Below are 57,671 nucleotides of genomic sequence, written 5' to 3'. Positions count from 1 at the left end.
TCTTCTCCACTGCTGGAAGATATCGATCTGTCTGGCGCGCGCGGCGTGCTGGTTAACATCACCGCGGGCTTCGACCTGCGTCTGGATGAATTTGAAACCGTGGGCAACACCATCCGTGCGTTTGCATCTGATAATGCAACCGTGGTAATTGGTACCTCACTTGACCCAGAAATGAATGATGAACTGCGCGTGACCGTTGTTGCGACCGGTATCGGCATGGACAAACGTCCTGAGATCACTTTGGTCACCAACAAGCCTGCACAGCAGCCTGTCATGGACCGCTACCCGCAGCACGGCATGTCGCCGCTGACGCAGGAGCAAAAACCGGCGGCGAAAGTGGTGAACGACAGTACACCGCAGACCCAAAAAGAGCCTGATTATCTTGATATTCCAGCGTTCCTGCGTAAGCAAGCTGACTAAGAATTGACTGGAATTAGGGCATTTACGCTCTTTGTGCTAAACTGGCCTGCCGATAGTGATATACACTCTCGGTTGGATAAGTAATTTGGCGAGATTATACGATGATCAAACAAAGGACATTAAAACGTATCGTTCAGGCGACTGGCGTCGGTTTACATACCGGCAAAAAGGTCACACTGACGTTGCGCCCTGCGTCGGCCAATACCGGGGTCATCTATCGTCGCACCGACTTGAATCCACCGGTAGATTTCCCGGCTGATGCCAAATCTGTGCGTGATACTATGCTCTGTACTTGCCTGGTCAATGAGCATGACGTACGGATTTCTACCGTAGAACACCTGAATGCCGCTCTGGCGGGTCTGGGGATCGACAACATTGTTATTGAAGTCGATGCGCCAGAAATCCCGATCATGGATGGCAGCGCTGCACCGTTTGTTTATTTGTTGCTGGATGCCGGCATCGAAGAATTGAACTGCGCGAAGAAATTCGTGCGTATCAAAGAGACGGTTCGCGTTCAGGATGGCGACAAGTGGGCTGAGTTCAAGCCGTTTAATGGTTTTTCGTTGGACTTTACCATCGACTTTAACCATCCGGCGATTGATGCCAGCACCCAGCGCTATGCGATGAACTTCTCTGCTGATGCGTTTATGCGTCAGATTAGTCGTGCCCGTACTTTCGGTTTCATGCGTGATATCGAATATCTGCAGTCCCGCGGCCTGTGCCTGGGCGGCAGCTTCGATTGTGCCATCGTTGTTGACGATTATCGCGTACTGAACGAAGATGGCCTGCGTTTTGAAGATGAATTCGTTCGTCACAAAATGCTGGATGCGATCGGCGACCTGTTTATGTGTGGTCACAATATTATTGGTGCATTTACCGCGTACAAATCCGGTCATGCGCTGAATAACAAATTGCTGCAGGCTGTTCTGGCAAAACAGGAAGCTTGGGAATTTGTGACCTTCGAAGACGAAGCAGAACTGCCTCTGGCATTCAAAGCTCCGAAAACGGTCCTGGCGTAACGGTACTTCCGTTATATCAATGCGACTGGTTGACCTGGCACTCTCTCCGGCCAGGAAGACCAGTCGTTTTTGTTTTTATCCCTTCGAAATTGCTGCAGTCAATCGCATGTTTGCTGATTTCTTCGCGATTTTTAACCTCCTCCGCGTCTCAATACTGCTGCTGCGCAGTGGCTTTAGTGGTACTATCTGGGCGCGAAAATAAATAAAATCATTCGGTGAGCCTGAAGGCTGACCTATCGTGGTGGGGCAATTGAGCGGAATTCTGACGCGCTGGCGACAATTTGGCAGACGTTACTTCTGGCCGCATCTCCTTTTGGGGATGGTCGCGGCGAGTTTCGGCTTGCCCGCGCTCAGCAATAACGCCGAAGCCGCTACCCCTGCAAAAGCCAGCACCACCCGGCACGATTTAACCACGCGGGTCAATTTCACCAACCTTGCACTTCTGGAAGCAAAACGCCGCCCGAACTTTACGGTGGATTACTGGCACCAGCATGCGATTCGCACGGTTATTCGTCATCTCTCTTTCGCGATGGCACCGCAGGCGTTGCCTGCCGTCGAAGAATCTCTGCCGGTTCAGGCGCACCATCTTGCCCTGCTCGATACGCTCAACACGCTGTTAACCCTGCAGAGCAAACCGCCGGCGATCGTTCGCCAGGTCACCGTTGCCACGTTTGAACCGCAACCCGCCTTTTCAGTATCCGCCTGGATTAGCCAGGTACAGGGTATCCGTGCCGGACCTCAACGCCTCAGCTAAATTAACCTTTTTCAGTACATTAATTTAACTGCCCATGATGGGGCGTTTGAGAATTTATTATGCTAATCAAATTATTAACCAAAGTTTTCGGTAGTCGTAACGATCGTACCCTGCGCCGTATGCGCAAAGCTGTCACGGTAATCAATGCCATGGAACCGGAGATGGAAAAACTCTCCGATGACGAGCTGAAAGCGAAAACCGTCGAATTCCGTGCCCGTCTTGAGAAAGGCGCAACCGTTGAAAGCCTGATCCCGGAAGCGTTCGCCGTTGTTCGTGAGGCGAGTAAGCGCGTATTCAATATGCGTCACTTTGACGTGCAGCTGCTGGGCGGCATGGTGCTGAACGATCGCTGCATCGCAGAGATGCGTACCGGTGAAGGTAAAACCCTGACCGCAACCCTGCCAGCTTATCTGAATGCTCTGTCCGGGAAAGGCGTTCACGTCGTGACCGTCAACGACTATCTGGCACAGCGTGATGCCGAAAATAACCGCCCGCTGTTCGAATTCCTCGGCATGAGCGTCGGGATCAACATGTCCGGTCTGCCTGCACCGGCAAAACGTGAAGCCTACGGCGCGGATATCACCTACGGCACTAACAACGAATACGGCTTCGACTACCTGCGCGATAACATGGCATTTAGCCCGGAAGAGCGCGTCCAGCGTAAACTGCACTATGCGCTGGTGGATGAGGTGGACTCCATCCTGATCGATGAAGCGCGTACGCCGCTGATCATCTCCGGCCCGGCTGAAGACAGCTCCGAGATGTATCGCAAAGTCGACAAAATCATTCCACACCTGATTCGTCAGGAAAAAGAAGACTCCGATACTTTCCAGGGTGAAGGCCACTTCTCCGTGGACGAAAAAGCGCGTCAGGTTAACCTGACCGAACGCGGTCTGGTTCAGATCGAAGAGCTGCTGGTGAATCAGGGCATTATGGACGAAGGCGAGTCACTCTACTCCCCGACTAACATTATGCTGATGCACCACGTCACTGCCGCCCTGCGCGCGCACGTGCTGTTTACCCGTGATGTTGATTACATCGTCAAAGATGGCGAAGTCATTATCGTTGACGAACACACCGGTCGTACCATGCAGGGTCGTCGCTGGTCCGATGGCCTGCATCAGGCCGTCGAAGCAAAAGAGCAAGTCGACATCCAGAATGAGAACCAGACGCTGGCGTCCATCACCTTCCAGAACTACTTCCGTCTGTACGAGAAGCTGGCGGGGATGACCGGTACGGCGGATACGGAAGCCTTCGAATTCAGCTCTATCTACAAGCTGGATACCGTTGTGGTGCCGACCAACCGTCCGATGATCCGTAAAGATATGCCGGATCTGGTCTACATGACCGAAGCAGAAAAAATTCAGGCGATCATTGAAGATATCCGCGATCGTACCGCTGCGGGCCAGCCGGTGCTGGTGGGGACGATTTCGATTGAAAAATCAGAAGTGGTCTCCGATGAACTGACCAAAGCCGGTATCAAACACAACGTACTGAACGCCAAGTTCCACGCCAAAGAAGCGGACATCGTTGCCCAGGCGGGCTATCCGTCAGCTGTGACTATCGCCACCAACATGGCCGGTCGTGGTACTGATATTATGCTGGGCGGCAGCTGGCAGGCTGAACTGGCCGAGCTGGAAAACCCAACGCCGGAGCAGGTCGCGCAGATTAAAGCTGAGTGGCAGATTCGTCACGATGCAGTGCTGGCTGCAGGTGGTCTGCATATCATCGGTACTGAACGTCACGAATCTCGTCGTATCGATAACCAGCTGCGCGGCCGTGCGGGTCGTCAGGGTGATGCCGGTTCATCTCGCTTCTACCTGTCGATGGAAGATGCGCTGATGCGTATTTTTGCCTCCGACCGTGTGTCTGGCATGATGCGTAAGCTGGGCATGAAACCGGGCGAAGCGATTGAACACCCGTGGGTGACCAAGGCTATCGCTAACGCCCAGCGTAAAGTTGAAAGCCGTAACTTTGATATTCGTAAGCAACTGCTGGAATACGATGATGTGGCGAACGATCAGCGTCGTGCTATCTACACCCAGCGTAACGAATTGCTGGACGTATCCGACGTAAGCGAAACCATTAACAGCATTCGTGAAGACGTCTTTAAAGCGACAATTGATGGACACATTCCACCGCAGTCGCTGGAAGAGATGTGGGATATCGAGGGTCTGCAGGCGCGTCTGAAAAATGACTTTGACCTCGAGCTGCCAATTCAGGAGTGGCTGGATAAAGAGCCAGAGCTGCATGAAGAGACGCTGCGTGAACGTATCTTCGCCAACGCACTGGAAGTCTACAAGCGTAAAGAAGAAGTGGTGGGTGCAGAGATGATGCGCCACTTCGAAAAAGGCGTGATGCTGCAAACGCTGGACTCCCTGTGGAAAGAGCACCTGGCGGCGATGGATTACCTGCGTCAGGGGATCCATCTGCGCGGCTATGCGCAAAAAGATCCGAAGCAGGAGTACAAACGCGAATCCTTTGCGATGTTTGCCTCAATGCTGGAATCACTGAAATACGAAGTGATCAGTACCCTGAGCAAGGTGCAGGTGCGCATGCCGGAAGAAGTTGAAGAGATGGAGCAGCAGCGTCGTGAAGAAGCCGAACGTCTGGCACAGATGCAACAGCTCAGCCATCAGGACGACGAAGCCGCAGCGGCAGCCGCTATTGCCGAGCAGTCCGGCGATCGTAAGGTTGGGCGTAACGATCCGTGCCCGTGTGGTTCCGGTAAAAAATACAAACAGTGCCATGGCCGCCTGAGCTAAGCATTTAACACACTGAAAAGGCGCAGATATCTGCGCCTTTTTTATGGACGTAACATAATGAAAATACTGCAAATCGCTGTCGGGATTATCCGCAATTCACATAATCAATTCTTCATCACCCAGCGCGCGGCCGATGCCCATATGGCCAACAAGTGGGAATTCCCTGGCGGTAAGATCGAGTCAGGCGAAACGCCGGAGCAGGCGCTGACCCGTGAACTCCAGGAAGAGGTGGGGATCACCCCGCTGGGTGCAACGCTATTTGATAAGCTGGAATATACCTTTCCCGATCGCCACATCACCCTGTGGTTCTGGCTGGTCGAAAGCTGGGAAGGCGAGCCGTGGGGGAGAGAAGGGCAGCCAGGCAACTGGGTTACGCTGAGTGCGGAGGATGCGGATAAGTTCCCGCCGGCAAATGAACCCATTATTGCCCGCTTAGTTCAGAATTAACGGGCCTGCCTGTCGACGTACCGGCAGGCCATCGTGACCTTACTGCTGCTCTTCGCTCCAGTCGTCGCTGTCAGACAGATCGCCTGCGCTGGGAATGCGTTTCTCTTCTGCAGCCCATTCGCCAAGATCGATCAGCTGGCAGCGTTTGCAGCAGAAAGGACGAAACGGGCTTTGTTCGCTCCAGATGACGGGCTTCCCGCAGGTGGGGCAGTTTACGCTGGTAATATCAGACATCATGGCTCCTTAACAACACGCCAGTTCAAAGTCGAGGCGTTCAGGCACGAGGCCATTTTCACTGTCGAGCGGCATAAAACGGATCGCAAAGCGGCTCTTGTGCCCGGAAATTTGCGGATAAAGCTGATCGGCGAGGCGCAGCTGTAAGCGCAGCAGGTCGGCATCGTCGCCATTGTCCTGGTAAAAGCCGTTCAGGCTGGTTTGCTTACGAAACGGTGCAGAGTTGCGGATCAGATCGAGGATCAACGACAGCGCCTGATGCACTGGCTCAAGGCTATCAATCCAGCCCTGTACCTGAGTGTCGCGCTGCTCCTGCGGCATATGCAGCCAGATATGCAGAGTCGGCAAATCGAAGCTGCAGCAGCCGCCGGGAATGCTCAGGCGCTGGCGGACCAGCGCCACCAGACGGTCTTCACGCAGAAACTGGCCCACGCGCGGCGCGGCCATCAGAATTCCGCTGCTCTGTTTCAGCTGCTGGCGCAGGGCGTCGATACGGCTGTTGTCTACGCCGGGCACCTCCGCCCAGGCCTGTAATTTACGCTGCTGGCGTTCCAGCTCTTTCAGCAGTTCAGTCCGCACTTCGCCACGCTCTAACACATCCAGAAGGTCGCCTACGTTACGGAAAAAATGCAGGGCAGTGGTGTGGTCGTGAACCGGAAGCTGGCTGGAAAGCTGCTGAATTAAAAACTCAATACGCAGCCAGGTACGCATTTTTTCGTTGAGGGGATGCTCAAAAAGAACGTGGGTGTACATTATGGTTTTCCTGTAAAACGGCCTGCGCAGCATACGCCAGGTATTGCTGATGCAGACGAGCAACATCCGATGCAATGGCATCCGGTGCGCCATTATTATCAATAACATCATCCGCGACGGCCAGGCGCGCTTCACGCGTGGCCTGCGCGGCAAGAATTTGTTCGGCATGTTCGCGTGCGACGTTATCGCGTGCCATGGTGCGCTGAATTTGGGTGTCTACAGAGACATCGACCACCAGAACCCGATCGGCTTTTTTATGTAGCTGATTTTCCACCAGCAGCGGTACAACCCACAGGACATACGGTGAGGTCGCTTCCCGCATCTGCCTCTGGGTCTCCTGCTGGATCAGCGGGTGGAGCAGGGCGTTAAGCCAGGCTTTTTCTTCAGGATGAGCAAAAATACGTTCGCGCAGCTTTCGGCGATTAAGGGTGCCCTCGGGCCCGATGAGTTCACCGCCGAAATGTTCGGCGATAGCATGCAGTGCGGGTGTGCCGGGTTCTACCACCTGTCGGGCAATGATATCGGCATCAATAACGTTGACGCCCAGACGAGAAAATGTGTCGGCGACGGTACTTTTGCCACTTCCGATGCCGCCCGTTAACGCGACGGTATACCCCATTAAATTAAATCCTGGGAAATATTCATTATCAAAATCAGCCGCTTAAATTGAATTCATATAACAGATAATCGTTAACGCTTTTTATCTGGCTTTGCTCAGGTAAATTTATAGGATTGTAGCGTAAAAAAAGTGATTTTCGCAGTCTTGCGGAGCAACGATTAGTGCGTATGATAACGTCACTGGAGTTGTGTGTTTCGTTTTTCGACATTTACCCCAGTACCCCAGGAATCTGCAAATGCGTATCGAAGAAGATCTGAAGTTAGGTTTCAAAGACGTTCTTATCCGCCCTAAACGTTCCACTCTGAAAAGTCGCTCTGACGTTGAGCTCGAACGTCAATTTACCTTTAAGCATTCCGGTCAGACCTGGTCTGGCGTGCCGATTATCGCCGCCAATATGGACTCCGTCGGGACCTTCGCGATGGCGACCGCGCTGGCAAGCTTTGAGATCCTGACGGCAGTGCATAAACACTATAGCGTGGAAGAGTGGAATGCGTTTGTCGCATCTGCCCCTGCTGACGTGTTAAAGCATGTGATGGTCTCTACGGGTACCTCCGACGCTGATTTTGAGAAAACGAAACAGATCCTGGCGGCGAACCCGGCGCTTAATTTCCTCTGCATTGACGTGGCGAACGGTTACTCCGAACACTTCGTCCGTTTTGTCAGCAAAGCGCGTCAAGCCTGGCCGACCAAAACCATTATCGCTGGTAACGTGGTGACAGGTGAGATGTGTGAAGAGCTGATCCTCTCCGGCGCCGATATTGTCAAAGTGGGTATCGGCCCAGGCTCCGTGTGCACCACGCGTGTTAAAACGGGCGTGGGTTACCCGCAACTGTCTGCTGTCATTGAGTGTGCCGATGCCGCCCACGGTCTTGGCGGTCAGATCGTCAGCGACGGCGGTTGCACCATGCCAGGTGACGTAGCGAAAGCCTTCGGCGGCGGCGCTGACTTCGTGATGCTCGGCGGTATGCTGGCAGGTCACGAAGAGAGCGGCGGTACCGTAGTGGAAGAAAACGGCGAGAAATTCATGCTGTTCTACGGCATGAGCTCTGAGTCTGCGATGAACCGTCACGTCGGTGGTGTTGCCCAGTATCGCGCCGCAGAAGGTAAAACCGTGAAACTGCCACTGCGCGGCCCGGTTGATCTAACCGCGCGTGACATCCTCGGTGGCCTGCGTTCTGCGTGCACCTACGTGGGTGCTGAACGCCTGAAAGAGCTGACCAAGCGCACAACCTTTATCCGCGTGCAGGAACAGGAAAACCGCGTTTTCAATAGCCTGTAAGCCTCTCTCGCTGGCGCTCTCACGCGCCAGCGTTATCCCGCCCCCATCGCATCCCCCAGATGGAAAATGGGCAGGTACATCGCCACCACCAGCGTACCGATAATAATCCCCGTCACGATCAACAGCAGCGGTTCCAGCAGCGAAGCCAGATTATCCGCCTGCTGAAAGGTTTGTTCATTATGATGCTGTGCCAGATTACGCAACATCGTGTCCAGCGCGCCCGAAGCTTCGCCGGTACGTACCAACTGAATGCACAGCGGTGTGAATACCTGGGCATCATTCAGGGCTGACCAGATAGGCGACCCCTGCGTCACGCGCTGATGAATCGCCTGTAATTTTTCCTTCCAGAAAGGGCACTCCAGCGTCTCTTCAGTGCTTTCCAGCCCCTGTAAAAAAGCAATACCCGCCTGCTGCGTCAGCGACAGCACGGTAAAGATCTGACTTAATTTTTGCCCGCGCGCGAGTGAGCCGATTATCGGGCAGCGCAGCATCAGGCGCTGGGTGGCAACGCGCCATCGGCGATGACGGTGTACAGTAAGCAGACCCATCACGGTAACCAGCAGGAACAGCACCAGCGCCACGCCTCGCTCCTGAAGAAAGCTGGCTATCCCCATCACGGCCTGGGTCAGGGCCGGTAAGGGCGTATTGAAGGTTTGATAGATCCCGGCAAACTCCGGCAGCACCAGCGTCACCATAGCCAGCACCACGGCAACGGCCAGCGTGAGAATAATGACCGGATAGCGCAGCGCCTTTTTTACCTTCGCACTAAGCTGCTGCTGCGTTTTTTGCTGTTGCGCCAGCTGACGACAGCACTCGTCGAGTTTGCCCGTCAGCTCCCCGGTTTTCATCATTGAAACGTAGAGCGGTGGAAAGACATTCGGCCACTTTTTCAGCGCATCTGAAAACGCGCACCCGGCGCTGAGATCGTCGGCAAGGCTTTGCAGCAGCGCCTGCCAGTGTCTGGCCGGGTGCTGCTGCGCCAGAAGATCCAGACCTGCCGACAGCGTTAACCCTGCCTGCAGCAGCGTCGCCAGCTGATGAATCACCTCATAGCGATGCTGCGGCTGCCAGCGTGGGGTAGGCCGTGCACCCCGCTTAAGCTCAAGCGGTAACAGGTCTTTATCCCGCAGCACAGCCGATGCGGTGTCTCGATCGGGCGCCCACAGTGCGCCCTGCTGGCGTTCACCCTGTAGGCTGAGGGCGCGCCAGCGCCAGAGTTGATTACTGGCCATCCGGTACACCCAGCACCCGGACCAGCTCTTCGAGGGTAGTTTTGCCCTGCTCAACCGCCATGCACCCATGTTCAAACAGCGTGGTCATGCCCGATTGTCGGGCAAGCTTGTCGATCTCTTCCACGGCCGCGCCGTTGGCGATGGCCGTTCGCAGCTCGCGGGTGATAACCAGTACCTCAAAGATCGCCACGCGGCCATAAAAGCCGTGATAGCAACGGTCGCAACCGGCGGGCTGCCAGTGTGGCAGAGGCCGGGGCCATAACGCATCGGGCAGGGGCGCTTCCCGGTGGGCCTGCTTACGGCAGTGCGGGCAAAGGCGACGTACCAGTCGCTGGGCAATAACCAAAGACAGGGCTGAGGCGATCATCCAGTGCGCTACCCCCATCTGCTGCAGGCGCACCAGCGTTTCTGCCGTCGAATTGGTGTGCAGGGTCGACAGCACCAGATGCCCGGTCTGTGCCGCATTCATGGCGATCTCTGCTGTTTCGCCGTCGCGTATTTCACCGACCATGATGATATCCGGATCCTGGCGTAGCAGCGCGCGCAGTACATTTTGAAAGGTTAAGCCCGCCCGGGGATTGACCGGGGTTTGGTTCAGCCCTTCCAGTGGGATTTCCACCGGATCCTCAACGCTGCAGATGTTAACTGCTGGCGTGTTGCGGGCCTGCAGCGCGCTGTAAAGGGTCACGGTTTTGCCGCTGCCTGTGGGGCCGGTCACCAGTATCAGGCCTTGTGGTTTGTGCAGTGCGCTGGTAAACAGCCGCTGCTGCGTTTCACTCATCCCCAATTGATCGAGCAAAAGCGTCTGTTGCTCCTGCTGCAGGAGTCGCAGAACGATCTTTTCCCCGCTGCGACAGGGGAGCGTGGCAATGCGAAACGACACCGGTGAGCCGGTGAGTTCGACCGTAAATTGTCCATCCTGAGGCAGTCGTCGCTCAGCGATATCCAGGTTGCCCAGCACCTTCAGCCGTGCGATAAGCGTGGTGCCCAGGGTGGAAGAGAGCGGCTGCTGGGGATACAGAACGCCATCGATGCGCAGTCGGATCTGCCAGCTTTCCTCGGCGGGCTCAATATGAATATCTGAGGCCCGCTGGTTCAGCGCCTGAATCAGGGTGCGATTAAGGATCTCAACCGCCGAGTTTGCCGCGCCAGCAATGACGGGTAGATGCGACAGCGTGGCGGTTTGTCGGTGTTTTTCCATTTTTTCGCGGGTCCAGCACTCGATGTTGACCCGTTTCTGGGTGGCGAAACGCAGTGCTTCTAACATCGTCGGCTCGGGTGTGCCGATAACCGCAATGTCTATCGTCTCGGTGTCGCTGGTCAGCAGCAGGGCATTGTGGCGCTGACACAGCGCCATCAGTTTGTCTGGATTCATTGCCCGCTCTCCTCAACGGCGCTAAAGCGGAACACGTCTTCGCAGGCCTGCTTAAGCGCGCTGTCTTCGCCAACGGTGCAGACGCGTGTCCAGCCGGTGATACCGTTGCCGCTATCCCAGACCGGGGTCATCACCACCTCCAGACCATTCAGGCTCTCCTGGCCGGTCAGGGTAATCGTGCCTTTGGCGATGCTCATGGCAGAGACATAGCGAGTGGTGGCAGGGGAGGGAATACCGTTGACGCTGGCATCGCAGCTGTCCGTTCCTCCATGATCCAGGGCGCAGAGTTCGACTGCGGTACGGTAGGGCATGAAGGTTTGCAGCATGTCAGTGAGTGCGGCTTTACGCAGGTAGTTTTGGTAGGCCGGAATGCCGGTGGCGCTAAGAATGGCAACGATGCCGATGACCACCATTAGCTCGATGAGGGTAAATCCTTTTTGTCTTTCCATGGGTCGCTCCTTATGTAGACCAGCGCTACTGTGGCAGCGTGTCGGGCAACGGGCGAGCGACAAAAATCGTTTCGTGATGCGGGATTCAGAGCATTATGTGGGCGTTACAGCGCGGAACATTTTATTTGCGAGGCGGGTCGAGATACCCGGCCAGTGCAGGCCGGGCAGGCAGTCAGTTAACGAAAGCGCATCGACAGATCAAGGGCGCGCACGTGTTTGGTCAGCGCGCCAACGGAGATAAAATCGACGCCGGTTTCGGCAAACTCACGCAGCGTTTCGCGCGTTACATTGCCGGACACTTCCAGGCGTGCCTGGCCGTTAGTGCGTTTCACGGCTTCGCGCATCTGCTCGGTTTTGAAGTTATCCAGCATGATAATGTCCGCGCCCGCTTTCAGCGCCGCGTCCAGCTCTTCCAGGCTTTCGACCTCCACCTCAACCGGCACATCCGGATGCAGCCAGAAGGCTTTTTCCACTGCCTGACGAACAGAGCCAGAGGCGATAATGTGGTTCTCTTTAATTAAGAAGGCATCGGATAACCCGAGGCGATGGTTGGCACCACCGCCGCACAGTACCGCATACTTCAGCGCGGTGCGCAGGCCGGGTAGCGTTTTGCGGGTGTCCAGCAGCTGCGTTTGGGTGCCTTCCAGCAGATCAACATAGGTGCGGACTTCGCTGGCGACGCCGGAAAGCGTCTGAACAAAATTAAGCGCGGTGCGCTCGCCGGTCAGCAGCACCCGCGAGGCGCCTTCAAGTTCAAACAGAGGCTGATTGGCGGTGATGCTGTCGCCATCCTCGACGTGCCAGGTTACCTGAATACCGTCCCCTGCGAGTTGAGTAAAGACCTCTTCAACCCAACGTTTGCCGCAGAATACGCCGTCTTCACGGGTGATCACGACCGCATGGGAGCGCGCATCTTCCGCCAGCAGCTGGGCGGTGATGTCGTTACTGGCATCCACCTCTCCACCCAAATCTTCGCGCAGGGCCTGGGCGACGCTTACCGGGATATCCTGATTAATACGTTCCAGAAGCGCGTCACGTCTGTGGTCGGGGTTGTAGCGGCGAGGCGGCATGATAAAACTCCAAATTGGTAACGAATCATAAGATTGAAACATGCTACTCTGAACCGGGAATCAGCACCATATCTAAGGAGATCCTGCATGCAGTTAGAACATGGATGGCTGGTGGATGCACGGCATGTACCCTCGCCGCACCACGATTGCCGCCCTGAGGATGAGGCACCCTCACTGCTGGTGGTTCACAACATTAGCCTGCCGCCCGGCGAGTTTGGTGGTCCGTGGATTGATGCGTTATTCACCGGAACAATCGATCCGGATGCTCACCCCTTTTTTGATGAAATAGCGCATCTGCGCGTTTCAGCCCATTGTCTGATTCGCCGCGACGGTGAAATCGTCCAGTATGTTCCTTTTGATAAACGAGCCTGGCATGCGGGAGTCTCCTGCTATGAAGGACGGGAACGCTGTAATGATTTTTCGATTGGCATTGAGCTGGAAGGGACGGATACGCTGCCCTATACCGATGCGCAGTATCAGCAACTGGCCGCGTTGACGCGGATGCTGATGCAGCGCTATCCGGCCATGGCCGGGCACATCACCGGGCATAGCGATATTGCCCCGCAGCGAAAAACTGACCCCGGCCCGGCGTTTAACTGGGAACGATTCAGAACCTTGCTTACCGCTCTGTCAGATAAGGAGATGACATGACGTTATTTACCATGCTGCTGGTGATCTCCGCTGAGCGTTTATTCAAACTGGGTGAGCACTGGCAACTGGATCACCGGATGGAAGTGCTGTTCCGCCGTATCCGTCATTTTTCCCCGCTGCGTACGCTGTTAATGATGGGTGCAATGATGGGGGGCGTGTTTCTGCTGCTGCGTTCGCTGCACGGCCTCTTTTTTAACGTTCCGTTGCTGGTGGTGTGGATCCTGCTTGGCGTGCTGTGCATTGGTGCGGGCAAGGTGCGTCTTCATTATCATGCCTATCTGAAGGCTGCCTCCCGTGATGATGCTCATGCTCGCGGGGCGATGGCCAGCGAACTGACGCTGATCCACGGCGTGCCGCCGGAGTGCAATGAGCGCGAGTTTCTGCGCGAGCTGCAAAACGCGTTGCTGTGGATTAATTTTCGCTACTATCTGGCGCCGCTGTTCTGGTTCGTGGTGGGCGGAATGTGGGGGCCGGTGCTGCTGATGGGCTACGCGTTTTTACGTGCCTGGCAGAGCTGGCTGGCACGCTACCTGACGCCGCATGAGCGTTTGCAATCGGGCATTGATGCTATCCTGCACGTACTGGACTGGCTGCCGGTGCGGCTGTTCGGGGTGGTGTATGCCCTGATCGGGCATGGCGAAAAAGCGCTGCCGGGATGGTTTGCTTCACTGGGCGATCGCCACACCTCCCAGTACCAGGTGCTGACGCGTCTGGCTCAGTTCTCGCTGGCGCGTGAACCGCATACAGACAAAATTGAAACGCCAAAAGCGGCTGTTTCGATGGCCAAAAAAACCACCTTTGCGGTGGTGGTGATTGTGGCGCTGCTGACCATTTACGGCGCGCTGGTTTAAGCCAGCGCGCCGCCAGGTTTAGACAGTATCCGCTGACGGGATGCCGAAATCGGGCATCCCGTTTTCTTTCCAGCGAACTAACTTCAGACGGGTATGGCGGTTCGGATCGTAGAGCGGATCGCCTTCGATTTCGGTGTAGTTTCGTGCGTGGTAAATCAGCACGTCTTCCCCGTCAGCAGTCTGGGTAAAGCTGTTGTGTCCCGGCCCGTACTGGCGATTTTCATAGCTGGTGGTAAACACCGGCTGCGGTGATTTCTGCCAGTTAGCCGGGTTATGCGGATCGGCTTGTGTGTCAATCCACAGCAGTCCCATGCAGTAATTTTCATCGGTCGCGCTGGCGGAGTAGCTGATAAACAGCCGGTCGCCGTGGAATAACACCGCCGGGCCTTCGTTGACCCAGAATCCCCGACATTCCCAGTCATACTCCGGTTTGCTAAGCATCACCGGCTCGCCTTTCAGCGTCCACGGATTCTCCATTTCACACAGATACAGGTTTGAGTTTCCAGCGATATCCGGCGCTTTTTGCGCCCATAAATACCAGCGTTTGCCCTGATGCATGAAGGTGGTGGCATCCAGGGCGAAGGTATCGAAGGGCGTTTTCACCTGGCCTTTTTCGTGCCAGGTACCGCTAAGGGGGTCGCTGTCGGTGCATTCCAGCGCAAACATTCGGTGCTGGAACATGCCGAGCTTATCCAGCGCATGGGTGTGAGTAGCGGCAAAGTAGATGTACCACATGCCGTCGATGCAGTGCAGTTCCGGGGCCCAGATCAGCTCACTCATCGGGCCGCTGTCTGGCTTGCGCCAGACCACTACCGGTTCGGCGCTCCGTAACCCTTCCAGCGAATCGGCCCGGCGGATCTCGAGCCTGTCATATTCCGGCACGGAAGCGATAAAATAGTATTGCCCTTCATGGCGCAGAATATACGGGTCTGCGCGTTGTTCAATAAACGGGTTTGGCCAGTTTTGCATCAGGCTTTCCTTATTTAGTCTCAGCGGCTTTGAGTTCCTGATAGTCATTCAGCTCGCGATAGTTGTTGCGGCGTTTTTCCAGATCTTCCTGAATCTGCTTCATGGTTTCACGGTCTACTTTCAGCAGACGTACCACGCCCGCAGTAATGAGATATCCGACGCCTGGAATGATGGTAAAGAGCAGCACAATGCCGTTAATGGCATCTGCGCTCTGCGCTTTTGCACCGGCGTCATAACCGTACCAGGAGAGCAGGAAACCGACCATCGCACCGGCAATCGCCAGCCCCAGTTTGAGGAAGAATATGTTGCCCGAGAAGCTGATCCCGGTGATGCGTTTGCCGGTTTTCCACTCGCCGTAATCGTCCACATCGGCCATCAGTGACCAGTGCAGTGGGGACGGGATCTGGTGAAGAATGTTCAACAGGAAGTAGAGCACCACGATGGTCGTCGTTGCTTTCGGATCAAAGAAATAGAATGCGCAGGAGAAGATCGCCAGCGCGATGTTGGTCCAGAAGAACACTTTCAGCTTGCACCAGCGATCGGTCAGCACTTTTGCCAGCACGCTACCGAGCATCATGCCCACAACACCAAGGCTGATAAACAGGGTGGCAAAGTGGGTCGTCTGGCCCATGACCCAGGTGACGTAATACATGGTGGCCGCCATGCGAATAAAGCCCGGGCAGACGTTACACAGGGTCAGTAGCAAAATGCGCACCCACTGATCGTTCTTCCAGACATCTTTAAGGTCGTTTTTCAGCTCGTCATTGGTCTGTACAGCCGGGCGTACGCGCTCGCGCACGGTAGAGAAGCTGAACAGGAACATGCAGGTGCCAATCAGCGCCAGTACGGTCATGGCCATCTGATAGCCTTTGGCTTTGTTATCCCCGCCGAACCAGTCGGCCATGGGCAGCAGCGTCAGTGACAGCAAGAGCGTAGCAATACCGACCATGACAAAGCGATAGGACTGGCAGGCTACACGCTCTTTTGGGTCGTTGGTGATGACGCCACCCAGCGAGCAGTACGGAATATTGATGGCCGTATAGGTCAGTGAAAGCAGGAAATAGGTAACAAATGCATAGATAACTTTGCTGTTATAGCTCCATTCTGGCGTGGTGAACATCAGGATGCTGAACAGCGCATAAGGGAAGGCAATCCACAAAAGCCATGGACGAAATCGCCCATACTTACTGCGGGTACGATCGGCAATCGCACCCATAATCGGATCGGTAATCGCATCGATGACGCGTACTGAAAGCAGTAAGACACCCACCAGCGCAGGCGCCAGGCCGAAAATGTCCGTATAGAAATAGTTCACAAACAACATGATGGCGCCAAAGATAATGTTGCATCCGGCGTCGCCCATCCCATAGCCGATCTTTTCTTTCACTGACAGTTTGTTGTTATTCATCGACGTCTCTCTGAGTTACGGTATGGAGAGAATTATTCGCTGCCTATGCAAAATATGCGTTGCAGTATAACGTCGCTGATATGGATGAAATGGCTATTGGCGGGAAAGTGTGAGGAAGGTAACAACCCTCTGCGCCCGTCGGGCGCAGAGGGGAGGGGATTAATGCGCTTTTATGGTCTTCGCATTTTTCTGTTTAAACATGTAACCCACCCCGAGGATGACAATCCAAACCGGGATCAGATAAACCGAGATCGCCATGCCCGGGGTCATCAGCATGATGACCAGCACCGCCGCCATGAACAGCAGGCAGATCCAGTTACCCACCGGGTAGAGCAGGGCCGGGAAGCGCGTTGTAGCGCCCTGCTGCTGTTTCGCACGACGGAACTTTATGTGCGCCAGGCTTATCATCGCCCAGTTGATCACCAGGGCGGAGACCACCAGCGCCATCAGCAGGCCGAAGGCTGAATCCGGCGCAAAGTAGTTGATCAGCACGCACAGCGCGGTCACCAGAGCCGAAACGATAATGGTATTCACCGGAACGCCACGCTTATCGACAGAGAGCAGCGCTTTTGGGGCGTTGCCCTGCTGCGCCAGGCCAAACAGCATGCGGCTGTTGCAGTATACGCAGCTGTTATACACCGACAGCGCCGCCGTCAGAACCACGACGTTCAGAGCGTTGGCCACGAAGGTGTCGCCCAGCTCGTGGAAGATCAGCACAAACGGGCTGGTGTCAGCGGTCACGCGGGTCCACGGCAGCAGCGAGAGCAGTACCGCCAGCGAGCCCACATAGAAAATCAGGATACGGTAGATAACCTGGTTGGTGGCTTTTGGGATGCTCTGCTCCGGGTTATCGGCCTCTGCGGCAGTAATGCCGACCAGCTCCAGACCGCCAAACGAGAACATAATGATGGCCATCATCATCACCAGCCCGGTCATGCCGTGCGGTAAGAAGCCGCCCTGATCCCAAAGGTTGCTGACGCTTGCCTGCGGGCCGCCATTGCCGCTGAACAGCAGCCAACCGCCGAACAGGATCATCGCCACCACGGCGATAACTTTAATAATGGCGAACCAGAATTCCATCTCCCCAAACACTTTTACGTTGGTCAGGTTAATGGCGTTAATGAGCACGAAGAATACCGCTGCGGAAACCCAGGTCGGTATTTCAGGCCACCAGAATTGAACATACTTCCCGACGGCGGTTAATTCCGCCATCGCCACCAGCACATAAAGTACCCAGTAGTTCCAGCCGGACGCGAACCCGGCGAAGCTGCCCCAGTATTTATAAGCAAAGTGGCTAAAGGAACCGGCGACGGGCTCTTCGACCACCATTTCGCCCAGCTGTCGCATAATCAGAAACGCGATAAAGCCGGCAATGGCGTAACCCAGAATAATACCCGGACCGGCAGACTGAATAACCGATGCGCTGCCCAGAAACAGGCCCGTACCGATAGCGCCGCCGAGAGCAATAAGCTGAATATGGCGGTTTTTAAGGCCGCGCTTTAGCTGATCGCCTTGCTGTTGACCATCCATTATGAAACCTCGTGTGTGGTTGTTATGTTCACGCTCGGGCGTGTGTAATTATGAAATTCCATTTCATGTATTTATTAGTTTACGGTTCAATTATCGCAAAAAGTAGGGCGAGTCTTCCGTAACGGGAAGAATAATGGTAAGCGACGGCGAATGCACCTGCTTTATGTGGGGAAGAAGATGGATTGAATAAAAAGAAAGCATTTGTAAATCGTCCCGTTTAAGTCCCTCAATCAACCTATAGAATAAAAATGCTCCGTAAGTGGGCGATTTTTCATTTTTAGCTGTGCTAAATCGGTTCAGATCGCACTTTGCTGCGTTTCATTAACGTTAAATCTCCCTCTTTGGTGGTAATCAATTCTTTTGGGCAAAGTTACATTTCTGAAACGTTATTTCTGTAAGGTTGTTAAAATGTGCAGGGTTTAATGATTTCAATCAAAACCAATATGGACACAAGGTGAATACTTTGTTACTTTAGCGATACGAACTCGAAATTGGTAAGACCAATTGACTCCGGGCAAAAAGGCGTAAGACAGGGAATATGGCCTACAGCAAAATTCGCCAACCAAAACTATCCGATGTGATTGAGCAGCAGCTGGAGTTTTTGATCCTTGAAGGGACTCTGCGCCCCGGTGAAAAACTCCCGCCTGAACGCGAACTGGCAAAACAGTTCGACGTCTCCCGTCCCTCTCTGCGTGAGGCGATCCAACGTCTCGAAGCCAAGGGCTTGCTGCTTCGTCGCCAGGGCGGCGGAACCTTTGTGCAAAACAGCCTGTGGCAGAGTTTCAGCGACCCGTTAGTGGAGCTGCTCTCCGACCACCCAGAATCCCAGTTTGATCTGCTTGAAACCCGTCACGCGCTTGAAGGCATCGCGGCTTATTACGCGGCGCTGCGCAGCAATGATGAAGATCGCGCGCGTATCCGTGAGCTGCATCAGGCCATTGAACGGGCGCAGGAGTCCGGCGATCTCGACGCCGAGTCTGATGCCGTAGTCCAGTATCAAATTGCAGTAACTGAAGCAGCACACAACGTCGTGTTGCTTCATCTACTACGCTGCATGGAGCCGATGCTGGCCCAGAATGTTCGACAGAATTTTGAATTGTTGTATGCCCGTCGGGAGATGCTCCCGCTGGTCAGCAACCATCGCACTCGTGTATTCGAGGCGATAATGGCCGGGGAACCGGAGCAGGCGCGTGAAGCGTCGCACCGCCACCTGGCTTTCATTGAGGAAATCTTGCTGGACCGCAGCCGTGAACAAAGTCGTAGAGAACGTTCATTGCGCCGCATACAGCAAAGAAAGGATTAAGCGCCAGTTTTTTAGAGCGCGGCAACTAAACGCAGAACCTGTCTTATTGTGTTCTCTTACGAGAACACAATGGGACAGGTTCCAGACAAATCAACGTATTAGATAGATAAGGAATACCCCCATGTCAGAACGTCTCCAAAATGACGTGGATCCGATCGAAACTCGCGACTGGCAACAGGCGATCGAATCGGTCATCCGTGAAGAAGGTGTTGAGCGTGCTCAGTATCTGATTGAACAGATGCTTTCAGAAGCTCGCAAAGGCGGCGTGAAAGTAGCAACAGGTGCTGGGGCTAACAACTACGTAAACACGATTGCCGTTGAAGACGAACCGGAATACCCGGGCAATCTGGATCTGGAACGCCGTATCCGTTCTGCAATTCGCTGGAACGCCATTATGACCGTTCTGCGCGCATCCAAAAAAGATCTGGAGCTGGGCGGCCACATGGCTTCCTTCCAGTCTTCTGCAACCGTGTATGAAGTGTGCTTTAACCACTTCTTCCGCGCGCGCACCGAAAAAGACGGCGGCGACCTGGTGTACTTCCAGGGCCACATCTCTCCGGGCGTGTACGCACGTGCGTTCCTGGAAGGTCGTCTGACTGAAGAGCAGATGAACAACTTCCGTCAGGAAGTTCACGGTAAAGGTCTGTCTTCTTACCCGCACCCGAAACTGATGCCAGAATTCTGGCAGTTCCCGACCGTTTCTATGGGTCTGGGTCCAATCGGTGCCATCTACCAGGCTAAATTCCTGAAATATCTGGAACACCGTGGCCTGAAAGATACTTCTCAGCAGACCGTTTACGCTTTCCTGGGCGACGGCGAAATGGATGAGCCGGAATCTAAAGGTGCGATCACTATCGCCACCCGTGAGAAACTGGACAACCTGTGCTTCATCATCAACTGTAACCTGCAGCGTCTGGATGGTCCGGTAACCGGCAACGGCAAGATCATCAACGAACTGGAAGGCATCTTCGCAGGTGCTGGCTGGAACGTGGTTAAAGTGATGTGGGGCGGTCGTTGGGATGAGCTGCTGCGTAAAGACACCAGCGGTAAACTGATGCAGCTGATGCAAGAAACCGTTGACGGCGACTATCAGACCTTCAAATCCAAAAACGGTGCCTACGTTCGTGAGCACTTCTTCGGCAAATACCCTGAAACCGCAGCACTGGTTGCAGACTGGTCTGACGATCAGATCTGGGCCCTGAACCGTGGTGGTCACGATCCGAAGAAAGTCTACGCGGCACTGAAAAACGCACAAGACACCAAAGGCAAAGCTACCGTTATCCTGGCGCATACCGTTAAAGGTTATGGCATGGGTGACACCGCCGAAGGTAAAAACATCGCTCACCAGGTGAAGAAAATGAACATGGACGGCGTGCGTTACGTTCGCGACCGTTTCAACGTTCCTGTGACCGACGAGCAGGTTGAAAACCTCTCTTACATTACCTTCCCGGAAGGCTCTGAAGAACACACCTACCTGCACGCACAGCGTCAGAAACTGAACGGCTACCTGCCGTCCCGTCAGGTTAACTTCACCGAGTCTCTGGAACTGCCTGCCCTGGAAGATTTCTCCCAGCTGCTGGAAGAGCAGAACAAAGAGATCTCTACCACTATCGCCTTCGTTCGTGCCCTGAACGTGATGCTGAAAAACAAGTCGATCAAAGATCGTCTGGTTCCAATCATCGCCGATGAAGCGCGTACCTTCGGTATGGAAGGTCTGTTCCGTCAGATCGGTATTTACAGCCCGAACGGCCAGCAGTACACCCCGCAGGACCGTGAGCAGGTTGCTTACTACAAAGAAGACGAGAAAGGTCAGATCCTGCAGGAAGGTATCAACGAGCTGGGCGCAGGCGCATCCTGGCTGGCTGCTGCGACCTCTTACAGCACCAACAACCTGCCGATGATCCCGTTCTACATCTACTACTCCATGTTCGGTTTCCAGCGTATCGGTGACCTGTGCTGGCAGGCTGGCGACCAACAGGCTCGCGGCTTCCTGGTCGGTGGTACTTCCGGTCGTACGACCCTGAACGGTGAAGGTCTGCAGCACGAAGATGGCCACAGCCATATTCAGTCTCTGACTATCCCGAACTGTATCTCTTATGATCCTTCTTATGCCTACGAAGTGGCGGTCATCATGCATGATGGCCTGAACCGTATGTACGGCGAAGCGCAAGAGAACATTTACTACTACATCACCACCCTGAACGAAAACTACCACATGCCGGCCATGCCGGAAGGCGCCGAGGAAGGTATCCGTAAAGGTATCTACAAACTCGAAACCGTGGCAGGTAGCAAAGGTAAAGTTCAGCTGCTGGGCTCCGGCTCTATCCTGCGTCACGTCCGTGAAGCAGCACAGATCCTGGCGAACGACTACGGCGTAGGTTCTGACGTGTACAGCGTCACCTCCTTCACTGAACTGGCGCGTGCTGGCCAGGATTGTGAGCGCTGGAACATGCTGCACCCGCTGGAAACGCCACGCGTTCCATACATCGCTCAGGTGATGAACGACGCACCAGCAGTAGCATCGACTGACTACATGAAGCTGTTCGCTGAACAGGTTCGTACTTACGTACCGGCTGATGATTACCGCGTACTGGGTACTGATGGTTTCGGTCGCTCTGACAGCCGTGAAAACCTGCGTCACCACTTCGAAGTTGATGCGTCTTATGTGGTTGTAGCGGCACTGGGCGAACTGGCTAAACGTGGCGAAATCGATAAGAAAGTGGTTGCGGAAGCAATTACCAAATTCAACATCGATGCAGAAAAAGTTAACCCGCGTCTGGCGTAAGAGGTAAAAGAATAATGGCTATCGAAATCAATGTACCGGACATCGGGGCTGATGAAGTTGAAATCACCGAGATCCTGGTCAAAGTCGGCGACAAAGTTGACGCTGAACAGTCGCTGATCACCGTAGAAGGCGACAAAGCCTCTATGGAAGTTCCGTCTCCTCAGGCGGGCATCGTTAAAGAGATCAAAGTCTCTGTTGGCGACAAAACCGAGACCGGTAAACTGATCATGATTTTCGATTCCGCCGACGGTGCAGCAGCTGCTGCACCTGCGCAGGAAGAGAAGAAAGAAGCTGCTCCGGCCGCTGCTGCACCAGCAGCTGCTGCCGCGGCGAAAGAAGTGAACGTGCCTGACATCGGCGGCGACGAAGTTGAAGTCACCGAGATCATGGTTAAAGTGGGCGACACCGTTGCCGCTGAACAGTCTCTGATCACCGTTGAAGGCGACAAAGCCTCGATGGAAGTCCCGGCCCCGTTCGCGGGCGTGGTTAAAGAGATCAAAATCAGCACCGGCGACAAAGTGTCTACTGGCTCTCTGATCATGGTCTTCGAAGTGGCGGGTGCTGCACCTGCTGCCGCGCCGGCCCAGGCTGCTGCACCGGCACAAGCCGCTGCACCTGCTGCTGCCGCTGGCCCGAAAGACGTTAACGTACCGGATATCGGCGGTGACGAAGTTGAAGTGACCGAAGTGATGGTGAAAGTGGGCGACAAAGTTGCCGCTGAACAGTCACTGATCACCGTAGAAGGCGACAAAGCCTCTATGGAAGTCCCGGCTCCGTTCGCAGGTATCGTCAAAGAGATCAAAATCAACACCGGCGACAAAGTGTCTACCGGCTCTCTGATCATGGTCTTCGAAGTAGAAGGCGCTGCGCCTGCTGTGGCTCCGGCTGCGGCACCTGCACCAGCTGCTGCCGCACCGGCTCCAGCTGCAAAAGCGGCTGCCCCGGCTGCCAAAGCGGAAGGCAAATCTGAGTTCGCTGAGAACGACGCTTACGTTCACGCAACACCGCTGATCCGCCGCCTGGCGCGCGAATTCGGTGTAAACCTGGCGAAAGTGAAAGGGACTGGCCGTAAAGGTCGTATCCTGCGCGAAGACGTTCAGACCTACGTGAAAGACGCGGTTAAGCGTGCAGAAGCTGCACCTGCTGCTGCCACCGGCGGTGGTATCCCAGGCATGCTGCCATGGCCGAAAGTGGACTTCAGCAAGTTTGGTGAAATTGAAGAAGTAGAACTGGGCCGTATCCAGAAAATCTCCGGTGCCAACCTGAGCCGTAACTGGGTGATGATCCCGCACGTTACGCACTTCGACAAAACCGATATCACTGACCTGGAAGCGTTCCGTAAACAGCAGAACGCCGAAGCTGAGAAGCGCCGCCTGGACGTGAAATTCACCCCAGTGGTCTTCATCATGAAAGCGGTTGCCGCTGCCCTTGAGCAGATGCCACGCTTCAACAGCTCCCTGTCCGAAGATGGTCAGAAGCTGACGCTGAAAAAATACATCAACATCGGTGTTGCGGTTGATACGCCAAATGGTCTGGTTGTTCCGGTCTTCAAAGACGTGAACAAGAAGAGCATCACTGAGCTGTCCCGTGAACTGACCGTGATCTCCAAGAAAGCGCGTGATGGCAAACTGACCGCTGGCGAAATGCAGGGCGGTTGCTTCACCATCTCCAGCATCGGCGGCCTGGGTACAACCCACTTCGCGCCGATTGTTAACGCGCCGGAAGTGGCGATCCTCGGTGTGTCTAAATCCGCGATTGAGCCAGTGTGGAATGGTAAAGAGTTTATGCCGCGTCTGATGATGCCAATTTCTCTCTCCTTCGACCACCGCGTGATCGACGGTGCTGATGGTGCGCGCTTCATTACCATCATCAACAACACGCTGAGCGACATTCGCCGCCTGGTGATGTAATCGAAAAGCCGGCCAATCGGCCGGCTTTTTTCTGGTAACCTCATGCTGTTTGTGAGGTTATTGGCGAAAGCGACAATTCGTGAGCCGTTTGTTGTTTCAAAATTGTTAACAATTTTGTAAACTGCGGGCGGATAGAACGACCCGGTGGACGACGGGTATAAATTAAGAGGTCATGATGAGCACAGAAATCAAAACTCAGGTCGTGGTACTTGGGGCAGGCCCGGCAGGTTACTCCGCAGCATTCCGCGCTGCAGATTTAGGTCTGGAAACCGTCATCGTAGAACGTTACAGCACCCTCGGTGGTGTTTGTCTGAACGTCGGCTGTATCCCTTCTAAAGCGCTGCTGCACGTCGCAAAAGTTATCGAAGAAGCCAAAGCGCTGGCTGACCACGGTATCGTCTTCGGCGAGCCGAAAACCGATATCGACAAGATTCGTACCTGGAAAGAGAAAGTCATCACCCAACTGACCGGCGGTCTGGCCGGTATGGCCAAAGGCCGTAAAGTGAAAGTGGTCAACGGTCTGGGTAAATTCACCGGGGCAAACACCCTGGAAGTGGAAGGCGAAAACGGCAAAACCGTGATCAACTTCGACAACGCGATCATCGCGGCGGGTTCCCGTCCGATTGAGCTGCCGTTCATTCCACACGAAGATCCACGCGTATGGGACTCCACCGATGCGCTGGAGCTGAAATCCGTACCGAAGCGCCTGCTGGTTATGGGTGGCGGCATCATCGGTCTGGAAATGGGTACCGTGTACCATGCGCTGGGTTCAGAGATTGACGTGGTTGAAATGTTCGACCAGGTTATCCCGGCTGCTGACAAAGACATCGTTAAAGTCTTCACCAAACGCATTAGCAAGAAGTTCAACCTGATGCTGGAAACCAAAGTAACGGCCGTTGAAGCAAAAGAAGACGGTATTTACGTTTCCATGGAAGGCAAAAAAGCCCCTGCAGAAGCGCAGCGTTATGACGCGGTGCTGGTGGCTATCGGTCGCGTACCGAACGGTAAAAACCTCGATGCAGGTGCAGCGGGCGTTGAAGTTGACGACCGTGGCTTCATCCGCGTGGACAAACAGCTGCGCACCAACGTGCCGCACATCTTTGCTATCGGCGATATCGTCGGTCAGCCAATGCTGGCACACAAAGGTGTTCACGAAGGCCACGTTGCCGCAGAAGTTATCGCCGGTATGAAGCACTACTTCGACCCGAAAGTGATCCCATCGATCGCCTACACCGAGCCAGAAGTTGCCTGGGTGGGTCTGACCGAGAAAGAAGCGAAAGAGAAAGGCATCAGCTATGAAACAGCCACCTTCCCGTGGGCTGCTTCTGGCCGTGCTATCGCTTCCGATTGCGCAGATGGCGTGACCAAACTGATCTTCGACAAAGAGACTCACCGTGTGATCGGTGGTGCGATTGTCGGCACCAACGGCGGCGAGCTGCTGGGTGAAATCGGTCTGGCCATCGAAATGGGCTGTGACGCTGAAGACATCGCGCTGACCATCCACGCTCACCCGACTCTGCACGAGTCTGTTGGCCTGGCGGCAGAAGTGTTTGAAGGCAGCATCACCGACCTGCCAAACGCGAAAGCGAAGAAGAAGTAATCCTCTTCTGACATAAAAAAGCGGCCTCTGAGCCGCTTTTTTTATACGCGTTATTTAGGGTGCGACAGGCTGCCAATGGTCATCCAGCTTGTACGCAGGGATCGCTTTTACCGTCGCCGTCGTTTTCTCGCCAAGATTGGCCTGCCAGACCTTATCCGAACCATTAATCATAAAGCTCATTACCCCCGTCTGCCCATAGTCGACCGGCCAGGCGATCATCGCAAAGCCGCTTTCACTGTCCGGGACGATGCGGAAATGGTAGCCGTGATAGCCCATTCCTGGCTGGGGTGGACTGAATGCCGGACCGAGAGGACTGGGGGCTTCCCCGGGTGCAACCGGCCAGTACAGACCGTCTTTTTTCCCTTCGCTGCTAACAATTTTCTGGGCGTAGTGTGCATTGATTGCAAAGTAGTCCTGCTGGGCGTCGACATAAGCATGCAGCGCCTCAATGGCGGCCAGCTCGTTGCGGCCAATTTCCCGGGTTAAGATCTCCTCGGCGGCTTCGCGCATATCAAACTGCCAGCCTGCTGCCGTTTTCACCGCCGGAACCGGCAACTGCCAGTTGTTCTCGCCCACCAGCAGGTGTGCCGTGTCGCCGTGAGTGACCGTCTGGTGCTTCACCCGCCAGTCGCGAGTAAAGCGGTCCACCGCGTCGGGATCAACGCCCTCCGGCGGTAGAAAATCGCGCCAGTCATCACCGAGCAGCTGGCGCATGGCACTCTCATTGTTGTCGATAATCGCCTTCGCCAGCGCATCGGTGGCTTGCTCCGGTGTGCTGAACGGCTGATTGGCGCAGGCAAAGGTTGAGACCGCGAACAGCACCATTCCAGTCAGTATTGTCTTTTTCATGTCGACTCCCTTAACGGTGACGGAATTCACGTTGTCCGGCGTTGCCCTGTGGTCTGGCGACGGCGCGTTGCTCGGTATGGCGGGATGAAAGCTGGCGGCTCTGGGCACCGCGCTGCTGCTGGGCTTGCCAGTTCCCGGATCGGCTATCGTTGCCGCTCAGCGCATTGGCGCGCGGCTGACTGTGTCGCTGCTGTACATGACGCTGTTGCTGCGCGGGTTGCGAAGCGCGTTTTTCCTGTCTTTGTGCGGTTGTCTGACGATTTTCACGCGTTTGGGTGGCGGCACGCTTCGTGCCTTGCGGCTTGCTGGTGTCATAGCCTCGATAATTATTGCGTTGGGAAATCTGCTTCAGCTGCTGGTTCGAGGCCTGGCGCTGGGCGTCTTTTGTTCCGGCTCGCGGCGTTTGCGGGAAGGTCTTCCCGGTCGATTTTTCCATCTGCGTCATCGCCGCCTGACGCTGACTGTCACGATTGACCGCTTTTGGCTGCGTTGCGCTGAGCCCCGTTGCCGTATTGGTGGAGTGGAATCGGCTGTTAAGCTGATTTGTTGGGTACGGCACCCCGCCACGGTAGGTCGGATTATGCTGCCAGCCGCGGTTGGCATCGGTCAGGCGCTCACCGCTGATTTTATTGAAGTTATCAACGTTGATATTGATGTTGTTATCCCCGTTGCGCGAATAGCCGCCGTGGTTATCGCCATGGTGATGATCCCAGTCGTCATCGTCATCCCAGTCGATATTGCTGAAGATGGCGTAAGTAGTGGCAACACCAAGGCTAAAGCCCAGTCCTTTCACCAGGCTGTCGGTGAACTGCTCTCCGGGCGATGGCGGTAAATAGACCGGCGGATAGCTGGTATTCGGCCAGGTGCCGTAGACGGTGTTGGGGTTATACGTCGGGACATACACCACCTGCGGATCGGCAGATTCAATCTTAATGACCGTTGGGCTGGCGGTTGTGGTCGTGGTGGATGCGGGTGCCGCAGGGGTTGTTTTTGTCGGCTCAGGCTTAGTGACCGTAGTGACCGTCTGCTGAGGCGTGGACTGCAGCGCACCGGTTTGCTGTGCCAGCAGGCGCAAGCGCTGCACGGAGTCCATCACATCCTTCGGCTGGGCCAGAAACGCATCGCCGAGGCTCTGGATCCACGGCGGGTTTTCCCCCATCAGCGACATCAGCTGTGGGAAGGCGACCAGCGACTTCACGCTCGGATCCCAGGGTTGTCCTGCCACCGCCTGAATGGCGGCATCACCCTGCATCTTCGGGTTGTCCTCTGACCACTGCGCGGCCTGGATGACGTTGGCCGGGTAGGTCGACGCCATCAGGATCTGCGACAGCAGCGCGTCCGGATAGAGTGCAATGGGCGCGACCCACTGATCGATTTGCGCGGCGGTATAGGTTGGTGCCACAACCGGTGCGGGTTGCGCGGCTGGCGCCGGGACGACAGGTTGTTGCACAACGGGAGCAGGGGCGGCGGGCGATTCCGTTGTACGGCTTTTGACGAACATCACGCCAGACGCGGCAAACAGCCCGGTACTGCACAGAAGGACAAGCAGATGTGGCTTAAAAGGCAACTTCATAAAGTGACTCCGACGAGACGAGAGCTGTGCCGTAAGGCGTTTCTGTTGCCGCGAGTATATTCACCCGTGTTTTACAGTTTTGACTTTTATTGGGGATCTACCGCTGAGTCCGGATAAAGAATGTGAGCATTTATTACACAATTATATCCGATGGCGAAAAAAGCGTTGGGGTTTGCCGTAAAGCACTCAATCAACCCCTGGAAGGCGGTTTTTTTGTGCCTGAATTTCTCGTCGTCTTCCCGCTATACCATTCTTAACGATTCAGCAAACAATTTAATGTTGCTTTTTTGTAAACGGATTAACAGTGTGCAGAAATCCTGCTATGCTGCCCGCGCGGTATCGGGCATGTACACTACAAACTGCTGTCTCACAGGAGCGTGAAGAGAACGTCCGCCGCATATGACAATGAGAGCGAGGAGAACCGTCGTGCTAGAAGAATACCGTAAGCACGTAGCTGAACGTGCCGCCGAGGGAATTGTACCCAAACCCTTAGATGCTACCCAGATGGCTGGGCTCGTCGAGCTGCTGAAAAACCCGCCTGCGGGCGAAGAAGAATTCCTGTTAGATCTGCTGATTAACCGTGTTCCGCCAGGCGTTGATGAAGCCGCCTACGTGAAAGCCGGTTTCCTTGCTGCTGTAGCCAAAGGCGAAGCAACCTCCCCCCTGGTCACGCCTGAAAAAGCGATTGAACTGCTCGGCACCATGCAGGGCGGCTATAACATTCACCCGCTGATTGATGCGCTGGATAGCGACGTGCTGGCCCCGATTGCCGCCAAAGCGCTGTCTCACACCCTGCTGATGTTCGATAACTTCTACGATGTCGAAGAGAAAGCGAAAGCGGGTAACCGCTACGCGAAGCAGGTGATGCAGTCCTGGGCCGATGCCGAATGGTTCCTGAGCCGTCCTGCGCTTGCCGAAAAAATGACCGTCACCGTGTTCAAAGTGACCGGCGAAACCAACACTGATGACCTGTCTCCGGCCCCGGATGCCTGGTCACGCCCGGATATCCCTCTGCACGCACTGGCGATGCTGAAAAACGCCCGCGAAGGCATTGAACCGGATCAGCCGGGTGCTGTTGGCCCGATCAAACAGATCGAAGCGTTAGCGCAAAAAGGCTTCCCGCTGGCGTACGTCGGCGATGTGGTCGGCACCGGCTCTTCGCGTAAATCCGCCACCAACTCCGTACTGTGGTTTATGGGGGATGACATTCCTCATGTGCCGAACAAGCGCGGCGGCGGTCTGTGCCTCGGTGGCAAAATCGCACCTATCTTCTTCAATACCATGGAAGATGCGGGCGCACTGCCGATTGAAGTAGACGTGAACAACCTGAATACCGGCGACGTGATCGACGTTTATCCGTTCAAAGGTGAAGTACGCAACCACGAAACCAACGAACTGTTGGCCAGCTTTGAGCTGAAAACCGACGTGCTGGTGGACGAAGTGCGTGCCGGTGGCCGTATCCCGCTGATCATCGGTCGTGGCCTGACCACCAAAGCGCGTGAAGCGCTGGGTCTGCCGCATAGCGACGTGTTCCGTCAGGCAAAAGAAGTGGCCGAAAGCACCCGCGGTTATTCGCTGGCGCAGAAAATGGTTGGCCGCGCCTGCGGCGTAACCGGGATTCGTCCAGGTGCGTACTGCGAGCCGAAGATGACCTCCGTCGGTTCTCAGGACACCACCGGGCCAATGACCCGTGACGAACTGAAAGACCTGGCGTGCCTGGGCTTCTCGTCCGACCTGGTGATGCAGTCCTTCTGCCACACCGCGGCGTATCCGAAGCCGGTTGACGTTACCACGCACCACACGCTGCCGGACTTCATTATGAACCGTGGCGGCGTCTCGCTGCGTCCGGGCGATGGTGTGATCCACTCCTGGCTGAACCGCATGCTGTTGCCGGATACCGTGGGTACTGGTGGTGACTCCCACACCCGCTTCCCGATTGGGATCTCCTTCCCGGCGGGCTCCGGTCTGGTGGCGTTTGCTGCGGCGACGGGCGTGATGCCGCTGGACATGCCGGAATCCGTTTTGGTGCGCTTTAAAGGCAAAATGCAGCCGGGCATCACCCTGCGCGATCTGGTCCACGCGATCCCGCTGTACGCGATCAAACAGGGCCTGCTGACCGTTGAGAAAAAAGGGAAGATCAACATCTTCTCGGGTCGCATCCTCGAGATCGAAGGTCTGCCGGATCTGAAAGTAGAGCAGGCGTTCGAACTGACCGATGCCTCTGCTGAACGTTCTGCTGCAGGCTGTACCATCAAGCTGAACCAGGCGCCGATTGAAGAGTATCTGACGTCTAACATCGTGCTGCTGAAGTGGATGATTGCCGAAGGCTACGGCGACCGCCGTACGCTGGAGCGTCGCGTGCAGGGCATGGAAAAATGGCTGGCAGATCCGCAGCTGCTGGAAGCCGATGCCGACGCAGAATATGCTGCGATCATCGACATCGATCTGGCGGATATCAAAGAGCCGATCCTGTGTGCGCCGAACGATCCGGACGATGCGCGTCCGCTCTCTGCGGTACAGGGCGAACAGATCGACGAAGTGTTTATCGGTTCATGCATGACCAACATCGGTCACTTCCGTGCTGCCGGTAAACTGCTGGATACCCATAAAGGCCAGCTGCCGACCCGTCTGTGGGTGGCACCGCCAACCCGTATGGATGCGGCGCAGCTGACCGAAGAGGGTTACTACAGCGTGTTTGGTAAGAGCGGTGCGCGTATTGAAATCCCTGGCTGTTCCCTGTGTATGGGCAACCAGGCGCGCGTAGCTGACGGTGCGACGGTGGTCTCCACCTCGACCCGTAACTTCCCGAACCGTTTAGGTACCGGTGCCAACGTCTATCTGGCCTCTGCGGAGCTGGCGGCTGTTTCGGCGCTGATTGGCAAACTGCCAACGCCGGAAGAGTACCAGACCTTCGTGGCGCAGGTAGATAAGACGGCGGTGGATACCTATCGCTATCTGAACTTCGATCAGCTCTCTCAGTACACTGAGAAAGCGGACGGCGTTATTTTCCAGACCGCAGTATAAACAGCAAACCCTCACCCTCTCCCTTTTAGGGAGAGGGTGAGGGTTTTTTATTTTCCACTCCTGACACCCTTCCCGCTTTTTATCTCCTTTCTATCTGCGATAATTACGCCAAGGGCTTTGCAGAGGAAAATACTATGGATTACGAATTTCTGCGTGATATCACCGGGGTGGTGAAAGTGCGTATGTCGATGGGCCACGAAGTGGTCGGTCACTGGTTCAATGAGGAAGTGAAAGAGAACCTGGCCTTGCTCGATGAAGTGGAGCAGGCGGCGCACGAGGTTAAAGGCAGCGAGCGATCCTGGCAACGCATTGGCCATGAATACACGCTATGGCTGGATGGTGAAGAGGTCATGGTGCGTGCCAATCAGCTTGAATTTTCAGGTGATGAGATGGAAGAGGGGATGAACTACTACGATGAAGAGAGCCTGTCGCTGTGCGGCGTAGAGGATTTCCTTCAGGTGGTGGCGGCGTACCGCACTTTCATGAAACAGAAGTAACGTCGGGAGCCTCCCTGCTCCACAGGCGTTTTACACGGTCGTAATATTGCGGCCGGAGTAAATTTCGCGCATCTCTTTCCACAGCAGGTCAGTGATGGCCTTACGCTCATTTTCGCTTAAATCTTCCGGGCGGGTGTGGAACATGTAGTGCTTAAGGTCGAACTCCTTAAGCAGCATCTTGGTGTGGAAGATATTCTCCTGGTACACGTTCACGTCCACCATGTCATACAGCGCCTTCATGTCTGCGGACATGAAGTTCTGAATAGAGTTTATTTCATGATCGATGAAATGCTTCATGCCGTTGATATCACGGGTAAAGCCGCGCACGCGATAGTCAACGGTGACGATGTCGGACTCAAGTTGATGAATCAGATAGTTCAGCGCATTCAGGGGTGAAATCACCCCGCAGGTGGAGACTTCAATATCGGCGCGGAAGGTACACAGTCCGCCCTCCGGGTGGCTCTCCGGGTAGGTATGCACGCAGATATGGCTCTTATCGAGATGCGCGACCACCGCTTCCGGCAGCGGGCCGGGGTGCTCGGTGTTGTCGATAAGGGTAGGGTCAACGGGCTCTTCGCTGACCAGAATAGTGACGCTGGCTCCCTGCGGTTCATAATCCTGACGCGCGATGTTGAGGATGTTGGCGCCGATAATTGAACAGGTTTCTGACAGGATCTCGGTCAGACGGTTGGCGTTATAGAGTTCATCGATATAGGCGATATAACCATCGCGCTCTTCCGCCGTTTTGACGTAGCAGATATCGTAAATACAAAAACTCAGGCTTTTGGTCAGGTTGTTAAAGCCATGCAGTTTCAGCTTTTTCAATTCATTCACCCCCTTGAAGCAGCGCATCGTGCAAATATTGCGGTAAGGCAAAGGCTGCGGTATGAACGGCCGGATTGTAATAGCGGCAGGTTAAGTTGGCCTGCTGGAAGCGTGCCTGAATGATCCCGGTTGAGAGATGGCGCAGGGCGTCATTGTCCGTAGCCCACGCGAAGGTCATCACCCCGCCGTAGTAGGTAGGGATGGCCGCCTGATAGAAGCTGACATCAGAGAAGTAGTGGCTCAGCTTGCGGTGGCTGTCAATGGCTTCATCCTGCTGCAGGAAGCAAACGCCGTTCTGCGCCACGAAGATCCCGCCAGGGTTCAGGCATCGTTTGCAGCCTTCATAGAACGCCGAGGTAAACAGGCTCTCACCGGGGCCAATCGGATCGGTGCAATCAGAGATGATCACGTCGAAGGTTTGCGCCGTCTGGTTAACAAAATTGACGCCGTCGTCAATCACAAGCGTAAAGCGCGGATCGTCGTAGCTACCGGCGTTGTGATTCGGCAGGTACTGGCGGCAGAAAGAGACCACGCCCGCGTCGATCTCGACCATGGTGATACGTTCAATGGATTTATGGCGGGAAACTTCGCGCAGCATGGCACCGTCGCCACCGCCGATAATCAGCACATGTTTTGCATTGCCGTGCGCCAGCAGCGGCACGTGGGTCATCATCTCGTGATAGATGAATTCATCGCGTTCGGTGGTTTGCACCACACCGTCCAGCGCCATCACGCGGCCAAAGGCGGCGTTTTCAAAAATGATCAAATCCTGGTGATCGGTTTTCTCATGATAGAGCACGTTATCAACGGCAAAGTACTGTCCAAACTGGTCATGCAGCGTTTCATGCCACACTCTGTTGTCGGCCATCGGCTGATACCTCTTTTGTTAACGTCCGCATAAAAAGAGCGCAACATCATAGCTAACAATGACCGTGGTTGCACGGCCATAGCGTTCACAAAGAGGCGTCGGAAAGGTTATTTCACGTAGGCGAGGAGGCTCAGGGAGTCGCGCGCCAGCGATTTGCATTTTTTGGCGGTAGGGATGCCGATCCCGCTGAGATCGCGATAGCTGTCTTCACCGAGCGCCTTCATGTCAAAACTGTCGTAGTTGCTCAGATCCCACTGGTTCTGCTGGGCAAAAAAGACCAGCGCACGACGAATCTGCCCGTTGGGTAAATTCTGGTATCCGCAATCGTTTTTCAGAAAAACAAACACAGCCGTCAGATCAGCCATGTCTTCGGCTTCATTTTCACTGAGCGCATAGCTGTTGGCGCCACTAATCATCAGGGTGGTGAACAGAATTGTTCGAAAAAACGTCTTCATTGCCTCTACCAATACGTTGCGGAAATTCAACGTTAGCACACCTGGTGACGGAGCGACGATCTTTATTGTTTCGGCTTATCTTGACCTTCCGGTTGGGGGAGGGTTTATGCTGACAGGATCGCCTGCTGGAAATAAGGAAATGAACATGCAACGTCGTGATTTTTTGAAATATTCTGCCGCGCTGGGCGTGGCCAGCGCCCTCCCGCTCTGGAGCCGCGCTGCTTTTGCGGCCGAACGGCCCGTTTTGCCGATCCCGAATTTACTCACCCCCGATGCGCGCAATCAGGTTCAGCTGGTGGTGCAGGCCGGGAAAACCGCCTTTGGCCCGCACAACGCCACCACCTGGGGATATAACGGCAATCTGCTGGGCCCGGCGATCTCGCTGCGCAAAGGACAAGCGCTGACCGTGAATATCCACAATACCCTCGATGAAGAGACGACTCTGCACTGGCACGGACTCGAAGTGCCGGGGGAGGTGGACGGTGGACCGCACGGCGTGATTACACCTGGCGGCAAGCGCAGCGTCACCTTTACTCCGGACCAGCGGGCGGCGACCTGCTGGTTCCACCCGCATCAGCACGGTAAAACCGGGCGTCAGGTGGCGATGGGGCTGGCCGGTCTGGTACTGATTGAAGATGATGAAAGCCGCCTGCTGCGCCTTCCAAAGCAGTGGGGGATCGACGATGTCCCGGTGATCGTGCAGGACAAAAAATTTACCGCTGACGGGCAGATCGATTATCAACTGGATGTGATGACCGCCGCCGTCGGCTGGTTTGGCGACACGCTGCTGACCAACGGTGCCCTTTATCCGCAGCATAACGCGCCAAAGGGCTGGCTGCGCTTGCGCCTGCTCAATGGCTGTAACGCCCGGTCGCTCAACTTTGCTGCCAGCGATAAGCGCCCGCTGTATGTGGTCGCCAGCGACGGCGGCCTGCTGGCCGAACCGGTCAACGTAACCGAGCTGCCGATGCTGATGGGCGAGCGCTTTGAAGTGCTGGTGGATATCAGTGACGGCAAGCCGTTTGACCTGATCACCCTGCCGGTCAGCCAGATGGGGATGGCCGTGGCGCCATTCGATAAGCCGCAGCCGGTGCTGCGTATTCAGCCGCTGCTGGTGACGGCATCGGGCGCATTGCCGGATACGCTGACCAACATGCCGACTTTGCCGTCACTGGAGGGGATGACTCAGCGGAAACAGCAGCTGTCGATGGATCCGATGCTCGACATGATGGGGATGCAGGCGCTGATGAAGAAGTACGGTAATCAGGCAATGAGTGGAATGGAACACGGTCAGATGATGGGCCATGGCGATATGGGCAGCATGGATCACGGCAAGATGGGCAACATGAACCATGGCGGGAAAGGCTTTGATTTCCATAATGCCAACATGATCAACGGTAAAGCTTTCGACATGACGACGCCGATCTTTACCGCCAGCCGGGGACAGTTCGAGCGCTGGACGATCTCAGGCGAGGGCGACATGATGCTGCATCCGTTCCACATCCACGGTACGCAGTTCCGCATTATTTCTGAAAACGGCAAACCGCCAGCGGCGCATCGCGCAGGCTGGAAAGATACGGTGCGTGTGGAAGGGGCGGTAAGTGAAGTGCTGGTGAAGTTTGACCACGAAGCCCCGAAAGAGCAGATGTATATGGCGCATTGCCATCTGCTGGAGCACGAAGACACCGGTATGATGTTAGGGTTTACGGTGTCTTAAGTACGCGTTATTCCCTGAATGTCGATGTTGGCGTCACTCGTTTGCTATTACACTGCAATTTTGTTGGCTATGGACGAGGTAAAATGGATATTTACCGTAGGTTAATCGCGCTGTGCCTGGCTTTTTTTGTCACCAGCTACGCGCACGCCGGGATCCCTTTGGCGCGTGTTTCTTTCCCTGAACTGAAGCTCAGTATCGAAATCCCGCAAGGTTTTACGCGGATATCAGACGAGAAGATGAAAGCAGACTTTTCCTCTGACGATGATCCCCAGGTGGTTTTCAGCAATGAAAACAGCGATATGCTGTTAAGTATTACGGCGGGACGCACGGTATTAACCCAGGACAGTCTGAATTTGTTTAAAAAAGTCACGATGTTCACGATGAGTAAGTTTAACCCTACGGCGGAAGCCGCAACGGTTGATAGCCATAAAGGCTGGCTCATCAGTTTCAGCACGCCGTACGAAGGTGAAAATACAGCTACCTTTAACCGGTTACTGGTGACATCCCGGGATGATAAGGCGGTTCAGGTGCTCTTTAATATGCCGAAATCGTCAGAGATTCAGTATCAGGAGATGGCGAAAGCGTCTCTGCTCTCACTGCGGTTTGATCAATAAAACGCACGATAAAAAAACGCCCGGAAGTCATGACTTCCGGGCGTTTATTATTGGGCTGGCATCCCGGTAAGATTACTTCGCGTCATCCGGTAACGCATAAGCCACAATGTAGTCGCCCATCTTCGTGCCAAACGAACCATGACCGCCCGCTGAGATAACCACGAACTGCTTGCCATTGGCTTCATAGGTCATCGGCGTGGCCTGGCCACCGGCAGGCAGACGGCCCTGCCACAGCTTCTCGCCGTTGCTCATGTTGTACGCACGCAGATAGTTATCGGCGGTTGCACCAATGAACAGCACGTTACCGGCGGTGGAAATTGGCCCACCCAGCATCGGCATACCCATGTTGAACGGCACCGGGATCGGCATCGGGAACGGCATGCTGTCCTGTGGGGTACCAATACGTTTTTTCCATACCACCTGATTGGTTTTCAGATCCAGCGCGGAAATATAACCCCAGGCAGGCTGTTTACACGGCAGGCCAAACGGTGACAGGAACGGGTTCAGCGTCACGCCAAAGGGTACGCCGTACTGCGGCTGGATACCGGCTTCGGTCCCGCTGCCTTTAGCGTCTTTCGGTTGTTCCATCGGGTTGCCCGGGCCGCGTGGGATCAGCTTCGAGACAAACGGCAGCGCCATTGGGTTGGCAATTGCCACCTGACGGTTTGGATCGACAGAGATACCGCCCCATTCGAACATCCCCAGGTTCCCCGGGAACACCAGCGTGCCCTGCTCGGACGGCGGGGTGAAGATGCCGTCATAGCGCAGCTGATGGAACATCACGCGGCACACCAGCTGGTCGAACATGGTGGCACCCCACATGTCCGCCCCGGTCAGATCTTTCTTCGGACGGAAGCTCAGGTCCGAGAACGGCTGGGTTTTAGTGACGTAGTCGCCTTTCGCCGCACCCTGCGGTACCGGTTTTTCCGGGGCAGGGACCACCAGCTCGCCGGTACGACGGTCCAGCACAAAGATGTTGCCGGTTTTCGCCGGGGCATACACCACCGGAACCGTTTTACCGTTTACGGTAATGTCCGCCAGCGTTGGCTGGGACGGCATATCCATATCCCACAGATCGTGGTGAACGGTCTGATAGCTCCAGGCCAGTTTCCCGGTGGTCGCGTTCAGCGCCAGTACGGAGCTGGCATAACGCTCCTGCTCTGGCGTGCGGTTACCGCCCCAGATATCCGGCGTGGTCACGCCCATCGGCAGATAGACCAGGTCCAGCTTCGCATCATAGGCGGCTGGTGCCCAGGAGTTTGGCGAGTTAAAGGTGAAGGTGTGCTCATCCGACGGAATGGCGTTAGGATCTTTCGCGCCAGGATCGAAGGCCCACAGCAGTTTACCGGTATTCACGTCAAAACCGCGGATCACGCCGGAGGTTTCGCGGGTCGAGAAGTTATCGGTAACCGAACCGGCAATCACGATGGTTTTATCGGTGATGATCGGCGGCGAGGTCGGTTCATACAGACCCGGGGTGGTATCCGGCATGTTGGTCTGCAGATTCAGAACGCCTTTGTTGGCGAAGGTTTCGCACAGCTTGCCGGTTTCGGCATTAAGGGCAATCAGTCGACCGTCGTTCACCGGCAGCATGATGCGGCGTGGACAATCGGCAATCACCTCCGGGCTGGCGTTATCGGCACGCGCTTCGTGGTAAGAGACGCCACGGCAGGTCACGTGCTGGAACGAGGTATTGGTATTCAGCTGCGGATCGTAGTGCCATTTCTCTTTCCCGGTCGCCGCATCCAGAGCGAACAGACGCTGGTGTGCGGTACAGAGATAGAGCATGTTGCCCACTTTGATGGGGGTCACTTCGTTGGTCAGTTCACCCGGATCGTTAGGCTGCTTCAGGTCGCCGGTGCGGAACACCCAGGCTTCTTTCAGATTGTGCACGTTATCGGCATTAATCTGCTTCAGCGGGGAGTAGCGTTGACCTTCCTGATTACGACCGTAGGCAGGCCAGTCGGCATCGGCCACCTCAGAGATCGCCGCCGCAGGCGTGGAGTCGGCATTCAACGTGCCTTTCACTTCCTGCGGATCGTTAAAGCCCGCCCAGGTCAGCATCCCGCCGGTGATCAGTAACGCCACCACCAGCGCCGTCACAGCACCGCTGGAAGGCACCATCAGTCGACGCCAGACAAATGGCAGGATTAGCCAGATGCCGAAGAAGACGAGGATATCGCTGCGCGGGGTTAGCGCCCAGAAGTCGAAGCCGACTTCCCACACGCCCCAGATCATGGTGGCCAGCAGCAGGACGGCATAGAGCCACAGGGCCGATTGTTTACTGCGCCATAACAGAACGGTGACGCCGAGCATCACCAGGCCAGCAACAGGGTAATACCAGGAGCCGCCAATGGCGACAAGCCAGGCTCCGCCGATGAGTAAATACAGTCCGCAAAAAGCTGCGAACAGCGCTGTTAACACAACGAGGAGTCGTGAATGTTGTTTTTTTGTTTCCGCCATAAAGACACTCTTTAAGTTTCATTAATTTTTTAGTAGCAATTAAGTATAGGTCTTAACAAGTGTGATCGGAATCACAAATCTGGCTTTTGTGAACTCATGCGCCAGGAGAATCTATTTGCTGGTATACTTCACGGCTTATGCAGCGATGTCGGACGCTGAATTTTCGGCATTGAGATATTTGTTCTAAAATCATACGGTTAGTAAAATGAAACATACTGTTGAAGTGATGATCCCGGAAGCGGAGATCAAAGCGCGTATCGAAGAACTCGGTCGTCAAATTACCGAACACTATAAAGACAGCGGCAGCGAGATGGTGCTGGTGGGTCTGTTACGCGGTTCCTTCATGTTTATGGCCGATCTGTGCCGTGAAGTGCAGGTGTCCCATGAAGTCGATTTTATGACCGCCTCCAGCTACGGCAGCGGTATGTCGACCACCCGTGATGTGAAAATTCTCAAAGATCTGGATGAAGATATTCGCGGCAAAGACGTGTTAATCGTCGAGGACATCATCGACTCCGGTAACACCTTGTCGAAAGTGCGCGAAATCCTGAGCCTGCGTGGACCAAAATCGCTGGCGATTTGTACCCTGCTGGATAAACCGACCCGCCGCGAAGTGAACGTGCCGGTTGAGTTTGTCGGATTCTCGATCCCGGATGAGTTCGTGGTGGGCTATGGCATCGACTATGCACAGCGCTATCGCCATCTGCCGTATGTCGGCAAAGTCGTGCTGCTGGACGAGTAAAAGAGAACGCCGGGTTATCCCGGCTTTTGTTTACTTGTGGTTGACGTGTTTCTGCATCAGGTTAGACACACCCTGACGGTAACGCTGCTCCAGCGTTTCGCGGTTGGTGGCGGTCACTTCCAGGTCGCGCAGCAGGCCGTCGTGAATGCCGTAAGCCAGACCGTGAATGGTCACTTTCTGTCCGCGCTTCCAGGCGGACTGCATAATGGTGGAGTGGCCGAGGTTGTACACCTGCTCCATCACGTTCAGTTCACACAGGGTATCCAGACGACGTTCCTGCGGCATCGCGCCCAGCAGTGAGCTATGTTTGAACCAGATATCACGGATGTGCAGCAGCCAGTTGTCGATCAGACCCAGTTCCGGATTCTCAACCGCCGCCTGTACACCACCGCAGCCGTAGTGGCCGCAGATAATGATGTGTTCGACTTCCAGCACATCCACCGCATACTGAACCACAGACAGGCAGTTCAGGTCGGTGTGAATAACCAGGTTGGCAACGTTACGGTGTACAAACAGTTCGCCAGGTTCGAGGCCCGTCAGACGTTCAGCAGGTACGCGGCTGTCGGAGCATCCAATCCATAGAAAGCGTGGTTTCTGCGCCAGAGCCAGTTTCTCAAAAAATCCGGAATCTTCTTCCAGCAGCATCTTTGACCATAGTGCGTTATTGCTGATGAGTGTATCTATGTCATTCATGGAGGGGTAACGACCTGTAACCGAGTGAGTGCGTTGCGCTAATATAGGGCAACTCGATTTTTTTTTAAACCAACACATCGCGTGTCAGAACAATGGGTAAGTCTACTTCATGACAATTGCACTGGAGCTCGAGCAGCTTACAAAAACCTATCCGGGGGGCGTTAAGGCCCTGCGCGGGATAGATCTTAAAGTCGAAGCCGGTGATTTTTATGCGCTTCTGGGGCCTAACGGGGCAGGAAAATCCACCACCATCGGCATTATCAGCTCGCTGGTGAATAAATCCTCCGGTCGGGTGAGCGTGTTTGGCTACGATCTGGAAAAGGATGTAGTCAACGCCAAACGCCAGCTGGGACTGGTACCGCAGGAGTTTAACTTCAATCCGTTTGAGACCGTGCAGCAGATTGTGGTTAACCAGGCGGGTTACTACGGCGTGGAGCGTAAAGAGGCGGTTGAGCGCAGCGAAAAGTATCTGAAACAGCTCGATCTGTGGGAAAAACGCAACGAACGTGCGCGTATGTTGTCCGGCGGTATGAAGCGCCGTCTGATGATCGCCCGCGCGCTGATGCATGAGCCAAAACTGCTGATCCTCGATGAGCCTACCGCCGGGGTGGATATCGAACTGCGCCGCTCAATGTGGGGCTTTTTGAAGGATTTAAACGACAAAGGCACCACCATCATTCTCACCACCCACTATCTGGAAGAGGCGGAGATGCTGTGTCGCAACATCGGTATCATTCAGCACGGTGGACTGGTGGAAAACACCTCGATGAAAAACCTGCTCTCCAAGCTGAAATCGGAAACCTTTATTCTCGATCTGGCGGCCAAAAGCGCCCTGCCGAAGCTGGAAGGCTATCAGTATCGACTGGTGGATACCTCGACGCTGGAAGTGGAAGTGCTGCGCGAGCAGGGGATCAACAGCGTGTTCAGCCAGCTGAGCCAGCAGGGGATTCAGGTCCTGAGTATGCGTAACAAAGCTAACCGACTGGAAGAGCTGTTCGTCTCGCTGGTCCATGAAAAACAAGGAGATCGCGCATGACGCAGCTTTACTGGGTGGCGCTGAAAAGTATCTGGGCCAAAGAGATCAACCGCTTTATGCGCATCTGGATCCAGACCCTGGTGCCGCCGGTGATCACCATGACGCTCTACTTCATTATCTTCGGCAACCTGATTGGCTCGCGGATCGGCGAGATGCACGGCTTCAGCTACATGCAGTTTATCGTGCCGGGCCTGATCATGATGGCGGTGATCACCAACGCCTACGCCAACGTCGCCTCGTCATTCTTTAGCGCCAAGTTCCAGCGCAACATTGAAGAGCTGCTGGTGGCCCCGGTGCCGACGCACGTGATTATCGCCGGCTACGTCGGCGGTGGGGTGGCGCGCGGCCTGTGTGTGGGGGTGCTGGTGACGGCGATTTCGCTGTTCTTTGTGCCGTTCCAGGTACACTCGTGGCTGTTTGTCGGCCTGACGCTGCTGTTGACGGCGGTGCTGTTCTCGATGGCCGGTCTGCTGAATGCGGTGTTCGCCAAAACCTTTGACGATATCAGCCTGATACCGACCTTCGTCCTGACACCGCTGACCTACCTTGGCGGGGTGTTTTACTCCCTGACGCTGCTGCCGCCGTTCTGGCAGGCGCTGTCGCATCTTAACCCTATCGTCTATATGATCAGCGGCTTCCGCTTTGGCTTCCTCGGGATCAGCGATGTGCCGCTGTTCACCACCGTGGGCGTGCTGTCCGTCTTTATCGTCGGTTTCTATCTGCTGTGCTGGTATCTGATCCAGCGCGGACGCGGATTACGCACCTGATCCACCGGCCCGGCGGCGTTCCGCCCGCCGGGCCGTTTATTGACTACTGTCAGCCTTGTCCCCCCGCAACCGGTTACACTACTCCCTTCTGAGGAGAGGTGACGATGCTGGGTTGGGTAATTACGTGCCATGATGAACATGCGCAAAAGATGGCGGATCAACTCGCTGTCCGGTTTGGGCCGCTGGTACAGTGCCAGGTGGTTAACTACTGGCGCGGACTCAGCTGCAATATGCTTAGCCGGATGATGTGCGATGCTCAGCATCAGGCCGACAGCGGCAATGGGGTGATCTTTCTGACCGACATCGCCGGGGCCGCACCTTATCGCGCGGCGGCGCTGCTCAGTCACAAGCATGACAAACGCGAAGTGATCTCCGGGATCAGCTATCCGCTGCTGGAGAGCTTGTATCCGCTGCGCGACCTGACCGACAGCGTTGGCTTTCGCAATACCATTGTCGCCCGGGGTGCACCGGATGTCAGCAGCCTGTGGCATCAGCAGCAGAAAAACCCGCCTTTCGTCCTGCACTACCCGCTGTAGAAATATTAAACATTGGTATTGCTGTCGCTTTTGTTACAATGGCGACAGTTCACCGTACTGAATAACTCCTTATGTTCTCGCGTATTTGTCTCCTGCTTTTGCTGCTGGTCTCCGGCGGCGCGTCTGCCAGCCTGTTAAGCCAACAAGGGCTCCCGGCCCGCTATATGCAAACCACCGAAAGTGCCGCAATCTGGGCCCAGGTCGGCAACCGGGTTGTGACGGTCGGCAATGTCCGCGCTGGTCAAATCATTGCCGTGGTACCTACCGATGCAGACTACTATGAGTTTCGCTTCGGCTTTGGCACCGGCTTTATCGATAAAGGCCATCTGGAAGAGGTGCAGGGGAAACAGCGCGTCGAGGACAGCCTCGGCGATCTCAACAAGTCGCTCAGCAACCAGAACTTGATCACCTGGAAGGACACCCCGGTCTACACTGCGCCGAATGGCGGCAGCGCCCCCTTTGGCACTCTGGCTGACAACCTGCGTTATCCGATCCTCAGCAAGCTCAAGGATAGGCTCAATCAGACCTGGTATCAGATCCGCATTGGCAACCGGCTGGCCTGGGTAAGCAGCCTCGATGCGCAGGAGGACAACGGCCTGCCGGTGCTGACCTATCACCACATTCTGCGCGATGAAGAGAACACCCGCTTCCGTCATACCTCCACGACCACCAGCGTGCGCGCCTTCAGCAACCAGATGGCCTGGCTGCGCGATCAAGGTTACACCACCCTGACGATGTATCAGCTGGAAGGCTACGTGCGTAACAAGATGAACCTGCCCGCGCGGGCGGTGGTGATCACCTTTGACGACGGCCTGAAGTCGGTCAGCCGCTATGCGTACCCGATCCTAAAAGCCTATGGCTTTAAGGCCACCGCATTTATTATCTCGTCGCGTATTAAAGCGCATCCGCTTGCCTGGAATCCGAGGTCTCTGCAGTTTATGAGCATTTCCGAGCTGAAAGGGATTCAGGACGTATTTGATGTTCAGTCGCACACCCACTTTCTGCATCGGGTCGACAATGCCAGACACCCCATTTTGCTAAGCCGCAGCTACGCGAATATTGTGATGGACTTTAAACATTCGCGCCGGGCATTGTCCCAGTTCAACCCGCATGTACTCTATCTCTCCTATCCTTTTGGCGGATATGACGATGACGCGGTGAAGGCGGCAAACGACGCTGGGTTTCATCTGGCGGTGACGACGGTGAAAGGGAAGGTGAAACCTGGGGATAATCCGTTCTTGCTGAAGCGTCTGTACGTTCTCAGAACGGACTCTTTAGAGGCGATGTCGCGGCTGATCAGCAATCAGCCGCGAGGGTAAAGATCAGGCAACCTGGACCGGGATCGCCTTTGCGAGACGTTTCATCTCATTGTCGCCTTCAAAGTAGGCCACTTTTGGCTGCCAGCGGCGTGCTTCTTCATCTGACATCATCACGAAGCTGGCGATAATCACGATATCCCCCACGCTGGCACAGTGTGCCGCCGCGCCGTTAACGGAGATGATTTTTGACCCGCGCTCACCCGCGATGGCGTAGGTTGAGAAGCGCTTACCATTATTCACGTTCCAGATATCAATGGCTTCGTTTTCCAGAATACCCGCCGCGTCGAGAAAATCCTGATCGATCGCGCATGAACCTTCATAGTGCAGATCGGCCTGAGTGACTTTCACACGGTGAAGCTTACCTTGCAGCATTTTGCGAATCATTACGTTTACCTTTAATCATCATGCATTAGCCCCTCCCGCAGGAGAGGCCAGGGAAGGGGACTACGCCAGGTCGATCACTTTGTTATCGATGAGACGCGCCTGACCGAGCCATGCGGCCACCAGGATTACCGCACGTTTGCTGGCGTCGGTGTACTCAAGCAGCGTGTCGGCATCACGGATTTGCACGTCATCCGCACGCAGGCCTTTATCGTTAAGCGCCTGTTCAGCAAGGGCGATAATCTCTTCCGCCGTTAACGCCTTTGCCACCAGCTGTTCTGCCATGCTATTCATCACTTTGCTTAAACCCGGCGCAATTTTGCGCTGGTCAGCGGTGAGATAGCCATTGCGGGAGCTCAGCGCCAGGCCGTCTTTGGCGCGCACGATCGGCACGCCCACGACCTCGATGTCGTAACCCATGTCGGCGACCATTTTGCGAATTAACGCCAGCTGCTGGAAATCTTTCTCGCCGAAGCAGGCGATATCAGGCTGAACCAGGTTAAACAGCTTGCTGACGATGGTCGAAACGCCGCGGAAATGACCCGGACGGCTGGCGCCTTCGAGCATGGTGGAGATGCCCGGCACGTCAACGTAGGTAGCCTCTTCAGTGCCTTTCGGGTAAATGTCGGCCGGGGCCGGGGAGAAGACAAAATCGACGTGATGCTTTTTCAGCTTCTCGCAATCTTCCTGTAGGGTGCGCGGGTAGCGCGCCAGATCGTCGGCACGATCAAACTGCATCGGGTTAACGAAAATGCTGACCACCACCACATCGGCACGGGCTTTGGCCTCTTCGACCAGCTTCATGTGGCCGTCGTGCAGGTTGCCCATGGTCGGCACCAGCGCGATACGTTTTCCTTCCTGGCGCAGACGGCGGATATGCTGGCGCAGCAGCGGCAGAGTTTCAATGATTAGCACAACAAGACTCCTTACTGGAAACTGTGTTCTTCACCCGGATAAACGCCGGACTCAACATCGGCAATATACTGCCTGACCGCGCCGCGCATGTCGCCTGCGTCGCTGAGGAAATTCCTGGCAAATTTAGGAATATGACCGCCTGTAATGCCAAACGCATCGTGCATTACCAGGATCTGGCCGTCAGTGACGTTGCCTGCGCCAATGCCGATCACCGGAATGGAGAGCGCCTCGGTGATGCGCTTCGCCAGCACCACCGGCACGCACTCCAGCACCAGCAACTGCGCGCCTGCGGCTTCGATGGCCAGCGCGTCGTCAAACAGGGTTTGCCCCGCATCGCCGCGACCCTGGACTTTGTACCCGCCAAAGATATTGACCGACTGCGGGGTTAATCCCAGATGGCCGCAGACCGGCACCGCGCGTTCAGTAAGCATTTTTACCGTATCGGTAAGCCAGGCGCCGCCTTCCACTTTGACCATATTGGCTCCGGCGCGCATCACGATAGCGGCGTTTTCAAAGGCCTGTTCCGGCGTGGCGTAGGCCATAAAGGGCAGATCGGCGAGCAGCAGGCAGGCCGGTGCACCGCGACGCACCGCGCGGGTGTGATAAGCAATATCTTCTACCGTCACTGGCAGAGTGGAGTCATGTCCCTGGACCGTCATCCCTAACGAGTCGCCGACCAGCATGACGTTAATCCCTTCTTCGGCAAACAGTTTGGCGAAGCTGTAGTCATAGGCGGTAATGGTAGCGAAGCGCTGCTTGTCCTGTTTGCATTTCTGCAAGGTGGAGATGGAGGTTGGTTTCATACTGTTTCCTGATAGCCCAAAGCGAATCTTTGCGCATTTTAACAGTAAGATTCGGGGGAACAATGATTTTAGGTCACCAGCAAACCACAAATGTTTTGCGGTTTATTGTGGAAGGGAAAGACTACCAGCGGGCAGGTTTTTCGGCGTTAAGCTGCTGCAAAACGGCACTGAGCGTTTCGCCATCGGGGAAGGTGAGCTGGGGGGCGATTTCAAACAGCGGCCAGAGCATAAAGCCGCGACGTTTCATGTCGTAATGCGGCACCGTCAGGCGCTCGCTGTGGATCACCTCATCACCGAACAACATGATGTCTAAATCCAGGGTGCGCGGTCCCCAGCGTTCAGCCTTGCGAACGCGGCCCTGCTGCAGCTCAATGCGCTGGGTATGGTCCAGCAGCGCGTCGGCGCTGAGGATAGTGTCCAGTGCAATGGCGGCGTTGAGGTAGTCGGGCTGATCCTGCGGACCGAGCGGGGGGGTGCGATAGAATGCGGAGAGAGCGACAACGCGGGTCTGCGGGATGTCACCCATCGCCTGTACGGCAGCGTTGACCTGCTCCAGCGGAGAGGCCAGATTGCTGCCGATGGCGATAAACGCTAACGTCATGCGGCGCCTTCGCGACGTGGAGCACGTTTACGTGGACGACGATGACGGCGACGCGGGGTCGGCTCTTCATCCAGATCGGTCAGCATGTCTTTTTGCGCCGGCGGAGCAGAAACCTGGAACTCACCCCACCACTGCACCAGACGCTGCAGTTCCTGGTCGCTTTCCGCTTCTGCGCGCAGGGCCATCAGATCGTAAGCCGCACGGAATTTTGGATGCTCCATTAACTTCCAGGCACGCTTGCCCTGACGACGGGACATCCGCAGCTGAAGCTGCCAGATATCACGTACCAGCGTGGTAATGCGTTTCGGGATCGCCAGCGAGCGGCAGGCTTCATCCAGCACGTCGTTGGTCGCCAGCGCAAAGGCATCGTGATAGGCCAGACCGCTTTCCTGGGCAATTTTCTGCGCCATTTCCAGCAGCGGATACCAGAACATCGCGGCAAAGAGGAACGCCGGGTTAACGCGCATATCGTTATGAATGCGGTTGTCGGTGTTCTTCAGCACCTGGTCAATGATGCGCTCCATCGCGCTGTCACCCTGTTCGGTGAAGTTACGCGTGATGCTCGGGAACAAGGGCTGGAACAGGCCATATTCGCGCAGTAGCTTGTAGGTTTCAAAACCGTAGCCCGCCTGCAGCAGCTTCAGCGCTTCTTCAAACAGACGTGCCGGCGGCACATCGTTGATCAGCGTCGCCAGGCGCGGGATCGGCTCGGCGGTTTCTGCGCTGATACGCATATCCAGCTTAGCGGCAAAGCGCACGGCGCGCAGCATGCGCACTGGATCTTCACGGTAGCGGGTTTCCGGGGTACCGATCAGGCGGATTAAACCCGCTTTCAGATCCGGCACGCCACCGACGAAATCGCGAACGGTAAAGTCAGCCACGCTGTAATACAGGCTGTTGATAGTGAAATCGCGGCGCTGGGCATCTTCTTCGATAGAGCCAAAGATGTTGTCGCGCAGCAGCATGCCGTTCTGACCCTGCTGAGACGTGGTACGGTCAGGCGGGTTGCCTTCGTGATGACCACGGAAGGTTGCGACTTCGATGATTTCGGGGCCAAACATGACGTGAGCAAGACGGAAGCGACGACCGACCAGGCGGCAGTTGCGGAATAATTTACGCACCTGCTCAGGCGTGGCGCTGGTGGTCACGTCAAAATCTTTCGGTTTTTGGCCCAGCAGTAAATCACGCACCCCGCCACCCACGAGATAGGCCTCATAGCCGGCTTTATTCAGGCGATAGAGCACCTTCAGGGCGTTTTCACTGATATCTTTGCGGGAAATAGCATGCTGCTCGCGCGGAATAACCGACATCGGGTTTTGAACAATGACGTCATCCGCCATGCTCTCATCGCGGCTCAGCACCTTACGGCAAAAATTAGCGACTCGGGTAAAAATAGTACACCTCGGTAGTGTGTGTTTCAGAATTCAGGACAAAAAATAGCGGCTAATCATAGCTCAGCGAGACGCATTTGAGAATGCTGGATTTTCGGTACGTTATTTAGCGCCCACTGGGCGACCGCTTTTTCCAGTATTTCCTCGGTTCGCAGATCCTGCCACTCATTTGTTACATCCTGGTTTAGAAATTGTAAAGCATTGATAAGCACCGGGCGAGGATCGCCGGTCGGCAATGCCGGGGCATGATTCTGTTTCGAGAGTTTCATCCCTTTTTCATTTACCGCCAGCGGCAGATGAATATAGTCCGGCACTGGCCAGCCAAACAGCTGGTACAGCGAAATTTGCCGCACCGTGGGTTCAATCAGATCGGCACCGCGCACAATTTCGCTGATGCCCTGGAAATGATCGTCCACCACCACCGCCAGGTTATACGCAAACAGCCCGTCGCGGCGGTGAATAATAAAATCTTCGCGCGCCAGACGCGCATCGGCGTGGATCTCGCCCAGCAGACGATCGTCAAAGTGGGTCACCGGATGGCGCTGCATCACTCTCACCGCCGCGTTTTCCGGGCCGTGGCGCAGCGTGCGGCAGTGGCCGTCGTAGACGCCGCCGACGCTCTGAATGCGTGACCGGGTGCAGGTGCAGTAATATGAGAGTCCCTGGGCGTGCAGCCAGGCCAGACGTTCACGGTAGGCGTCATGGCGCTGCGACTGCCAGAGCACGTCACCGTCCCACTGAAGGCCGTAATGTTCCAACTGACGCAGGATAGTCTCTGCCGCACCGGGAACTTCACGAGGGGGGTCAATATCTTCGATCCGCACGCGCCAGATACCCTGATGGGCTCGGGCCTGCAGATAGCTGCCGAGGGCGGCGATAAGCGAGCCAAAATGCAGTTCGCCAGAAGGGGATGGCGCGAAGCGCCCAATATAGTCAGTTGGCATCATTACGCAGAGCAGAAAGTAATCAGGCGGGAGAGACTCCCGCCTGTAGTAGCGTTTTGGCAGGGCAGGGATTAACCGGCCATCTGTTTTTCGCGGATTTCTGCCAGCGTTTTGCAGTCAATGCACAGATCGGCTGTCGGACGGGCCTCCAGACGACGAATGCCGATTTCGACACCGCAGGACTCGCAGAAGCCGAAATCTTCGTCTTCGACCTTTTTCAGCGTTTTCTCGATCTTCTTAATCAGCTTGCGTTCGCGGTCACGGTTACGCAGTTCGAGGCTGAATTCTTCTTCCTGAGCGGCACGGTCTACCGGATCCGGGAAGTTAGCAGCTTCGTCCTGCATGTGTGTAACGGTGCGATCGACTTCATCCCTAAGTTGATTACGCCATGCTTCAAGAATTCGCTTAAAGTGCGTCAGCTGGGCGTCGTTCATATACTCTTCGCCCGGCTTCTCTTGATACGGCTCCACCCCAGCGATGGCGAGAATACTCAGGGACGATGCTTTACGGTTTTGCCCTTCTTGCATGTTGCTTCTCCTTAACACGCACTATCGATCCCCGTGTTGGGGGAAAAATCAGGCCGCTATAAATAGCAGATGCTTTTCCGGATGGCAATTATCTATACGTAACACTTGACAAGCCTGTGAGGAAAAGCGTATTTGCGCATACGACCAGAATACTTAATAGTCAATCGCCTACCCCATTTATAACGTAGCGGGGAGAGCGACCTTCAGAGTCATATTATCGGCAGAAAGTTCCGCTTTATACACCAAAACCTCTACCCCCTGCTTTTGTGCCTCATGCAACAGTTGCGCGTACTTAGGGTCAATATGGCGGGCAGGTGAAAATCGTCCAATTGCTGTATGTAACACGGCAAACAATAGCACAGCGCGCTTGCCCGTCGCCGCTACACTGATCAACTCCCGGAGATGCTTTTGCCCTCGCAGCGTGACCGCATCCGGAAAATAGCCGTTATCCCTGTCAGCTAACGTCACTGATTTCACTTCAATATAGCACTCGGGTCGCTGTTCTGCCTGCAACATAAAGTCGATTCTGCTACCTTCCGCACCGTATTTTACTTCGCTTTTTAAGGTGTTGTAGCCGCGCAGCTCCGGAATTAAATCCAGACTAATCGCTTCTTTGACCAGCTGATTGGCCCGCAGTGTATTCACACAAATATATTCTCCGCCGACGGTCTGGGTTATTTCCCAGGTGTGGGGGTATTTGCGCGTCTTATTCAGGGAGGTGGAATACCAGACGGTATCACCCGGTGTGGCACAGCCGGTCATTGCGCCGGTATTCGGGCAGTGCAGAGTCAGGGTGACGCCGTCGGGCGTCACGACGTCGGCCAGAAAGCGTTTATAGCGCTGGATAAGCGTCGCGGGCTGTAAGGGGGGAAGAAACTGCATCGGGAGTCCTTGTTTATTCGCCCAGCGTCCAGCGCTGGAGTGGGGTATAGCGGGTGCGCCCACGCTCAAAAACCGATTCGTACAGCGCAAATTCGTTGACCGCAAACGACCAGTGAAACCCCGGCGGCGGCAAGGCCACCGCGTGGCTGGCGTCACGCAGTAGCGTGATATGGGGATGAAACGGCTGCGGGCTTTGATAGCAGCCGCTGCGCGCAGCCTGCGATCGTAGCATGTTGGCCAACTGCAGTAATCCGCGCGGCGGCTGACGGGTGCCCAGCCAGACCACGCGCGAGCGCAGCCACTGCCCGGCGTCATCCAGCGTCAGAATAAATCCCGGCTGACGAATACGCCCGGCCTGCGTCGCCAGTGCCTGACGTTTCTCGTCGCTGACATCGCCTAAAAATGCCAGCGTCAGGTGCAGATTGGCGCCGACGATCGGGCGGCCCGCTTCGGGCGCAAAATGGTCGGCACGCCAGCGCACGATCTGCCGCTGAAGCGGGGCAGACATTTCAATGGCGAAGAACAGCCGTTTCGACTCAGACATACGGGGTACCCGGTAATGATTTGTGGCGATGCTACCCTGTACGTCGTCCAATGTTAACTCTTTGACCGAATTACTGCCCTGTCTGCTGAGGCTTCTCAGGGATAAATGATATTCAACATTGCTGAGGTATTTAGAGTGCCTTGTGAAGCATCATAGGGCCGCCATGCATAGTAATAAACGGCCATGGGAATGGCGAAACTCCCTGATGCCAGCGCACCTGCCGGCAGATGGTACAGCGCCGTCGCCGATCCCCTTTCCGTGGTCGAGGTAGACATCACCACCGGGGACTGAGGATCGTCACGTTTGATAAGACGCAGACCGATGCCCTTCGCCCCCGAACTGCTGTTATCCACCAGAACTGTTTCATCAGTAGAGAGGAGATTATTGCTCGACATGAACATTTCAATCATTCTGTCAGTGGTCCTTAGCGCGGTAATATTCTGGCAGGTAAAGTTCAGCGTAAATGGCGTAAGTCCCGGCTGGCCCTTCGCATGGGTCACTTGCTGAACCCCCATAGTCGGTAGCTTTACCGTCAATCCGGCGTTGTTAAATGAGCATGTGGTCGGTTTTGGTGCGTATTTAATGGTCATCGGCTGGCCAAACATATCGCGTGAATCATAGGGCCACTTAAAACCGTTAAAAAGCCACTGCACGATTTTGACCATCTGATCCAACGGCCAGGTAATGACTTCCCACAACGACATTCCGCTCAAATCGGTCACAAACAAGACATCCCCTAGCTGGGCTGTATCCCCCGTAATGGCCTGACCATTACCATCGACCAACGTGAAGCGAACCGTAAATGGCGTATTCAGTTCAGAAGCATTGTGGCTCCCTCTATCCCAAATACTCTTTTCCTCGGGTGCATCAATGATTTCAGCACGCACTTTATGCTTATTGTCATTGAACCCCAGAATCGTGGCATAGGTATTGTCCGTCGAGAGGACTTTGGTGTAACCAAATTTACTGTTGCCGGTTGAGCAATCGAAGCTACCCGTATACTGGGTCGTGAATGTTGTGTACCAGGTGGTGTTAGTGGCGTTTATCTTATCTGACAGGTCCACATAAAGCGGCGGAGCGTAGTTCATCGTACCAGAGCTGCAGGTGGCATAGCTCGCGCTGCTGAAACAGGCAAGAATAAAAAGAAAAATCCATCTTATCATCATGATTCCCTTTAATTATTTGCACAAAGACGGCGCGGTGTTCAAACCGCTGACGGGGGTTGCGATGGTGCAGGTGCCACCACGTACGTGGACCTGAAGTAATGTCGGCATTGCTTGCGCGCGAATATAAATCACGCTTGCCTGACCGACATAGCCTACCGCTTCGCTATGTTCGTTAAAGACCTCAGTACCGAACGGCAAGGGGGTGCCATTCGCTTGAACGGCATGAACCTGCCAGGACTGACGTCTGTCGGTTTCAAAGCGGAGGTAATTTACGGCACCATCATAAGGGGCGCTGTTCGCCATGTTGCCGATAATTTCCGCACCGGAGCTGGAGGTGGTTTCAGCTAACGTGACTGAGTTTTTACGATACGGCGTGGCATAAGGCACCAATGCCAGCCCATCTTTGTTGGTCCTGATGCTCTCATCACCGTTCACCATTAGCCCTTCGGCGCCAGGGGCTTCAATCACGGTCATGGTGGAGCCGATTTCGTTGGCGGCCAGCACGTGCCATGGGAATGCGACAATGCTGCCACGGCTGCTGATACCTGCTTGTCGATAATCGCCGGATTCGCTCCAGGAGGCTCCCAAAGTAGAGACGTCAGAGCGCCAGGTGGTATTGACGCTGGCCATATTTTTGCCACCGTTAGTATTGTTGCCAGCGACGGAATAACTCAGACGGTTTGATTCCATGGCGTTACCGCTCAGACTGATGTTACTTTGCTCGTAACCTGAGTCAGTGCCCGCAATGCTACTGCTGATCCATGCGTTATTATCAAACAGGGAGAAGGGGGCGCTGATAGAGGCATACAGGCGAGTCTCTTCTTTGTTATCGCTGTTTCTCACGCGGCTGGCGGAGAGGGTGTAGTTTGCACCGCCAAGCGAGTTGGAATAGCCCATCTGGTATTCCCGTGCTCGGCTTTTGCTGTTCCAGTAGTCGCGCTGGGTGCCGGTCAGATAAATGCTGCCCCATCCTTCTTTCAAACGCTGATTCATGTTGACGGTAAAGGTGTTTTTTGGCTTTACATCATTGCTGGCATCCCATTGTTCCAGAGACATGTCCGTCATTTCACCGTGGCGATCTTCATATTCGTCGTACTGACGACGCAGATTCTGGTAGCCATCCTGGGCGTAAAGTGCGCTCGTGAAGCTGTAATAGCCTTTTGTCGAATAACGGTAGGCAGCCAGGGTGACGTTGGTTGCCGTGGTATCCACGAATTTGCTGTAAGCAATACGATAACTTTGTCCGCTATAGCTGCGATCCTGTAGTTTTGTGTCCGCATGGGTCACGTCAACGGAAATCGCGCCGAAAGGGAGGTTCCAGCCTGATCCCAGCAGCCCAGCCTGATAATCGTTACTGATGATCATGCCCGTATAACCCGTGATCAGGTTGTTAATACCGTACCGCAGGGTGCCCTGAATAAAACCGGGACGATTTTCAACCGAGTCCTGCCTGATCTCACCCGCAACGACGTGAAAATCACTCACGCCTGCCTTAAGCATGCCGGGTACGGCTGAGAAGGGGACCAGGAAGGATTGCTTCGACCCATCCGCTTCCTGAACCACTATCTCCAGATCCCCTGCGGAGCCGGTCGGCTGTATTTTATCCAGAACAAACGAACCCGGTGGCACGTTCTCCTGATAAATAACGTTGCCGTTTTGAATGACTTTCACCAGTGCATTAGTCAGCGCGATGCCATGTACCACAGGTGCGAAACCCTGCTGTGAATTCGGGCGCATTTGGGAATCCGACGCCAGGGAGACGCCTCGCGTGCGGACAGAATCGAACAGATCGCCGGGGGTATAGAAATCCCCCGCCATAAGGTTAGACTTCAGGGGGGCGAGGGGGCGGCGTAGAAAGCGAGTGTTATTTTGCCAGGAGCCACGGCTACCCGCTTTTTTTTGCCAGGTGCTGCTGTCGCGCAATTGCCAACCCAGCAGATTTATCCCGGAATCCAGCCCGGTATAGAGATCGTCGCTGTCATCTTTCGCTGCCGTTTTGGTATGTGAATTATAATAAGTGGTGTTGTAAGAGAGCAGCAGAGCCGGAATGCCTTCATCCCAGAATTTAGCATCAACATAGCCAGATTCCCTGTGCTGTAGCGCCGCTTGTGGCACGGTCAAATTGAGACTAAACGTGCTGATGTCCGTTTCAATGCGGCCGCCCTGAATCAAATCAATGAGTTGCACCTGCCCTTGGGGAATAGCGGGCGCGGGCACTTTTTGGGTATTGATACCCAGTAATTGTGCGTCCTGCCATGACAGGCGAATATCATCCTGCTCCTGCCCGTAAATAACGCTAAAACGTCCTTTCCAGTCGTTATTAACATAAATGTCCACCTCTTGCTTGCCTGCTGGCATGTCATTATTGTCGTAGAAACGCGATAGATCGGCGTCTCTGGATGCGCCCGCCAGAAGGGAGGTATCAAAGGTGACAGCGGCGGAATTGTATGAAAGCAGCAATGTACAGGCGACAAGCAATTTGGTTTTCATCGTCCATGATTCCCTTTTTTACTGGCTTGCAACATCCCGAGTTTTATATGCACCTAAATCATCAACATATATAACCTGATAAGACTGGTTGCGTTTTAAATTGGCTTTGGCTGCTGTGGTGATATGGGTAAAGGGCGGCACCATCACGGATTCCGCCAGCAGTTTTTGCTTTGCCGAGGTTTCGATATTGGCAATCGTGATATGGAACGGACTGTCATTTACTATGCGGAAGTGATTATTTTCCACAATGAGCTTAAGGCCGGACATGGCTTCATTCTGCCTACCCGCCAGAACAGCCGGACGATAAAAGACTTTCACGCGCGATTTAATGGCTAACTGAATAGTATTAACACCCTTCAAATGGTCTGGTGCTGGTGGAATATCCAGCACATTGAGAAAGAAAACGGATTCACGATCTTTTGGCAGTTTCGCCTCGATTTTTTTAATCCGTAATTGCTGGCCATTATTGCCGTTAACTTTTACGACGGGTGGGGATAACATAAATGGCACATGCGCTGTTTCCGGCGTCGAATTAATATCACCGTCATCAATCCATGATTGTACCAGCGCGGGGGTATCGCCATTATTAATTAGCTGAACAACAACTTCTTTATTATTCTCTGGATAAATCACGCGGGTACCATTGATGACAATATTTGCCCATGAAGAATGGCTTCCCAGGATCAGCGCGACCAGTAACAATGTTTTTTGCATGAATGAACCTTTTAATACAGGCTCTGCATTCACAGAGCCTGGCAGAGAAAATTACAGGTAAGAAACGGTGTAAGTGACGTTAGAGCTAAGCGTCCCGACAGTGGCGGCCGAGGTGTTCGTTTTGTAGTAGTAAACGTCCAGTTGCAGGGTTTCGGAATCCGGCGCTGTTTTGTCGCCTTTGAGGGTGGTGGCATAGGGCTGATCCAGCGCGATTGGGGTGTTAGTACCCGGTTTAGCCAGAGCGAAACCAACGTTTCGCGCTACGCTGGCGTCGTTTTCGTTGACTGAATTGTTCACCAGGTATTTGCCGTCAGTGGAGATGTGGTCAGCAGAAGAGAAATACACCTTCAGTTTAGAATCCTCAGGCGCTGAAGCCAGGCTGCAGCCGGAGAATGTCAGTGCGACAGTTTTTTTATTTTTGGTGATCAGACCGACAGTAGTGCCTGCATCAGTAACAGAAATAGGTGATAACGCCACGGTCAAATCCGCACTTTTTCCGCCGTTAATGGTACAGGTGGTGTCCGTGACAGCACCGGTAAAGTTGATCACTCCACCTGCAGTCGTATCGGCTGCCATTACATGAGTAGAAGCTACTGCGGTAGCGAGTACAGATACGGTCATGATTTTCTTGAACATTAAATACTCCATTATTTATTAAATGAACATTGAGTAGCGGCAATCAGCTTCAGACCCTTTCGGTCGGCATTGAATTGCTTTAATTCAGTGAGGTATAAGCTTTCCCTGTTGAACGCCATCAAGAAAAACCATTGTTTGATATACATCACCGTTGCCGGCAGTGTCATAGCGAGAAGGAGGGCCGAAGTTAGCGGCAGCAAAACGGTGAGAGTGCGTACGAAAGGAGAGTTCGTTTCGCCCCGCTCATTGGCATTCTTTTAGTCAGAACTATTGTGTCTGGCAGACATTCCTGTCTCGTTACCGGGCTATTTTACACTGAAAAGCAGTATTGGTTGAAATATTGTCCTGATTAAACATAAAAAACAGAGTTTTAATCTAAAATTCATGTTGATTATTAAATCTTAATCCAACAGTAAGTTATTAAGGCTTCATTTTAACTATTTAATAATGTTCAATGCATAGGGTTTTATATCTCACATCATAGCGTGCTGGACTGAGATTTGAATTTAAGTAGTCAGAAGGGGCTTATGAAATACGTAATAAACATTTCTATGGTTTATGATTTTGAATCTGGCATCATTAAAAGTAATGATACGGAGGAGGGAAGTGTTCGTTTATCAAAACAAGCTTCACGGCTTTTGCTGGTATTAATTAAAAATAATAACCAGATACTCGAGCGTAATTATCTTATCACTAAGGTTTGGGAAGCGCAGGGATGTACGGGGTCATCGACCAGCCTCAGTGTGGCTATTAGTGAAATCAGAAAAGCGTTTCGGCAACTGAATGGCGATCCGATGCTGATTCAGACGTTGCGGAAAGTCGGTTTTGTGTTGGTAGCAAATGTTGAATGCCTTAATGCTGGTAAGGGTGTTGAGGAGAGTGAAACGTCACAGCCTCTGCAGCCGGTCAGACTGGATGTTGACGATAAATCGTCGGTGCAGCGGTATTTATCGCTCGAATGGGTGAGAATGGGTTTCCTGGTCGCGATATTAATAGTCTGTGTCATTATCGATGAAAACGCGTGGTTTTCCCTGTTCTCTTCCTGATTACACCCTTTTTAACATGAACGGTAAGGCCCGTTGCCCGGTGCGGGAATAACAAAGGGGATTCTCGGTTATGGCTTGAGGCGATGCTACACTGTACGCCGTCTAAAGATAATCCTCTGGAGCCATTTGTGTCCCTGTTGCCGGTTGCCGCTGTCCTTCCTGAACTTCTCCTCGCGTTACAACACGCTCCTCAGGTTTTGCTCAATGCCCCCACCGGTGCGGGAAAATCGACCTGGCTGCCGCTGCAGATCCTGGCCCAGGGGACGATTAACGGCAAAATCATTCTGCTGGAGCCGCGCAGGCTGGCGGCGCGCAACGTGGCGCAACGGCTTGCGGAATTGCTGGGCGAAAAGCCAGGTGAAACGGTGGGCTACCGGATGCGGGCCGAAACCTGCGTCGGGGCTAACACCCGGCTGGAGGTGGTCACCGAAGGGATACTCACCCGCATGCTCCAGCACGATCCCGAGCTGACCGGCGTGGGGCTGGTGATCCTCGATGAATTCCATGAGCGTAGCCTGCAGGCGGATTTAGCCCTGGCGCTGCTGTTGGACGTGCAGCAGGGTCTGCGCGACGATCTCAAACTGCTGATCATGTCAGCGACGCTGGACAACGCGCGCCTGCAGCAGTTACTGCCCGAGGCGCCAGTGATTTCCTCCGAAGGACGCTCGTATCCGGTTGAGCGGCGCTATCAGTCGCTTTCCACCCAATTACGATTCGATGAGGCGGTGGCGGTGGCTACCGCCGAGCTGTTACGCCAGGCGCCCGGCTCGCTGCTGCTGTTTTTACCCGGCGTGATTGAGATCCAGCGCGTGCAGGAGCAACTTTCCCGGCGCGTGGCCGCCGATGTTGTGCTCTGCCCTTTATATGGCGCGCTGTCGCTTACCGAGCAGCGCAAAGCGATCATGCCCGCGCCGGCCGGGCAGCGCAAAGTGGTGCTGGCGACCAATATTGCCGAAACCAGTCTGACCATCGAAGGCATTCGGCTGGTGGTGGACTCGGCTCAGGAGCGGGTGGCGAGTTTCGATCCGCGCACCGGGCTGACCCGGCTAATGACCCAGCGCGTCAGCCAGGCGTCGATGACCCAGCGCGCCGGGCGTGCCGGGCGACTGGAACCCGGCATCTGCCTGCATCTCACGCCGTTTGAACAGGCCGAACGCGCGGCGGCGCAGGCCGCCCCGGACATTCTGCAAAGCGATCTCAGCGGCCTGATGATGGAGCTGCTGCTGTGGG

General features: G+C 54.9%; 53 protein-coding genes (1 of these 53 running past the window's edge). 23 read left to right on the top strand and 30 right to left on the bottom strand.

The features are described 5' to 3' along the window. From ftsZ to mutT, 5 genes are all read left to right on the top strand, one after another. Positions 1-420 carry the 3' portion of a cell division protein FtsZ gene (gene ftsZ / locus ACRDD5_RS08035; RefSeq protein ID WP_271266705.1) on the top strand. Its footprint begins 732 nt before the window's first position, so the window shows 420 of its 1,152 coding nt (coding positions 733-1,152); its start codon lies off the left edge, out of view; the stop codon is at positions 418-420. A 101-nt stretch (positions 421-521) separates the two neighbouring features. Then, entirely contained in the window at positions 522-1,439 is a 918-nt protein-coding gene (lpxC, locus tag ACRDD5_RS08030; RefSeq protein ID WP_438676429.1) for a UDP-3-O-acyl-N-acetylglucosamine deacetylase, read from the top strand. 250 nt (positions 1,440-1,689) lie between these two features. Further along, positions 1,690-2,193 (top strand): secA translation cis-regulator SecM, encoded by a 504-nt coding sequence (gene secM, locus ACRDD5_RS08025; protein WP_438676428.1) that lies wholly within the window; start codon positions 1,690-1,692, stop codon positions 2,191-2,193. A gap of 59 nt (positions 2,194-2,252) precedes the next feature. After that, positions 2,253-4,958, top strand: a complete 2,706-nt coding sequence (gene secA, locus ACRDD5_RS08020) for a preprotein translocase subunit SecA (RefSeq protein ID WP_271282442.1) — start codon at positions 2,253-2,255, stop codon at positions 4,956-4,958. Positions 4,959-5,015: 57 nt separating this feature from the next. Then, positions 5,016-5,405: an 8-oxo-dGTP diphosphatase MutT gene (mutT, locus tag ACRDD5_RS08015; protein WP_271282441.1), complete on the top strand. Its 390-nt coding sequence runs from the start codon at positions 5,016-5,018 to the stop codon at positions 5,403-5,405. Between the two features lie 39 nt (positions 5,406-5,444). On the opposite strand, the gene yacG is transcribed toward mutT, so the two are convergent. From yacG to coaE, 3 genes are read right to left on the bottom strand one after another with little or no spacing between them, the layout of a single operon-like run. After that, entirely contained in the window at positions 5,445-5,639 is a 195-nt protein-coding gene (gene yacG, locus ACRDD5_RS08010; RefSeq protein WP_438676427.1) for a DNA gyrase inhibitor YacG, read from the bottom strand. 9 nt (positions 5,640-5,648) lie between these two features. Beyond that, complete coding sequence (gene zapD / locus ACRDD5_RS08005) at positions 5,649-6,392, bottom strand: cell division protein ZapD (RefSeq protein WP_271282439.1); 744 nt, start codon at positions 6,390-6,392, stop codon at positions 5,649-5,651. Then, positions 6,370-7,011 carry a dephospho-CoA kinase gene (coaE, locus tag ACRDD5_RS08000; protein ID WP_438676426.1) on the bottom strand — a complete coding sequence of 214 codons (642 nt, stop codon included), beginning with the start codon at positions 7,009-7,011 and terminating at the stop codon, positions 6,370-6,372. Before coaE ends, zapD begins: the two co-directional genes overlap by 23 nt. Positions 7,012-7,246: 235 nt before the next feature. Here coaE and ACRDD5_RS07995 point away from each other — a divergent pair, with 235 nt between their 5' ends. Next, positions 7,247-8,290 (top strand): GMP reductase, encoded by a 1,044-nt coding sequence (locus tag ACRDD5_RS07995; RefSeq protein ID WP_438676425.1) that lies wholly within the window; start codon positions 7,247-7,249, stop codon positions 8,288-8,290. 32 nt (positions 8,291-8,322) lie between these two features. Here ACRDD5_RS07995 and hofC read toward each other — a convergent pair whose 3' ends face one another. The 4 genes from hofC to nadC all read right to left on the bottom strand — a co-directional run bounded on the left by hofC (position 8,323) and on the right by nadC (position 12,416). Next, complete coding sequence (gene hofC, locus ACRDD5_RS07990; protein WP_438676424.1) at positions 8,323-9,522, bottom strand: protein transport protein HofC; 1,200 nt, start codon at positions 9,520-9,522, stop codon at positions 8,323-8,325. Beyond that, positions 9,512-10,897: a type II secretion system protein GspE gene (gene gspE, locus ACRDD5_RS07985; protein ID WP_438676423.1), complete on the bottom strand. Its 1,386-nt coding sequence runs from the start codon at positions 10,895-10,897 to the stop codon at positions 9,512-9,514. The genes hofC and gspE overlap by 11 nt, the downstream gene beginning before the upstream one ends. Next, positions 10,894-11,346, bottom strand: a complete 453-nt coding sequence (gene ppdD, locus ACRDD5_RS07980; RefSeq protein ID WP_438676422.1) for a prepilin peptidase-dependent pilin — start codon at positions 11,344-11,346, stop codon at positions 10,894-10,896. Before ppdD ends, gspE begins: the two co-directional genes overlap by 4 nt. A 176-nt stretch (positions 11,347-11,522) precedes the next feature. After that, entirely contained in the window at positions 11,523-12,416 is an 894-nt protein-coding gene (gene nadC / locus ACRDD5_RS07975; protein WP_271282433.1) for a carboxylating nicotinate-nucleotide diphosphorylase, read from the bottom strand. 87 nt (positions 12,417-12,503) lie between these two features. Between nadC and ampD the strand changes: the two genes are divergently transcribed. After that, positions 12,504-13,067, top strand: a complete 564-nt coding sequence (gene ampD, locus ACRDD5_RS07970) for a 1,6-anhydro-N-acetylmuramyl-L-alanine amidase AmpD (RefSeq protein ID WP_438676421.1) — start codon at positions 12,504-12,506, stop codon at positions 13,065-13,067. Beyond that, positions 13,064-13,918, top strand: a complete 855-nt coding sequence (gene ampE, locus ACRDD5_RS07965; RefSeq protein ID WP_438676420.1) for a beta-lactamase regulator AmpE — start codon at positions 13,064-13,066, stop codon at positions 13,916-13,918. Before ampD ends, ampE begins: the two co-directional genes overlap by 4 nt. Before the next feature lie 18 nt (positions 13,919-13,936). On the opposite strand, the gene ACRDD5_RS07960 is transcribed toward ampE, so the two are convergent. The 3 genes from ACRDD5_RS07960 to aroP all read right to left on the bottom strand — a co-directional run bounded on the left by ACRDD5_RS07960 (position 13,937) and on the right by aroP (position 17,825). Next, on the bottom strand, positions 13,937-14,887 hold the full coding sequence (locus tag ACRDD5_RS07960) for a glycoside hydrolase family 43 protein (RefSeq protein ID WP_271282430.1): 951 nt from the start codon (positions 14,885-14,887) through the stop codon (positions 13,937-13,939). A gap of 10 nt (positions 14,888-14,897) precedes the next feature. After that, positions 14,898-16,295 (bottom strand): glycoside-pentoside-hexuronide (GPH):cation symporter, encoded by a 1,398-nt coding sequence (locus ACRDD5_RS07955; RefSeq protein WP_271282429.1) that lies wholly within the window; start codon positions 16,293-16,295, stop codon positions 14,898-14,900. Positions 16,296-16,454: 159 nt separating this feature from the next. Further along, positions 16,455-17,825 carry an aromatic amino acid transporter AroP gene (gene aroP / locus ACRDD5_RS07950; RefSeq protein WP_271282428.1) on the bottom strand — a complete coding sequence of 457 codons (1,371 nt, stop codon included), beginning with the start codon at positions 17,823-17,825 and terminating at the stop codon, positions 16,455-16,457. Between the two features lie 538 nt (positions 17,826-18,363). Here aroP and pdhR point away from each other — a divergent pair. From pdhR to lpdA, 4 genes are all read left to right on the top strand, one after another. Beyond that, on the top strand, positions 18,364-19,128 hold the full coding sequence (gene pdhR, locus ACRDD5_RS07945; protein ID WP_271266722.1) for a pyruvate dehydrogenase complex transcriptional repressor PdhR: 765 nt from the start codon (positions 18,364-18,366) through the stop codon (positions 19,126-19,128). 121 nt (positions 19,129-19,249) lie between these two features. After that, on the top strand, positions 19,250-21,913 hold the full coding sequence (gene aceE, locus ACRDD5_RS07940) for a pyruvate dehydrogenase (acetyl-transferring), homodimeric type (RefSeq protein WP_438676419.1): 2,664 nt from the start codon (positions 19,250-19,252) through the stop codon (positions 21,911-21,913). Positions 21,914-21,927: 14 nt separating this feature from the next. Next, positions 21,928-23,823, top strand: a complete 1,896-nt coding sequence (gene aceF, locus ACRDD5_RS07935; RefSeq protein ID WP_438676418.1) for a pyruvate dehydrogenase complex dihydrolipoyllysine-residue acetyltransferase — start codon at positions 21,928-21,930, stop codon at positions 23,821-23,823. 175 nt (positions 23,824-23,998) lie between these two features. Continuing rightward, entirely contained in the window at positions 23,999-25,423 is a 1,425-nt protein-coding gene (lpdA, locus tag ACRDD5_RS07930) for a dihydrolipoyl dehydrogenase (protein ID WP_271282425.1), read from the top strand. Between the two features lie 54 nt (positions 25,424-25,477). Here lpdA and ACRDD5_RS07925 read toward each other — a convergent pair whose 3' ends face one another. Together ACRDD5_RS07925 and ACRDD5_RS07920 are read right to left on the bottom strand one after the other, a co-directional pair. Further along, the gene (locus ACRDD5_RS07925) at positions 25,478-26,272 is read right to left on the bottom strand and encodes a DUF2950 family protein (RefSeq protein WP_438676417.1); all 795 of its coding nucleotides are present in this window, start codon (positions 26,270-26,272) and stop codon (positions 25,478-25,480) included. Between the two features lie 10 nt (positions 26,273-26,282). Beyond that, positions 26,283-27,845 (bottom strand): DUF3300 domain-containing protein, encoded by a 1,563-nt coding sequence (locus tag ACRDD5_RS07920; RefSeq protein WP_438676416.1) that lies wholly within the window; start codon positions 27,843-27,845, stop codon positions 26,283-26,285. Positions 27,846-28,271: 426 nt separating this feature from the next. Here ACRDD5_RS07920 and acnB point away from each other — a divergent pair, with 426 nt between their 5' ends. Both acnB and yacL read left to right on the top strand, forming a co-directional pair. Continuing rightward, positions 28,272-30,869 (top strand): bifunctional aconitate hydratase 2/2-methylisocitrate dehydratase, encoded by a 2,598-nt coding sequence (gene acnB / locus ACRDD5_RS07915; protein ID WP_438676415.1) that lies wholly within the window; start codon positions 28,272-28,274, stop codon positions 30,867-30,869. 134 nt (positions 30,870-31,003) lie between these two features. Further along, complete coding sequence (yacL, locus tag ACRDD5_RS07910) at positions 31,004-31,366, top strand: protein YacL (RefSeq protein ID WP_271282421.1); 363 nt, start codon at positions 31,004-31,006, stop codon at positions 31,364-31,366. Positions 31,367-31,396: 30 nt separating this feature from the next. On the opposite strand, the gene speD is transcribed toward yacL, so the two are convergent. The 3 genes from speD to ACRDD5_RS07895 all read right to left on the bottom strand — a co-directional run bounded on the left by speD (position 31,397) and on the right by ACRDD5_RS07895 (position 33,514). Then, positions 31,397-32,191 carry an adenosylmethionine decarboxylase gene (gene speD, locus ACRDD5_RS07905; RefSeq protein WP_271282420.1) on the bottom strand — a complete coding sequence of 265 codons (795 nt, stop codon included), beginning with the start codon at positions 32,189-32,191 and terminating at the stop codon, positions 31,397-31,399. 1 nt (position 32,192) lies between these two features. Next, complete coding sequence (gene speE / locus ACRDD5_RS07900) at positions 32,193-33,059, bottom strand: polyamine aminopropyltransferase (protein WP_271282419.1); 867 nt, start codon at positions 33,057-33,059, stop codon at positions 32,193-32,195. A 107-nt stretch (positions 33,060-33,166) separates the two neighbouring features. Beyond that, complete coding sequence (locus tag ACRDD5_RS07895; protein WP_271282418.1) at positions 33,167-33,514, bottom strand: YacC family pilotin-like protein; 348 nt, start codon at positions 33,512-33,514, stop codon at positions 33,167-33,169. Between the two features lie 145 nt (positions 33,515-33,659). Between ACRDD5_RS07895 and cueO the strand changes: the two genes are divergently transcribed. Together cueO and ACRDD5_RS07885 are read left to right on the top strand one after the other, a co-directional pair. Continuing rightward, positions 33,660-35,231 (top strand): multicopper oxidase CueO, encoded by a 1,572-nt coding sequence (cueO, locus tag ACRDD5_RS07890; protein WP_438676414.1) that lies wholly within the window; start codon positions 33,660-33,662, stop codon positions 35,229-35,231. Next, positions 35,174-35,845 (top strand): hypothetical protein, encoded by a 672-nt coding sequence (locus ACRDD5_RS07885; RefSeq protein ID WP_438676413.1) that lies wholly within the window; start codon positions 35,174-35,176, stop codon positions 35,843-35,845. Before cueO ends, ACRDD5_RS07885 begins: the two co-directional genes overlap by 58 nt. 72 nt (positions 35,846-35,917) lie before the next feature. On the opposite strand, the gene ACRDD5_RS07880 is transcribed toward ACRDD5_RS07885, so the two are convergent. After that, positions 35,918-38,308, bottom strand: coding sequence for a glucose/quinate/shikimate family membrane-bound PQQ-dependent dehydrogenase (locus ACRDD5_RS07880; RefSeq protein ID WP_438676412.1), 2,391 nt, complete (start codon positions 38,306-38,308; stop codon positions 35,918-35,920). Between the two features lie 205 nt (positions 38,309-38,513). Between ACRDD5_RS07880 and hpt the strand changes: the two genes are divergently transcribed. Continuing rightward, the gene (gene hpt, locus ACRDD5_RS07875; protein WP_271282415.1) at positions 38,514-39,050 is read left to right on the top strand and encodes a hypoxanthine phosphoribosyltransferase; all 537 of its coding nucleotides are present in this window, start codon (positions 38,514-38,516) and stop codon (positions 39,048-39,050) included. Between the two features lie 30 nt (positions 39,051-39,080). Here hpt and can read toward each other — a convergent pair whose 3' ends face one another. Further along, entirely contained in the window at positions 39,081-39,743 is a 663-nt protein-coding gene (can, locus tag ACRDD5_RS07870) for a carbonate dehydratase (RefSeq protein WP_271282414.1), read from the bottom strand. A gap of 109 nt (positions 39,744-39,852) precedes the next feature. Between can and ACRDD5_RS07865 the strand changes: the two genes are divergently transcribed. From ACRDD5_RS07865 to ACRDD5_RS07850, 4 genes are all read left to right on the top strand, one after another. Then, positions 39,853-40,779, top strand: a complete 927-nt coding sequence (locus tag ACRDD5_RS07865) for an ABC transporter ATP-binding protein (RefSeq protein WP_438676411.1) — start codon at positions 39,853-39,855, stop codon at positions 40,777-40,779. Beyond that, a complete protein-coding gene (locus ACRDD5_RS07860) occupies positions 40,776-41,546 on the top strand; it encodes an ABC transporter permease (protein ID WP_438676410.1) in 771 nt (256 codons plus the stop codon). Before ACRDD5_RS07865 ends, ACRDD5_RS07860 begins: the two co-directional genes overlap by 4 nt. A 104-nt stretch (positions 41,547-41,650) precedes the next feature. Then, positions 41,651-42,082 carry a PTS sugar transporter subunit IIA gene (locus ACRDD5_RS07855; RefSeq protein WP_438676409.1) on the top strand — a complete coding sequence of 144 codons (432 nt, stop codon included), beginning with the start codon at positions 41,651-41,653 and terminating at the stop codon, positions 42,080-42,082. Positions 42,083-42,153: 71 nt separating this feature from the next. Beyond that, positions 42,154-43,401, top strand: coding sequence for a polysaccharide deacetylase family protein (locus ACRDD5_RS07850; RefSeq protein ID WP_438676408.1), 1,248 nt, complete (start codon positions 42,154-42,156; stop codon positions 43,399-43,401). 3 nt (positions 43,402-43,404) lie between these two features. Here the strand turns inward: ACRDD5_RS07850 and panD are convergent, their stop codons facing one another. The 13 genes from panD to ACRDD5_RS07785 all read right to left on the bottom strand — a co-directional run bounded on the left by panD (position 43,405) and on the right by ACRDD5_RS07785 (position 55,395). After that, a complete protein-coding gene (panD, locus tag ACRDD5_RS07845) occupies positions 43,405-43,785 on the bottom strand; it encodes an aspartate 1-decarboxylase (protein WP_271282409.1) in 381 nt (126 codons plus the stop codon). Between the two features lie 60 nt (positions 43,786-43,845). Next, positions 43,846-44,697, bottom strand: a complete 852-nt coding sequence (gene panC / locus ACRDD5_RS07840) for a pantoate--beta-alanine ligase (RefSeq protein WP_271282408.1) — start codon at positions 44,695-44,697, stop codon at positions 43,846-43,848. Between the two features lie 11 nt (positions 44,698-44,708). Continuing rightward, positions 44,709-45,500, bottom strand: a complete 792-nt coding sequence (gene panB, locus ACRDD5_RS07835; RefSeq protein ID WP_438676407.1) for a 3-methyl-2-oxobutanoate hydroxymethyltransferase — start codon at positions 45,498-45,500, stop codon at positions 44,709-44,711. 121 nt (positions 45,501-45,621) lie between these two features. Further along, positions 45,622-46,101 (bottom strand): 2-amino-4-hydroxy-6-hydroxymethyldihydropteridine diphosphokinase, encoded by a 480-nt coding sequence (folK, locus tag ACRDD5_RS07830; RefSeq protein ID WP_271282406.1) that lies wholly within the window; start codon positions 46,099-46,101, stop codon positions 45,622-45,624. Beyond that, positions 46,098-47,495 (bottom strand): polynucleotide adenylyltransferase PcnB, encoded by a 1,398-nt coding sequence (gene pcnB / locus ACRDD5_RS07825; protein ID WP_271282512.1) that lies wholly within the window; start codon positions 47,493-47,495, stop codon positions 46,098-46,100. The genes folK and pcnB overlap by 4 nt, the downstream gene beginning before the upstream one ends. A 53-nt stretch (positions 47,496-47,548) precedes the next feature. Then, complete coding sequence (gene gluQRS / locus ACRDD5_RS07820) at positions 47,549-48,439, bottom strand: tRNA glutamyl-Q(34) synthetase GluQRS (protein ID WP_271282405.1); 891 nt, start codon at positions 48,437-48,439, stop codon at positions 47,549-47,551. A gap of 68 nt (positions 48,440-48,507) precedes the next feature. Continuing rightward, positions 48,508-48,963: an RNA polymerase-binding protein DksA gene (gene dksA, locus ACRDD5_RS07815; RefSeq protein WP_271265957.1), complete on the bottom strand. Its 456-nt coding sequence runs from the start codon at positions 48,961-48,963 to the stop codon at positions 48,508-48,510. Between the two features lie 177 nt (positions 48,964-49,140). Further along, the gene (gene sfsA, locus ACRDD5_RS07810) at positions 49,141-49,845 is read right to left on the bottom strand and encodes a DNA/RNA nuclease SfsA (RefSeq protein WP_271282404.1); all 705 of its coding nucleotides are present in this window, start codon (positions 49,843-49,845) and stop codon (positions 49,141-49,143) included. A 13-nt stretch (positions 49,846-49,858) separates the two neighbouring features. Beyond that, positions 49,859-50,389 carry an RNA 2',3'-cyclic phosphodiesterase gene (gene thpR / locus ACRDD5_RS07805; protein WP_438676406.1) on the bottom strand — a complete coding sequence of 177 codons (531 nt, stop codon included), beginning with the start codon at positions 50,387-50,389 and terminating at the stop codon, positions 49,859-49,861. A gap of 95 nt (positions 50,390-50,484) precedes the next feature. Further along, positions 50,485-51,552: a fimbrial protein gene (locus tag ACRDD5_RS07800; protein WP_438676451.1), complete on the bottom strand. Its 1,068-nt coding sequence runs from the start codon at positions 51,550-51,552 to the stop codon at positions 50,485-50,487. A 15-nt stretch (positions 51,553-51,567) separates the two neighbouring features. After that, the gene (locus tag ACRDD5_RS07795; protein WP_438676405.1) at positions 51,568-54,045 is read right to left on the bottom strand and encodes a fimbria/pilus outer membrane usher protein; all 2,478 of its coding nucleotides are present in this window, start codon (positions 54,043-54,045) and stop codon (positions 51,568-51,570) included. Positions 54,046-54,063: 18 nt separating this feature from the next. Then, the gene (locus ACRDD5_RS07790; protein WP_438676404.1) at positions 54,064-54,759 is read right to left on the bottom strand and encodes a fimbrial biogenesis chaperone; all 696 of its coding nucleotides are present in this window, start codon (positions 54,757-54,759) and stop codon (positions 54,064-54,066) included. A 51-nt stretch (positions 54,760-54,810) separates the two neighbouring features. Beyond that, complete coding sequence (locus ACRDD5_RS07785; RefSeq protein ID WP_438676403.1) at positions 54,811-55,395, bottom strand: fimbrial protein; 585 nt, start codon at positions 55,393-55,395, stop codon at positions 54,811-54,813. A 527-nt stretch (positions 55,396-55,922) separates the two neighbouring features. Here ACRDD5_RS07785 and ACRDD5_RS07780 point away from each other — a divergent pair. Both ACRDD5_RS07780 and hrpB read left to right on the top strand, forming a co-directional pair. Continuing rightward, positions 55,923-56,441 carry a winged helix-turn-helix domain-containing protein gene (locus ACRDD5_RS07780; RefSeq protein WP_438676402.1) on the top strand — a complete coding sequence of 173 codons (519 nt, stop codon included), beginning with the start codon at positions 55,923-55,925 and terminating at the stop codon, positions 56,439-56,441. A gap of 128 nt (positions 56,442-56,569) precedes the next feature. Further along, positions 56,570-57,671, top strand: a 1,102-nt coding sequence (gene hrpB, locus ACRDD5_RS07775) for an ATP-dependent helicase HrpB (protein WP_438676401.1), incomplete at its 3' end; no start/stop codon positions are given.

Origin of the sequence: Silvania sp. (assembly GCF_051656365.1) — a bacterium.
In the GTDB taxonomy this organism is placed as follows: domain Bacteria; phylum Pseudomonadota; class Gammaproteobacteria; order Enterobacterales; family Enterobacteriaceae; genus Enterobacter; species Enterobacter hatchlandensis.
The sequence above is the reverse complement of the archived record's forward strand: the minus strand, read 5'-3'. Positions and strand labels throughout refer to the sequence as shown.

Coding starts and splice junctions, on each gene's coding strand:
- yacG (WP_438676427.1), bottom strand. CDS start 5,639: ATGTCTGATATTACCAGCGTAAACTGCCCCACCTGCGGGAAGCCCGTC.
- ACRDD5_RS07925 (WP_438676417.1), bottom strand. CDS start 26,272: ATGAAAAAGACAATACTGACTGGAATGGTGCTGTTCGCGGTCTCAACC.
- aroP (WP_271282428.1), bottom strand. CDS start 17,825: ATGGATGGTCAACAGCAAGGCGATCAGCTAAAGCGCGGCCTTAAAAAC.
- pdhR (WP_271266722.1), top strand. CDS start 18,364: ATGGCCTACAGCAAAATTCGCCAACCAAAACTATCCGATGTGATTGAG.
- ACRDD5_RS07800 (WP_438676451.1), bottom strand. CDS start 51,552: ATGATAAGATGGATTTTTCTTTTTATTCTTGCCTGTTTCAGCAGCGCG.
- ampE (WP_438676420.1), top strand. CDS start 13,064: ATGACGTTATTTACCATGCTGCTGGTGATCTCCGCTGAGCGTTTATTC.
- ACRDD5_RS07795 (WP_438676405.1), bottom strand. CDS start 54,045: ATGAAAACCAAATTGCTTGTCGCCTGTACATTGCTGCTTTCATACAAT.
- ACRDD5_RS07880 (WP_438676412.1), bottom strand. CDS start 38,308: ATGGCGGAAACAAAAAAACAACATTCACGACTCCTCGTTGTGTTAACA.
- ACRDD5_RS07895 (WP_271282418.1), bottom strand. CDS start 33,514: ATGAAGACGTTTTTTCGAACAATTCTGTTCACCACCCTGATGATTAGT.
- ACRDD5_RS07920 (WP_438676416.1), bottom strand. CDS start 27,845: ATGAAGTTGCCTTTTAAGCCACATCTGCTTGTCCTTCTGTGCAGTACC.
- secA (WP_271282442.1), top strand. CDS start 2,253: ATGCTAATCAAATTATTAACCAAAGTTTTCGGTAGTCGTAACGATCGT.
- lpxC (WP_438676429.1), top strand. CDS start 522: ATGATCAAACAAAGGACATTAAAACGTATCGTTCAGGCGACTGGCGTC.
- ACRDD5_RS07790 (WP_438676404.1), bottom strand. CDS start 54,759: ATGCAAAAAACATTGTTACTGGTCGCGCTGATCCTGGGAAGCCATTCT.
- dksA (WP_271265957.1), bottom strand. CDS start 48,963: ATGCAAGAAGGGCAAAACCGTAAAGCATCGTCCCTGAGTATTCTCGCC.
- speE (WP_271282419.1), bottom strand. CDS start 33,059: ATGGCCGACAACAGAGTGTGGCATGAAACGCTGCATGACCAGTTTGGA.
- hofC (WP_438676424.1), bottom strand. CDS start 9,522: ATGGCCAGTAATCAACTCTGGCGCTGGCGCGCCCTCAGCCTACAGGGT.
- panD (WP_271282409.1), bottom strand. CDS start 43,785: ATGATTCGCAAAATGCTGCAAGGTAAGCTTCACCGTGTGAAAGTCACT.
- zapD (WP_271282439.1), bottom strand. CDS start 6,392: ATGTACACCCACGTTCTTTTTGAGCATCCCCTCAACGAAAAAATGCGT.
- coaE (WP_438676426.1), bottom strand. CDS start 7,011: ATGGGGTATACCGTCGCGTTAACGGGCGGCATCGGAAGTGGCAAAAGT.
- ampD (WP_438676421.1), top strand. CDS start 12,504: ATGCAGTTAGAACATGGATGGCTGGTGGATGCACGGCATGTACCCTCG.
- gluQRS (WP_271282405.1), bottom strand. CDS start 48,439: ATGATGCCAACTGACTATATTGGGCGCTTCGCGCCATCCCCTTCTGGC.
- folK (WP_271282406.1), bottom strand. CDS start 46,101: ATGACGTTAGCGTTTATCGCCATCGGCAGCAATCTGGCCTCTCCGCTG.
- ACRDD5_RS07855 (WP_438676409.1), top strand. CDS start 41,651: ATGCTGGGTTGGGTAATTACGTGCCATGATGAACATGCGCAAAAGATG.
- lpdA (WP_271282425.1), top strand. CDS start 23,999: ATGAGCACAGAAATCAAAACTCAGGTCGTGGTACTTGGGGCAGGCCCG.
- nadC (WP_271282433.1), bottom strand. CDS start 12,416: ATGCCGCCTCGCCGCTACAACCCCGACCACAGACGTGACGCGCTTCTG.
- ACRDD5_RS07960 (WP_271282430.1), bottom strand. CDS start 14,887: ATGCAAAACTGGCCAAACCCGTTTATTGAACAACGCGCAGACCCGTAT.
- ACRDD5_RS07785 (WP_438676403.1), bottom strand. CDS start 55,395: ATGTTCAAGAAAATCATGACCGTATCTGTACTCGCTACCGCAGTAGCT.
- ACRDD5_RS07850 (WP_438676408.1), top strand. CDS start 42,154: ATGTTCTCGCGTATTTGTCTCCTGCTTTTGCTGCTGGTCTCCGGCGGC.
- cueO (WP_438676414.1), top strand. CDS start 33,660: ATGCAACGTCGTGATTTTTTGAAATATTCTGCCGCGCTGGGCGTGGCC.
- aceE (WP_438676419.1), top strand. CDS start 19,250: ATGTCAGAACGTCTCCAAAATGACGTGGATCCGATCGAAACTCGCGAC.
- ACRDD5_RS07995 (WP_438676425.1), top strand. CDS start 7,247: ATGCGTATCGAAGAAGATCTGAAGTTAGGTTTCAAAGACGTTCTTATC.
- ACRDD5_RS07780 (WP_438676402.1), top strand. CDS start 55,923: ATGAAATACGTAATAAACATTTCTATGGTTTATGATTTTGAATCTGGC.
- gspE (WP_438676423.1), bottom strand. CDS start 10,897: ATGAATCCAGACAAACTGATGGCGCTGTGTCAGCGCCACAATGCCCTG.
- can (WP_271282414.1), bottom strand. CDS start 39,743: ATGAATGACATAGATACACTCATCAGCAATAACGCACTATGGTCAAAG.
- mutT (WP_271282441.1), top strand. CDS start 5,016: ATGAAAATACTGCAAATCGCTGTCGGGATTATCCGCAATTCACATAAT.
- sfsA (WP_271282404.1), bottom strand. CDS start 49,845: ATGCAGTTTCTTCCCCCCTTACAGCCCGCGACGCTTATCCAGCGCTAT.
- ACRDD5_RS07860 (WP_438676410.1), top strand. CDS start 40,776: ATGACGCAGCTTTACTGGGTGGCGCTGAAAAGTATCTGGGCCAAAGAG.
- ACRDD5_RS07955 (WP_271282429.1), bottom strand. CDS start 16,295: ATGAATAACAACAAACTGTCAGTGAAAGAAAAGATCGGCTATGGGATG.
- thpR (WP_438676406.1), bottom strand. CDS start 50,389: ATGTCTGAGTCGAAACGGCTGTTCTTCGCCATTGAAATGTCTGCCCCG.
- ACRDD5_RS07865 (WP_438676411.1), top strand. CDS start 39,853: ATGACAATTGCACTGGAGCTCGAGCAGCTTACAAAAACCTATCCGGGG.
- aceF (WP_438676418.1), top strand. CDS start 21,928: ATGGCTATCGAAATCAATGTACCGGACATCGGGGCTGATGAAGTTGAA.
- panB (WP_438676407.1), bottom strand. CDS start 45,500: ATGAAACCAACCTCCATCTCCACCTTGCAGAAATGCAAACAGGACAAG.
- yacL (WP_271282421.1), top strand. CDS start 31,004: ATGGATTACGAATTTCTGCGTGATATCACCGGGGTGGTGAAAGTGCGT.
- hpt (WP_271282415.1), top strand. CDS start 38,514: ATGAAACATACTGTTGAAGTGATGATCCCGGAAGCGGAGATCAAAGCG.
- ppdD (WP_438676422.1), bottom strand. CDS start 11,346: ATGGAAAGACAAAAAGGATTTACCCTCATCGAGCTAATGGTGGTCATC.